The organism is Methylobacterium aquaticum, assembly GCF_001043915.1.
Lineage (GTDB): Bacteria > Pseudomonadota > Alphaproteobacteria > Rhizobiales > Beijerinckiaceae > Methylobacterium > Methylobacterium aquaticum.
Window position 1 is genome coordinate 1 of record NZ_LABX01000029.1, and the last position, 50059, is coordinate 50059.

45 protein-coding genes and 1 pseudogene are annotated in these 50059 nt (G+C 69.6%); 31 read left to right on the forward strand and 15 right to left on the reverse strand.

What is annotated here, in order from left to right; all coding sequences use genetic code 11:
- On the reverse strand, positions 1-1526 hold a 1526-nt coding region (locus VP06_RS03575; protein WP_048462474.1), incomplete at its 3' end, for a methyl-accepting chemotaxis protein.
- Between the two features lie 361 nt (positions 1527-1887).
- The gene (locus VP06_RS03580; protein WP_245291030.1) at positions 1888-2601 is read right to left on the reverse strand and encodes a TetR/AcrR family transcriptional regulator; all 714 of its coding nucleotides are present in this window, start codon (positions 2599-2601) and stop codon (positions 1888-1890) included.
- A 168-nt stretch (positions 2602-2769) separates the two neighbouring features.
- Here VP06_RS03580 and VP06_RS03585 point away from each other — a divergent pair, with 168 nt between their 5' ends.
- From VP06_RS03585 to ycaC, 8 genes are all read left to right on the forward strand, one after another.
- Positions 2770-3579 carry an ABC transporter ATP-binding protein gene (locus VP06_RS03585; protein ID WP_048462475.1) on the forward strand — a complete coding sequence of 270 codons (810 nt, stop codon included), beginning with the start codon at positions 2770-2772 and terminating at the stop codon, positions 3577-3579.
- On the forward strand, positions 3576-5513 hold the full coding sequence (locus VP06_RS03590) for an AMP-binding protein (RefSeq protein ID WP_048462476.1): 1938 nt from the start codon (positions 3576-3578) through the stop codon (positions 5511-5513). Before VP06_RS03585 ends, VP06_RS03590 begins: the two co-directional genes overlap by 4 nt.
- Positions 5514-5526: 13 nt before the next feature.
- Positions 5527-6420 (forward strand): branched-chain amino acid ABC transporter permease, encoded by an 894-nt coding sequence (locus VP06_RS03595; protein WP_048462477.1) that lies wholly within the window; start codon positions 5527-5529, stop codon positions 6418-6420.
- Complete coding sequence (locus tag VP06_RS03600; RefSeq protein WP_048462478.1) at positions 6420-7493, forward strand: branched-chain amino acid ABC transporter permease; 1074 nt, start codon at positions 6420-6422, stop codon at positions 7491-7493. Before VP06_RS03595 ends, VP06_RS03600 begins: the two co-directional genes overlap by 1 nt.
- Before the next feature lie 52 nt (positions 7494-7545).
- A complete protein-coding gene (locus tag VP06_RS03605; protein WP_048462479.1) occupies positions 7546-8841 on the forward strand; it encodes an ABC transporter substrate-binding protein in 1296 nt (431 codons plus the stop codon).
- Between the two features lie 216 nt (positions 8842-9057).
- Complete coding sequence (locus VP06_RS03610; RefSeq protein ID WP_048462480.1) at positions 9058-9894, forward strand: ABC transporter ATP-binding protein; 837 nt, start codon at positions 9058-9060, stop codon at positions 9892-9894.
- Between the two features lie 266 nt (positions 9895-10160).
- A complete protein-coding gene (locus VP06_RS03615; protein WP_048462481.1) occupies positions 10161-11033 on the forward strand; it encodes an AraC family transcriptional regulator in 873 nt (290 codons plus the stop codon).
- A gap of 233 nt (positions 11034-11266) precedes the next feature.
- Entirely contained in the window at positions 11267-11914 is a 648-nt protein-coding gene (ycaC, locus tag VP06_RS03620) for an isochorismate family cysteine hydrolase YcaC (protein WP_048462507.1), read from the forward strand.
- A gap of 143 nt (positions 11915-12057) precedes the next feature.
- Here the strand turns inward: ycaC and VP06_RS03625 are convergent, their stop codons facing one another.
- Positions 12058-13722, reverse strand: a complete 1665-nt coding sequence (locus tag VP06_RS03625) for an alpha-amylase family protein (protein ID WP_048462482.1) — start codon at positions 13720-13722, stop codon at positions 12058-12060.
- Positions 13723-13982: 260 nt separating this feature from the next.
- Here VP06_RS03625 and urtA point away from each other — a divergent pair, with 260 nt between their 5' ends.
- The 5 genes from urtA to urtE all read left to right on the forward strand — a co-directional run bounded on the left by urtA (position 13983) and on the right by urtE (position 19728).
- Positions 13983-15269 (forward strand): urea ABC transporter substrate-binding protein, encoded by a 1287-nt coding sequence (urtA, locus tag VP06_RS03630; protein WP_048462483.1) that lies wholly within the window; start codon positions 13983-13985, stop codon positions 15267-15269.
- 231 nt (positions 15270-15500) lie between these two features.
- The gene (gene urtB / locus VP06_RS03635) at positions 15501-17090 is read left to right on the forward strand and encodes an urea ABC transporter permease subunit UrtB (RefSeq protein ID WP_048462484.1); all 1590 of its coding nucleotides are present in this window, start codon (positions 15501-15503) and stop codon (positions 17088-17090) included.
- A gap of 2 nt (positions 17091-17092) precedes the next feature.
- Positions 17093-18229 (forward strand): urea ABC transporter permease subunit UrtC, encoded by a 1137-nt coding sequence (gene urtC / locus VP06_RS03640; RefSeq protein ID WP_048462485.1) that lies wholly within the window; start codon positions 17093-17095, stop codon positions 18227-18229.
- Positions 18226-19017 carry an urea ABC transporter ATP-binding protein UrtD gene (gene urtD, locus VP06_RS03645; protein ID WP_082167143.1) on the forward strand — a complete coding sequence of 264 codons (792 nt, stop codon included), beginning with the start codon at positions 18226-18228 and terminating at the stop codon, positions 19015-19017. The genes urtC and urtD overlap by 4 nt, the downstream gene beginning before the upstream one ends.
- A gap of 15 nt (positions 19018-19032) precedes the next feature.
- On the forward strand, positions 19033-19728 hold the full coding sequence (urtE, locus tag VP06_RS03650) for an urea ABC transporter ATP-binding subunit UrtE (protein WP_048462486.1): 696 nt from the start codon (positions 19033-19035) through the stop codon (positions 19726-19728).
- A gap of 298 nt (positions 19729-20026) precedes the next feature.
- Here the strand turns inward: urtE and VP06_RS03655 are convergent, their stop codons facing one another.
- A complete protein-coding gene (locus tag VP06_RS03655; protein WP_053081510.1) occupies positions 20027-20761 on the reverse strand; it encodes a hypothetical protein in 735 nt (244 codons plus the stop codon).
- A 123-nt stretch (positions 20762-20884) separates the two neighbouring features.
- Between VP06_RS03655 and VP06_RS03660 the strand changes: the two genes are divergently transcribed.
- Entirely contained in the window at positions 20885-21502 is a 618-nt protein-coding gene (locus VP06_RS03660; RefSeq protein WP_048462487.1) for a TetR/AcrR family transcriptional regulator, read from the forward strand.
- A 32-nt stretch (positions 21503-21534) separates the two neighbouring features.
- On the opposite strand, the gene VP06_RS03665 is transcribed toward VP06_RS03660, so the two are convergent.
- Positions 21535-22755: an alpha/beta hydrolase family protein gene (locus VP06_RS03665; protein WP_053081512.1), complete on the reverse strand. Its 1221-nt coding sequence runs from the start codon at positions 22753-22755 to the stop codon at positions 21535-21537.
- A 374-nt stretch (positions 22756-23129) separates the two neighbouring features.
- Here VP06_RS03665 and rimP point away from each other — a divergent pair.
- The 7 genes and pseudogenes from rimP to VP06_RS03700 form a co-directional block, all read left to right on the forward strand.
- Positions 23130-23726 (forward strand): annotated as a pseudogene (rimP, locus tag VP06_RS03670) (ribosome maturation factor RimP); the annotation flags it as partial.
- A 70-nt stretch (positions 23727-23796) separates the two neighbouring features.
- Positions 23797-25506 carry a transcription termination factor NusA gene (nusA, locus tag VP06_RS03675; RefSeq protein ID WP_048462489.1) on the forward strand — a complete coding sequence of 570 codons (1710 nt, stop codon included), beginning with the start codon at positions 23797-23799 and terminating at the stop codon, positions 25504-25506.
- A 14-nt stretch (positions 25507-25520) separates the two neighbouring features.
- Positions 25521-26312 carry an RNA-binding protein gene (locus VP06_RS03680; protein ID WP_245291031.1) on the forward strand — a complete coding sequence of 264 codons (792 nt, stop codon included), beginning with the start codon at positions 25521-25523 and terminating at the stop codon, positions 26310-26312.
- A 114-nt stretch (positions 26313-26426) separates the two neighbouring features.
- Positions 26427-29501: a translation initiation factor IF-2 gene (gene infB, locus VP06_RS03685; protein ID WP_048462490.1), complete on the forward strand. Its 3075-nt coding sequence runs from the start codon at positions 26427-26429 to the stop codon at positions 29499-29501.
- 165 nt (positions 29502-29666) lie between these two features.
- A complete protein-coding gene (gene rbfA / locus VP06_RS03690; RefSeq protein WP_156295436.1) occupies positions 29667-30077 on the forward strand; it encodes a 30S ribosome-binding factor RbfA in 411 nt (136 codons plus the stop codon).
- Between the two features lie 218 nt (positions 30078-30295).
- The gene (gene truB, locus VP06_RS03695; RefSeq protein ID WP_048462513.1) at positions 30296-31351 is read left to right on the forward strand and encodes a tRNA pseudouridine(55) synthase TruB; all 1056 of its coding nucleotides are present in this window, start codon (positions 30296-30298) and stop codon (positions 31349-31351) included.
- A gap of 21 nt (positions 31352-31372) precedes the next feature.
- Entirely contained in the window at positions 31373-31798 is a 426-nt protein-coding gene (locus tag VP06_RS03700) for an acyl-CoA thioesterase (RefSeq protein WP_048462491.1), read from the forward strand.
- A gap of 12 nt (positions 31799-31810) precedes the next feature.
- Here the strand turns inward: VP06_RS03700 and VP06_RS03705 are convergent, their stop codons facing one another.
- Entirely contained in the window at positions 31811-31993 is a 183-nt protein-coding gene (locus VP06_RS03705) for an NUDIX hydrolase (RefSeq protein WP_053081513.1), read from the reverse strand.
- Between the two features lie 124 nt (positions 31994-32117).
- Here VP06_RS03705 and VP06_RS03710 point away from each other — a divergent pair, with 124 nt between their 5' ends.
- The 5 genes from VP06_RS03710 to VP06_RS03730 all read left to right on the forward strand — a co-directional run bounded on the left by VP06_RS03710 (position 32118) and on the right by VP06_RS03730 (position 37545).
- On the forward strand, positions 32118-33629 hold the full coding sequence (locus tag VP06_RS03710; RefSeq protein WP_048462492.1) for an ABC transporter substrate-binding protein: 1512 nt from the start codon (positions 32118-32120) through the stop codon (positions 33627-33629).
- Positions 33630-34122: 493 nt separating this feature from the next.
- On the forward strand, positions 34123-35067 hold the full coding sequence (locus tag VP06_RS03715) for an ABC transporter permease (protein WP_048462493.1): 945 nt from the start codon (positions 34123-34125) through the stop codon (positions 35065-35067).
- Complete coding sequence (locus VP06_RS03720; protein ID WP_048462494.1) at positions 35064-35912, forward strand: ABC transporter permease; 849 nt, start codon at positions 35064-35066, stop codon at positions 35910-35912. Before VP06_RS03715 ends, VP06_RS03720 begins: the two co-directional genes overlap by 4 nt.
- Entirely contained in the window at positions 35912-36733 is an 822-nt protein-coding gene (locus VP06_RS03725; RefSeq protein WP_197093123.1) for an ATP-binding cassette domain-containing protein, read from the forward strand. Before VP06_RS03720 ends, VP06_RS03725 begins: the two co-directional genes overlap by 1 nt.
- Positions 36730-37545 carry an ATP-binding cassette domain-containing protein gene (locus VP06_RS03730; protein WP_048462496.1) on the forward strand — a complete coding sequence of 272 codons (816 nt, stop codon included), beginning with the start codon at positions 36730-36732 and terminating at the stop codon, positions 37543-37545. The genes VP06_RS03725 and VP06_RS03730 overlap by 4 nt, the downstream gene beginning before the upstream one ends.
- 202 nt (positions 37546-37747) lie before the next feature.
- Here the strand turns inward: VP06_RS03730 and VP06_RS33600 are convergent, their stop codons facing one another.
- The 3 genes from VP06_RS33600 to aptA all read right to left on the reverse strand — a co-directional run bounded on the left by VP06_RS33600 (position 37748) and on the right by aptA (position 42205).
- Positions 37748-38557 carry a GGDEF domain-containing protein gene (locus VP06_RS33600; protein WP_197093124.1) on the reverse strand — a complete coding sequence of 270 codons (810 nt, stop codon included), beginning with the start codon at positions 38555-38557 and terminating at the stop codon, positions 37748-37750.
- Between the two features lie 679 nt (positions 38558-39236).
- Complete coding sequence (locus VP06_RS03740) at positions 39237-40733, reverse strand: CoA-acylating methylmalonate-semialdehyde dehydrogenase (protein ID WP_048462497.1); 1497 nt, start codon at positions 40731-40733, stop codon at positions 39237-39239.
- Between the two features lie 140 nt (positions 40734-40873).
- Positions 40874-42205, reverse strand: a complete 1332-nt coding sequence (gene aptA, locus VP06_RS03745; protein WP_048462498.1) for an omega-aminotransferase AptA — start codon at positions 42203-42205, stop codon at positions 40874-40876.
- 164 nt (positions 42206-42369) lie between these two features.
- Between aptA and VP06_RS03750 the strand changes: the two genes are divergently transcribed.
- Together VP06_RS03750 and VP06_RS03755 are read left to right on the forward strand one after the other, a co-directional pair.
- Positions 42370-42921 carry a cupin domain-containing protein gene (locus VP06_RS03750; protein ID WP_048462499.1) on the forward strand — a complete coding sequence of 184 codons (552 nt, stop codon included), beginning with the start codon at positions 42370-42372 and terminating at the stop codon, positions 42919-42921.
- A 68-nt stretch (positions 42922-42989) separates the two neighbouring features.
- Positions 42990-43688 (forward strand): GntR family transcriptional regulator, encoded by a 699-nt coding sequence (locus VP06_RS03755; protein WP_245291032.1) that lies wholly within the window; start codon positions 42990-42992, stop codon positions 43686-43688.
- A 12-nt stretch (positions 43689-43700) separates the two neighbouring features.
- Here the strand turns inward: VP06_RS03755 and VP06_RS03760 are convergent, their stop codons facing one another.
- Positions 43701-44837, reverse strand: a complete 1137-nt coding sequence (locus VP06_RS03760) for an alpha/beta hydrolase (RefSeq protein WP_425350882.1) — start codon at positions 44835-44837, stop codon at positions 43701-43703.
- Between the two features lie 75 nt (positions 44838-44912).
- Positions 44913-45587 carry an HAD family hydrolase gene (locus VP06_RS03765; protein ID WP_197093125.1) on the reverse strand — a complete coding sequence of 225 codons (675 nt, stop codon included), beginning with the start codon at positions 45585-45587 and terminating at the stop codon, positions 44913-44915.
- Between the two features lie 174 nt (positions 45588-45761).
- Between VP06_RS03765 and VP06_RS03770 the strand changes: the two genes are divergently transcribed.
- Positions 45762-46127 carry a hypothetical protein gene (locus tag VP06_RS03770; protein WP_048462501.1) on the forward strand — a complete coding sequence of 122 codons (366 nt, stop codon included), beginning with the start codon at positions 45762-45764 and terminating at the stop codon, positions 46125-46127.
- A 3-nt stretch (positions 46128-46130) separates the two neighbouring features.
- Here VP06_RS03770 and VP06_RS03775 read toward each other — a convergent pair whose 3' ends face one another.
- The 4 genes from VP06_RS03775 to VP06_RS03790 form a co-directional block, all read right to left on the reverse strand.
- Complete coding sequence (locus VP06_RS03775; RefSeq protein WP_048462502.1) at positions 46131-47081, reverse strand: hypothetical protein; 951 nt, start codon at positions 47079-47081, stop codon at positions 46131-46133.
- A gap of 84 nt (positions 47082-47165) precedes the next feature.
- Complete coding sequence (locus VP06_RS03780; RefSeq protein WP_048462503.1) at positions 47166-47618, reverse strand: PRC-barrel domain-containing protein; 453 nt, start codon at positions 47616-47618, stop codon at positions 47166-47168.
- A 68-nt stretch (positions 47619-47686) separates the two neighbouring features.
- Entirely contained in the window at positions 47687-48160 is a 474-nt protein-coding gene (locus VP06_RS03785) for a DUF2721 domain-containing protein (protein ID WP_197093126.1), read from the reverse strand.
- A gap of 142 nt (positions 48161-48302) precedes the next feature.
- A complete protein-coding gene (locus VP06_RS03790) occupies positions 48303-49091 on the reverse strand; it encodes a VOC family protein (RefSeq protein ID WP_048462504.1) in 789 nt (262 codons plus the stop codon).
- Between the two features lie 199 nt (positions 49092-49290).
- Between VP06_RS03790 and VP06_RS03795 the strand changes: the two genes are divergently transcribed.
- Both VP06_RS03795 and VP06_RS37840 read left to right on the forward strand, forming a co-directional pair.
- Positions 49291-49746 carry a cupredoxin domain-containing protein gene (locus tag VP06_RS03795; RefSeq protein WP_048462505.1) on the forward strand — a complete coding sequence of 152 codons (456 nt, stop codon included), beginning with the start codon at positions 49291-49293 and terminating at the stop codon, positions 49744-49746.
- Positions 49747-49868: 122 nt separating this feature from the next.
- Positions 49869-50059 (forward strand): transposase (locus tag VP06_RS37840; RefSeq protein WP_425350883.1); only part of this gene is annotated, 191 nt, incomplete at its 3' end.

The window sequence follows — 50059 nt, forward strand, 5'->3', positions numbered from 1 at the left end:
ACCTCGCCGGTGCCGGCGGCGGCTTGCGCGACGTTGCGGACGATCTCCTGGGTCGCCGCGCCCTGCTCCTCCACCGCCACGGCAATCGAGGTCGCCACCGTCGAGATCTCCTCGATGCGCGCGGTGATCTGGCCGATCGCGCCCGCCGCCTGACCGGTCGAAGCCTGGATCGTGGCGATCTGGCTGGTGATCTCCTCGGTCGCCTTCGCGGTCTGGCCGGCCAGCTCCTTCACCTCCGCCGCCACCACGGCGAAGCCGCGGCCGGCGGCTCCCGCGCGGGCCGCCTCGATCGTGGCATTGAGCGCCAAGAGGTTGGTCTGTGCGGCGATCGACGAGATCAGCCCGACCACGTCGCCGATGCGGGCGGTGGCCTCGGTGAGCGCCTGGACCTGGCGGGCGGTCTGCCCGGCTTCCGCGACCGCGGACTTGGCGAGTTGCGCCGAGCCGTCGACCTGGCGGCCGATCTCCTGGACCGAGGCGCCGAGTTCCTCGGCCGCGACCGCGACGGTCTCGACGTTGGAGGACGCCTGCTCGGCGGCGGCCGCCACGGTGGTGGACTGGGACGCGGTCTGGGTGGCCGTCGCGGTCATGGCCTGGGCGGTGCCGCGCAACTCGCCGGAGGCGGCGGCGACGCCCGCCACCACGCCGGTGATCGAGGCTTCGAAGCCCTGGATCAGCTCGTTGAGCGAAGCGGCGCGGCGCATCCGGCGCATCTCCTCGGCCTCGCTCTCGCCGCGCAGGCGCTCGCGCTCGACGGCGTTGTCGCGGAAGACGAGGACGGCGCGGGCCATCGCCCCGACCTCGTCGCGCCGCCCGGCTTCCGGCACCGCGAGATCGGTGCGCCCCTCGGCGAGGGTCCCCATCGTGGCGCGCAGGCGCGCCATCGGCCGCACCACGGAGCGGACGATCAGCAGCGAGACGCCGCCGAGGACCAGCATGATGACAAGGCCCGCCACGGCGAGGCGCTGGACCTGCTCGACGATCATCGCCCGCAGGTCGCTGACATACTCGCTGACGCCGACATAGACGTCCCACGGCGCGTAGTAGCGGAAGAGCCCGATCTTCGGCACCGGCGCCGCCTGGCCCTCCTGCGCCCAGACGTAGCGGAACGTCGCCACGCCGTCGCGCTTGGCGCGGGGCATGACGTCGGCGACGAAGCGGAAGCCGGTGGGATCGGCCATGCCCATCAGGTTGCGGCCGACCACCTTCGCGGAGGGATGGGCGATCACCGTGCCGGCGGCATCGTTGACGTAGACGTAGTTGTCGCGTCCATGCCGCATCGCTCCGATATCGGCGAGCGCCGCCTCGCGAGCCGCCGCCTCGGTCATCTCGCCCGTCGCCGCCTTCTGCCGGTAGCGCTCGACGATATTGGCTGCCGCCTCGGTCATGACCGACAGCCGATCGATGCGCTGCGCCACCATCGCGTCGTACTGGTAGGTGAGCGCGATCCCACCGAGGGCGATCAGACTCAAGCCGGCGAGCGCGATCAGGAGCGCGAACTTGCGGGGGAGGGTGAGCACGAACATCGAAAGGCCGCTCCGGTTCCGGGTCTCGCCGGACTGCCTGTCGAAATAGACGAAAAAGCGTGAACGAACGGTATATGTTATTCGATCGACAAAGCTTCTGGCGGATCAGGTTTTCGGCGCACCACTCAACAAATCATCACGGAAGAAGAAAGAAAAAGACGCGAAATTGTGGCGAGATCGAGCACGAAACAATCAAGGATCGGGGGCGAATTCGCCGACCGTGCCGCTGCGGCAGCGGACGCACGGCACTCGGAAGCATCACGAGCGGAAATCGTCGGCCGAGGACCATCGGTCGGCAGACGGATCGCCGTCGAGATCTGGCGCGAGAGGTCCTCGCGCGGCCGGTTGCCGATACCGGCGCCTATCCGATCCCGGCCCGTAGCCCCCCGCGCCGCCGCGGCGGCACCGCGACCTCATCGCGGGCGAGCGGCTGCGTCTCGTCCCGGGCGAGCGGCTGCGTCTCGCCCCGGGCGAGCGCCAGCACCATGCCGGTGAAGATCTGCTGCAATCCGTCCGTCGAGAGCCGGCCGCCCGGCTTGTACCAGGTGCAGATGCCCGACAGCATCGCCAGGATGGCGAGCGTCGCCATCCGGGTATCGGCCAGGTGGAACTCGCCGGTGGCGCGGCCGTGGTCGAGGATGGCGCCGAGCTTGCGCTCGTAGTCGCGCCGCATCGCCACCACGGTGGCGAGGTTGTCCGACTCGAGGCTGCGCAGCTCCGAGTAGCAGATGAACACCTCCTGCGGCCGCTCGACGTGGTAGGCGACGTGGAATTCCGTGAACCGGGCCAGCCGCGCCTCGGCACTGCCTTCGGCCAAGAGCGCCGCGTCGAGGGCCGCATGCAGGTCGAGCATGTGGCCGCGGATGAGGTCGAACAGGAATTCCTGCTTATTGCGAAAATAGTTGTAGAGCGAGCCCTGCTGGATGCCGACCTCGGCCGCGAGCTGGCGCAGGCTCATCGCGGCATAACCGTGGGTGGCGATGAGCTTAAGCCCCGCCCGCCGGATGGCCTCCTCGGTCCGCGGTCCCGACGAGCCTGCGATACGCGCCATGTTGCCCCTGAACCCTGCCCTCATGGGGCTCTCCGCCCCTCGACTTTCGTCGCGCCAGTGTAGCACTTGACGCTCGGAAAAAAACAGTCGAACGTATTTCCAAGGCGGATGACCCGGACGCATACCGGGCATCCGCCGCAGGCAGAGCGGCGCCGGACACGAGCGCGGCCGCCATCCCAGGGAGGGTCAGGCGTGGCGGAAACCCTTGCGGTTCGCCAGATCTCGTTGCGCTTCGGCGGCGTCAAGGCGCTGACGGATGTCAGCTTCGCGGTCGAGACGGGCGAGCTGTTCTCGATCATCGGTCCCAACGGCGCCGGCAAGACCTCGATGATCAACTGCATCTCGGGCCGCTACCGGCCGTCCGAGGGCCAGATCCTGTTCGACGGCCGCGACATCACCAAGGCGACGCCGAATCAGCGCCCGAAGCTCGGCATCGGCCGGACCTTCCAGAACCTCGCACTGTTCCACCACATGAGCGTGCTCGACAACATCCTGGTCGGGCGCCACCATCTGATGCGCAACAACTTCGTTACCGGCTCGCTCTACTGGCTGCCGGGGGTGCAGAGCGAAGAATTGGCGCATCGCCGCCGCGTCGAGGAGATCATCGACTTCCTCGACCTCCAGCCCTACCGGAAAGCGCCCGCCGGCACCCTCTCCTACGGCTTGCGCAAGCGGGTGGAGCTGGCCCGCGCCATGGCGTTGGAGCCGAAGCTGATCCTCCTCGACGAGCCGATGGCCGGCATGAACCTCGAGGAGAAGGAGGACATGGCCCGCTCCATCGTCGATCTCAACGAGGAGTTCGGCATGACCGTCGTGATGATCGAGCACGACATGGGCGTGGTCATGGACATCTCGCATCGGGTGATGGTGCTCGATTTCGGCCGCCGCATCGCACTCGGTCGGCCAGAGGCGGTGCTCGCCGATCCCCACGTGCGAAAAGCCTATCTCGGCGAGGACGACGAGGAGCCGGTCGCTTCCGAACCGGCGAGGGCCGCGTCGTGACGACCGATTTCTCTGCCATCGCCCGCGAGGCCGACACCTTCCCGAAGCTCCTGCGCCGCAACGCCGCCGAGCACCCGCACGACGTGGCTTTGCGCGAGAAGATCTTCGGGCTGTGGCGCCCGACGACCTGGGGCGAGTACCATGCCCGCACCCGCGCCTTCGCGCTCGGGCTCTCGGATCTCGGGATCGACGGCGGCGACGTGGTCGGGCTCATCGGCGACAACCGGCCCGACTGGGTGGCCGGCGAGATCGCCGCCCATGCTCTCGGCGCCCTGTCGCTCGGCCTCTACCGCGACGCGCTGGAGGACGAGGTCCAGTATCTCCTGGCCTTCGCCGGGGTGAAGGCGGTGATCGCCGAGGACGAGGAGCAGGTCGACAAGCTCCTCAACCTCGCCGACGGCGTGCCGTCCTTGCGCCACATCGTCTATTGCGATCCCCGTGGGATGCGCAAATACGACGATCCGCGGCTGATCTCGGCCGAGGCCCTGGCCGCCAAGGGCGAGGCCCTGCACGCCGCCGATCCCAGCCTCTACGACCGGATGGTCGATGCGACCGACGCGGAGGCGGTGGCGATCCTGTGCACCACCTCCGGCACCACGGCCCGACCGAAGCTGGCGATGCTGAGCGGCGGCCGGGTCCTGCGCCACTGCGCCCGCTACCTCGCCGCCGACCCGAAGGGGCCGGAGGACGACTACGTCTCGGTGCTGCCGCTGCCCTGGATCATGGAGCAGGTCTATGCGCTCGGCCAGGCGCTGCTCTCTCGCATGAAGGTCAACTTCGTCGAGGATGCCGACACGCTCATGCACGATTTCCGGGAGATCGCCCCGACCTTCGTGCTGTTCGCCCCCCGGGTCTGGGAGGCGGTGGCCGCCGACGTGCGCGCCCGGATGATGGACGCCTCGCCCCTCAAGCGCGCCCTCTACGAGCGCGGCATGAAGATGGGGCTCTCGGCCCTCGACAAGGGGACGCGCTCGACGGCCGCCGATATCCTGTTGTTCCGGGCCCTGCGCGACCGGCTCGGCTTCACGCGGCTGACCTCCGCGGCGACCGGCGGGGCGGCGCTCGGTCCCGACACGTTCCGGTTCTTCCGCGCCATGGGCGTTCCCTTGCGCCAGCTCTACGGCCAGACCGAGACGCTCGGCGCCTATACCCTGCACCGGGGCGAGACGGTCGATTTCGACACGGTCGGCGTGCCCTTCGACGACAGCATCGAGATCCGGGTCCTCGACCCCGACCGCAACGGCATCGGCGAGGTGCTGGCGCGCCACGCCAACATGTTCCACGGCTATTACAAGGCCGATCCGAACGCCCCGAGCGACGTGCGCGACGGCTGGATGCACACCGGGGACGCCGGCTACGTCGACAAGAAGGGCGAGCTGGTCGTCATCGACCGGATCAAGGACCTCGCGGTCAACAGCCATGGCGAGCGTTTTTCGCCGCAATACATCGAGAACAAGCTGAAGTTCTCGCCCTATGTGGCGGAGGCGGTGATCCTCGGCGCCGGGCGCGAGTACCTGGCCTCCCTGATCTGCATCCGCTACGCGGTGGTGGCGAAATGGGCCGAGAAGAACCGCATCGCCTTCACCACCTATTCCGACCTCGTCGCGAAGCCGGCGGTGATCGACCTGATCCGCCGGGAAGTCGAGCGGGTCAATGCCGGGCTGACCGACGTGCAGCGCGTCGCCAAGTTCGTGCTCCTCTACAAGGAACTCGACGCCGATGACGGCGAATTGACCCGCACCCGCAAGGTCCGCCGCGGCGTGATCAACGAGAAATACGGCGACTTGATCGACACGATCTATGCCGGCGCGCCGAGCTACCGGGTCGACACGGTGATCCGGTTCCAGGACGGCACCACCCAGCGCATCCGCACCACCCTGCCGGTGATCGACCTCACGGCGTCCCCCGCCACCCTCGCCGCCGCCGCCGAATAGGGGCCTTGAGGCCATGAACACCCATCTGCTGCTCCAGCTCGTCGTCAACGGGCTGATCGTCGGCGCCCTCTACGGGGTAGTCGCGATGAGCTTCGTCCTGATCTACAAGGCGAGCCAGGTCGTGAACTTCGCGCAGGGTGAGTTCCTGCTGATCGGCGCCTGGGTGTGCTGGTGGCTGCTCACCACCTACCAGCTGCCCTTCCTGGTCGGCATGGCGGTCACCTTCGCGTTCATGCTGGTCTTCGGCATCGCCTTGCAGGTGGTGGTGCTGAGACCCCTGATCGGCGAGCCGATCATCTCGGTCATCATGGTGACGATCGGCCTCTCGATCTTCTTCCAGGCCCTGTGCAAGTGGCTGTTCGGCGTCTTCGCCCAGCCCTTCCCGCCGATCTTCCAGACCCAGTCGGTGCAGATCCTCGGGCTCGAGATCCAGACCGTCTATCTCATGAGCCTCGGCATCTCGGTCGCCATGATGGCGGGCTTCGCCTGGTTCTTCCAGTATTCGAAGCATGGGCTGGCGATGCGGGCCACCGCCTTCAACCAGCAGGTCGCGCAGTCGCTCGGCATCTCGGTCCGCAACGTCTTCGCGATGGCCTGGGCGATCTCCGCCGTGGTGTCGTCGGTCGCCGGCATCGTGGTCGGCATCGTCAACGGCGTCTCGTCGGCCCTTTCGCTCTACGGCATCAAGGTGTTTCCGGCGGTGATCCTCGGCGGGCTCGACTCGGTCGTCGGCGCCGTCATCGGCGGCCTCGTCATCGGGGTGCTGGAGAACGTCGCGCAATATGTCGACGGCCAGTACCTGCATTGGGGCAACCTGTACGAGATCGTTCCCTTCTACGTCCTGGTGGTGATCCTGATGATCAAGCCCTACGGCCTGTTCGGCACCCGCGACATCGAGCGCGTCTGATGGCGACCCAGAGCCTGATCCCCGCCGGCGACTACCGCACCACGTATGCCGCCGACACCACCATCTTCCCGACCGCCGGCAGCCGCTACGCGGTCTGGGCGGGACTGGCTTTGCTCTGCCTCGCCCCCCTCGTCCTCGACCGCTACTGGCTGAGCCTGCTGATCCAGATCGGCTATTTCGCGGTCGCGGCTCTGGGCCTCAACATCCTGGTCGGCTTCACCGGCCAGATCTCGATTGGGCACGCCGCCTTCTTCGGCTTCGGCGCCTTCGCGTCGGCCTGGCTGTCGAACAATTACGGCATCCCGGTCTTCTTCGCGATCCCGCTCGCCGGCGTGATGACGACGGCGGTGGGGCTCATCTTCGGCCTGCCGGCGGCCCGGCTCAAAGGTCTCTATCTCGCCATCGCGACGCTCGCCGCGCAGTACATCCTTCAGGATTTCTTTGCCCGGGCAAACTGGTTCACCGGCGGCGTCGCCGGCACGGCGGCCGACGCCTTCTCGATCTTCGGCTTCGCGTTCGACACCGACCACCGCTACTTCTACGTCGTGCTGGCCTATCTGGTGCTGACCTTCGTCCTCGCCACCAACCTGATGCGCTCCCGCGACGGCCGGGCACTGGTGGCTTTGCGCGACCACTACCTCTCGGCGGAGATGATGGGGATCAACCTCACCCGCTACCGCACCCTGTCCTTCGGCCTCTCGGCCTTCTTCGCCGGCATCGGCGGCGCTCTCTACGCGCATTACCTGCAATTCGTCTCGGTCGAGGGTTTCGGGATCCTGCTCTCGATCCAGTTCCTCGGCATGATCATCATCGGGGGCCTCGGCTCGATCATGGGCACGCTGATGGGCACCGCCTTCATGGTGCTGGTGCCGGAAGCCATGGGCTGGATCACCGACGCGGTCCGCGGCTCCGCCCTCGACCGGGCGCTGTCGCTCAAGGACAACCTGTCCTTCCTGCGCGAGATGGCGATCGGCCTCGTGATCGTGCTCTTCCTGATGTTCGAGCCCGACGGGCTCGCCCATCGCTGGCGCCAGATCAAGGCGTACTGGAAGCTCTACCCGTTCTCGCACTGACACTCATCGGAGACTGGGAAAGCCAGCCCACCCACCGGAGGAAACCAGACCCATGCTTCGCCTGTCCCTTGGCCTGCCCTTTGGCCTGTCCCTCGCCTCGGCCGCCGCCCTCGCGCTCAGTGTGCCAGCCCTCGCCGCCGAGATCCCGATCGGCCACCTCGCCGACCAGAGCGGCGCCACCTCGGATGTCGGCGTGCCCTACGCTCAAGGGGTGGCCGATGCCCTCGCCTATGTGAACCGCAAGGGCGGCATCAAGGGCGAGACGATGAACGTCGAGACAGTCGATTACGGCTACCAGGTGCCCCGCGCCGTCGCCCTCTACAAGAAGTGGACCGGCGGGCGCGACAAGGTCGCGGCGATCCAGGGCTGGGGCACCGCCGACACCGAGGCGCTCTCGGCCTTCGTCACCAAGGACGAGGTGCCGTACATCTCCGGGAGCTATGCCGCCCAGGTCAGCGATCCGACCGGCGCCAGCGGCAAGGCCAAGGCTGCGCCCTACAACTTCTTCTACGGGCCGTCCTACTCGGACGCACTGCGCGCCATGCTGATGTGGGCCGCCGACGACTGGAAGGCCAAGGGCAAGACCGGCAAGCCGAAATACGTCCATATGGGCGGCAACCACCCCTACCCGAACTCGCCCAAGGAAGCGGGCGAGGCGATGGCCAAGGACCTCGGTTTCGAGGTGCTGCCGGCGATCGTCTTCGCGCTGGCGCCCGGTGATTACACGGCGCAATGCCTCACCGCCAAGAATGCCGGGGCGAACTACGCCTATCTCGGCAATACCGGCGGCTCGAACATCTCGCTGCTCAAGTCCTGCAAGTCGGTCGGCACCGACATCCAGTTCATGGGCAATGTCTGGGGCATGGACGAGAACGCCGCCAAGGCGGCGGGCGATGCGGCGAACGGCGTCGTCTTCCCGGTCCGCACCGCCGCGGTGAGCGGCAGCACGGCGCCCGGCATGGCGATGGCGGCCGAGATCTCGAAGGTGTCGGACTCCGCCGGCACCGCGTACCGTCCGGTGCATTACTACGCCGGCATCTGCGCCGCCCTCTACATGACCGAGGCGCTCGCCTGGGCCAAGGACAATGGCGGCCTCGCCGGCCCCAACGTCCGCAAGGGCTTCTACCAGAAGAAGGACTGGGTGCCGGCCGGGATGGAGGGCGTCTGCGTCCCCTCGACCTGGTCGCCCACCGACCATCGCGGGATGATGGAGGTGCACCTCTACCGCGCCAAGGTCTCGGGCCCGACCGACGGGGCGCTGCCCGACCTGATCAAGGCCGGCACGATCAAGCTCGAACCGGTCAAGACCGTGACGCTGCCGCGGAAGAGCGAGTGGCAGGGGTGGTGAGGGCCGCCGCTCACGGGTGACCCGCAGCCCTCAACCCTCCCCCCTCTGCGGGGGAGGGTGCCCCACGGAGTGGGGCGGGAGAGGGGAACCACGCTTCCGGAAAGGTCGCGCCCTTGATGAGGGCGCCCTCTGGATCAGTGTCGCGCCGCCCCTCTCCCGGCCTGCTCCGCAGAGGGGGGAGGGTTCGACCTCGCATCTCACCCCTGGAGCCATCCGATGTCGCAGGTCACGACCCTCGAACGCCCGACCCAGGAGGCCATTCAGGCCCCGCTCCTCTCCCTGCGCAACGTCGAGGTGGTCTACGACGACGTGATCCTGGTCCTGCGCGGCCTGAGCCTCGACGTGCCGGCCGGCTCGATCACGGCGTTGCTCGGCGCCAATGGCGCCGGCAAGTCGACGACGCTCAAGGCCATCTCAGGTCTGCTGCGCTCGGAGGACGGCGAGGTCACCCGCGGTGAGATCGTGTTCGACGGCGCCCGCATCGACGGCATCGAGCCGGACAAAATCGTGCGCCGCGGCATCTTCCAGGTGATGGAGGGCCGGCGCATCGTCGCCGACATGACGCCGATGGAGAACCTGCGCCTCGGCGCCTTCTCGCGCCGCGACCGTGAGATCGGCCAGGATCTCGAACGGGTGCTGACCTACTTCCCGCGCCTGAAGGAGCGCACCGGCGCTGCCGGCTATCTTTCGGGGGGCGAGCAGCAGATGCTGGCGATCGGCCGCGCCCTGATGGCCCGACCCCGCCTGATCCTGATGGACGAACCCTCGATGGGCCTCTCGCCCCTCCTGGTGAAGGAGGTTTTTTCGATCATCCGCCAGATCAACCAGGATCTCGGCGTCACCATCCTGCTCGTCGAGCAGAATGCCCGCGCCGCCCTGTCGGTGGCGGATCGCGGCTACATCATGGAGCAGGGCAAGGTGGTGCTCGACGGCACCGTCGAGGAGCTGCGCACCAACGAGGACGTGAAGGAATTCTACCTCGGCGGCGCCGGCGACCAGCGCAAGAGCTTTCGCAATCTGAAAAGCTTCAAGCGGCGCAAGCGGTGGATCTGATACCAACGGTCGAAAGAAAACGATCTTTGGTATCAGTCTTGAAAATCTGAGATGGTTCATCGGCCCGATGCGTCGGCATCTTGGGCCGATGGTATGATCGCGCGTTTGCCGGGGCGCTGCTGACACCCTCCTGGTCATTCCGGGCTCCGCTGCGCGGCCCCGGACCGACCAGGAGGCGGTCAACTCCGTCGAGAGAAGCCCGGAACGATCCCGCCACAGCAAGACCGGTCAGGACGCCCCGCGCTCCCCTGCGTCATCATGACGGCATGGATCGACCACCCGCCCCCGACCGCATCGCCGACATCCTCGCCTGGATCGAGACGCGCCTCGACGAGCCCCTGACGCTCACCCGCCTCGCCGACCGCGCCGGCTTGTCGCCCCATCATTTCTCACGCCTGTTCACCGCCCGGATGGGGCAGGGGCCGATGGCGCATGTCCGCAGGCGCCGGCTCGTGCTGGCAGCGCGTCGCCTCGTCGCCGAGCCCGAGCTGCGGCTCGTCGATCTCGCCCTCGAATCCGGCTTCGACTCCCAGGAAGCCTTCACCCGCGCGTTCGGGCGCCGCTTCGGCGTCACCCCCGGCCGCTTCCGCCGCGGCCTCTCGCCCCTGCCACCCGAAGGAGATCCTCCGATGCCGGCCCCTGCCGAAACCTCCCGCGCCGTTGCACGCCTGCCCGATCTCGTGACCCTCGACGCCTTCACGGTCGCCGGCCCGGCGCGACGCGTCGACGAGGCGACCGCGTCCACCATCCCGGACCTCTGGTCGACCCTGATCCGGGCCCTCCCGTTCGACGCCCAGGTCCCGAGCTGGGCCACCTACGGCGTCGTCTGGAGCGCCGACACGGAGGAGGGCAGCTTCGACTACATGGCCGGCGTGGGCGTGCGGCCGGAGGGGAGCCTGCCCGCCGGTTTCGTGAGGAAGACGATCCCGGCGGCGACCTACGCGGTCTTCCGCGTCACCCTGGACGGAACGGCCCTGCACCCGCAGATGAAAGCCGCCATGGCGACGATCTGGGGAAACCTCGTGCCCGCCTCGGGGCTGAATGTCGCCGACGGTCCGGACTTCGAACTCTATGACGGCCGCTTCGCCCCCGACCGGCCGGGCACCGTCGTCGACGTTCACGTCCCCGTCGCGGTGTGAGGCGCCTCACGGCGTTGCCGGTGCGGCGGCTGGAGCTTCCCGGTCTCAGGAGGTGAGCCGCCGCCGCGCGCACCCGTTCTGCGATCGTATCCGGGCGGGCGCGATCATCCGGAGCCAGGATCGCCATATCGGAAACGATCGTTTTCCATCGTTTCTATTTTCGGATGGAAATGCTCCAGACATACTTCCTCCATCGACACCGCGCCGCCCCGGCTGCCTCGATGGAGACGACGATGACCAAGCCGTATAACCGCCTCGACCTCGACCAAGCCGTCGTTCTGCTGGTCGACCATCAAGCCGGCCTGATGTCCCTGGTGCGGGATTTCGATCCGGATCGCTTCAAGAACAACGTGCTGGCCGTCGCCGATCTTGCGGCCTACTTCAAGCTCCCGACCATCCTGACCACCAGCTTCGAGGACGGCCCGAACGGCCCGATCATGCCGGAGCTGAAGGCCAAGTTCCCGGACGCGCCGTTCATCGCCCGGCCCGGTCAGATCAATGCCTGGGACAACCCTGATTTCGTTGCTGCCGTGAAGGCCACAGGGCGCAAGCAGCTCGTCATCGCGGGCGTCGTCACCGAGGTCTGCGTCGCCTTCGTGGCCCTGTCGGCCATCGCAGAGGGCTACGAGGTGTTCGCCGTCACGGACGCGTCCGGCACCTTCAACCCGGTGGTGCGCGAGGGCGCCTGGAACCGGATGTCGGCGGCCGGCGTGCAACTGGTGAACTGGTTTGCGGTCGCCTGCGAGCTGCACCGCGACTGGCGCCGGGACGTCGAGGGCCTGGCGACGTTGCTCGGCGACCACATTCCCGATTACCGCAACCTCATGACCAGCTACGCCGCGCAGCGCGGCACGATCCCGCACGCCGCCCCCGCCGCCTGACGGCATCCTCCCCTCGCACCGGCTCGGCCGGCGGCGTGCGAGGTCCGTCCCCGGATCTCCTCGGCCTCGGATGCAAGGCCGGCAGGGCGCGTCCAGCGCCCTGCACGAGGGGGCGTGACGCTCCGGAGCGACAAACCGGCGCCTCAGATCTCGCTCCGCCGCAACAGGTAATCCAGCCCGCCGACCCGGAACCAGCGGTAGCCGTACCCCTCCAGGAGCACGCAGTGGCGGCCATCGTCGTCGGCGAGGCTGCGCTGGCCGGTGAGGAGATCGATCAGATGGCGGCCGTCGCCGTCGAGGCCGGTGGCGAAGCTGATCTCCTTCGGCTCGGCGGCGAGGTTGTGCAGGCACAGCACCGCGTTGTTGCGCCAGTCGTAGCGCAGGGCGAGGATGGCCGGGTCGCCGATATCGAGGGCGGTGACGTCGCCCCAGCCGATCTCCGGCACCTCCTTGCGCATGCGGATGACCCGCTCCATCCAGTTCAGGAGCGAGTCCGGCGCGCAGCGTTGCGTCGCTGCGTTGACGTGGGAATAGGCATAGGGCCCCTCGTGGATCGGCGGCGACTCGGGCGTGTTGCTCAGCGTGAACCCGCCCTGCGGCTCGTGCGACCATTGCATCGGCGTGCGGGCGCAGTCGCGCTCTGGCAGCGACAGGTCGTCGCCCATGCCGATTTCGTCGCCGTAGCGCAGGACCGGCGTGCCCGGCAGGGTGAACATCAGGCTGTAGGCGAGTTCGATCCGGCGCCGGTCGCCGCCGAGCATCGGCGCGAGGCGCCGGCGGATGCCGCGGCCGTAGAGCTGCATGTCCGGCTCGGGTCCGAACGCCTGGAAGACGGTCTGGCGCTGCTTCTCGGTCAGGCGGCCGAGATCCAGCTCGTCGTGGTTGCGCAGGAAGATCGCCCACTGGGCGGAGGGCGGCCGGTTCCAGGTCTTGTGCAGCGCCTTCACCAGCGGCCGCGAATCGGCCGAGGCGAGCCCGTAGAACAGCGCCTGGTTGACCTGGAAGTTGAACATCATGTGCATGCGGTCGGCATCGTCGCCGAAATAGTCGAGGTCCTGGCGCGGCAGGATGTTGGCCTCGGCCAGGATGATCGCGTCGCCCTGGCGCCATTGCAGGAACTCGCGGAACAGCCGCAGAAGCTCGAACTGCTCGCGCGGTTCCCCGGAGACCTCCGGTCCCTTCTCGGCGATCACGAACGGCACCGCATCCATCCGGAAGCCCGACACACCGAGCTGGATCCAGAACCCCATGATCTTCAGGATCTCGGCCTGGACATGCGGGTTGGCGGTGTTGAGGTCGGGCTGGAAGTCGTAGAAGCGGTGGAAGTACCAGGCCTTGGCTTCCTTGTCGTAGCTCCAGGTGCTCTTCTGCACCCCCGGGAACACCATGCCCTCGTCGGCATACGCCGGCTTGGTCTTCGACCAGACGTACCAGTCGCGGGTGCGGGCGTTGGGGTCCCGGCGGGCGGCCTGGAACCACGGATGCTGGTCCGAGGTGTGGTTGACCACGAGGTCGATCAGCACCCGCATGCCGCGTTGCTTGGCGGCGTGCGTGAAGGCGACGAAGTCGCCGAGCGTGCCGTAGCGCGGATCGACGCCATAATGATCGGCGACGTCGTAGCCGTGGTCGCGCCCCGGCGAGGGCTGGAATGGGTGCAGCCAGAGCGCCGTCACCCCGAGGCCGAGCAGATAATCGAGGCGCCGCTCCAGCCCCTCGAAATCGCCGATGCCGTCGCCGTTGGCATCCATGAAGGAGCCGACCGAGAGGCAGTAGATCACGGCGTTCTTGTACCAGAGGTCCTCGATCACCCCGGTTCTCCTCGCGCCTCGTCGGTTGTGGCTGCACCGGACAACTAGGGCAGGTGCGTCCCGCGCGTAGGTGTGGCGTGAAATTGGGCAAAATGGTGCCAGGGCGGGCAGATGAGGTGGCGAGACGCCGGGCGGGCGGCTCCGAAATCCGGCGCATGCCCACAATTTGAGCCCGGGCACGCGGGAACCTTTGCGGACAATCCTTGGCACGAGCTTTGCGGATCGCTGTCCGGCCGCATCGGCCAAGGGAGACGATAACGATGACGTGGAAGGGTTGGCTCTCGCGCGCTGCGGTCGCGGGCGGGTTGGCGCTCGGCACGCTGGCGAGCACGGTCGCCTCGGCGCAGGAGACCATCAAGGTCGGCATCCTGCATTCGCTCTCGGGCACGATGGCGATCTCCGAGACGACGCTCAAAGACGTCATGCTGATGCTCATCGAGGAGCAGAACAAGAAGGGCGGCGTTCTCGGCAAGAAGCTCGAAGCCGTCGTGGTCGATCCGGCCTCGAACTGGCCGCTCTTCGCCGAGAAGGCGCGTGAGCTGATCGCCAAGGACAAGGTCTCGGCGGTGTTCGGCTGCTGGACCAGCGTGTCTCGCAAGTCCGTGCTGCCGGTCTTCAAGGAGCTGAACTCGATCCTGTTCTACCCCGTCCAGTACGAGGGCGAGGAGAGCGAGCGCAATGTGTTCTACACCGGCGCCGCCCCGAACCAGCAGGCGATCCCGGCCGTCGACTACCTGATGAAGGAGGAGAAGGTCGAGCGCTGGGTGCTGGAGGGCACGGACTACGTCTATCCCCGCACCACCAACAAGATCCTCGAAGCCTACCTGAAGGCCAAGGGCGTGAAGCCCGAGGACATCTCGATCAACTACACCCCGTTCGGTCAGTCCGACTGGCAGACCCGCGTCGCCGCGATCAAGAGCTTCGGCTCGGCCGGCAAGAAGACCGCGGTCGTCTCGACCATCAACGGCGATGCCAACGTGCCGTTCTACAAGGAGCTGGCGAACCAGGGCATCAAGGCGACCGACATCCCGGTCGTCGCCTTCTCGGTCGGCGAGGAGGAACTGGCCGGCATCGACACCAAGCCGCTGCTCGGCCACCTGGCCGCGTGGAACTACTTCATGTCGATCGACACGCCGGCCAACAAGGCGTTCATCGAGAAGTGGCACGCCTACACCAAGAACCCGAAGCGCGTCACCAACGACCCGATGGAGGCCCACTATATCGGCTTCAACATGTGGGTGAAGGCGGTCGAGAAGGCCGGCACCACCGATCCCGACAAGGTGATCGCGACGCTGCCGGGCATCAAGCAGGACAACCTGACCGGCGGCACCTCGGAGATGCTGGCCAACCACCACATCACGAAGCCGGTCTTCATCGGCGAGATCAAGGATAACGGCCAGTTCGACGTGGTGTGGAAGACCGACGGCCTGATCCCCGGCGAGGCGTGGTCGAAGCAGCTCGACGGCTCGAAGGATCTCGAGGCCGACTGGGTCAAGCTGAACTGCGGCAACTACAACACAAAGACGAAGAAGTGCGGCGGCGCGTGAGCGCATAGCACAATCTCCCCTCTCCGGTGTGCGAAAGGGGATGGGGAATCGACGATCCCGCGTGAGGGTGACCACGCTTCCGCACAAGGCATGAACCTGTGTGCTGGCAGCACAACGCTCGCCGCTTGGGCTCAGGACCGTCCCACCCTCACCCATAACCCCTCTCCCGCACGGGAGAGGGGAGTCTTGGCACCCTGCCCCTTGGCACCCTGCCCCTCGGACACCCACTGTATGCGCCGCTGCCTCGTCCTTCTCCTCGTCGCCTGGTGCACCGCCTGGGTCCTGCCTGCTGCCGCGCAGACAGGCGCTGACACCGCCTATGCGCGGCTCGCCAGTGACAGCTATTCCGACATCGAGGCCGGCATCGCGGCTTTGGTCGTGAGCGGCGATCCGAAGGCCGGGCCTGTCTTGCGGGCGCTGACCGACAACCGCCTGCTTTACCGCCCGGACGACAAGGCGCTCGCCATCAAGGACGGCGCCACGGTCACCGACGCCCGCACCGGTGCCGCCGTGAACCCGGAGGGCCTGAAGCCCGTGCGGGTCAACAATCGGGTGCGGCGCGCGATCGATGCGGCCCTCGGCACCCTGAACCTGCTTGCCCCCGACGCCGCCACGCGCCGCAACGCCGCCGATGCGGTGTTCAAGGCCCGCGATGCCGCCGCGCTTCCGGCGCTCGACGCCGCGCTCGCCCGCGAGACCGACGCGGTCGTGAAGCGAACCATGCAGGAAGCCCGTGCCGCGGCGCTCCTCGCCAGGCCGGGCGCCCCCGAGATCGAGCGGCTCTCGGCCATCGACACGATCCAGGCCCGCGGCGATTCGGAGGCGCTCGCCATCCTGCGCGGCCTGTCGGCCGATCCCGCCCAGAGCGTGCGCGACGCCGCCGCCCGCGGCGTCTCGGGCATCGAGACCCGCCAGGCCCTGATGGCGAACGTCCAGAACGCCTGGTACGGCGTGTCCCTCGGCTCGGTCCTGCTGCTCGCGGCCATCGGCCTTGCCATCACCTTCGGGGTGATGGGCATCATCAACATGGCCCATGGCGAGATGGTGATGCTCGGCGCCTACACCACCTACCTGGTGCAGGAACTGATCCGCCAGAAGGCCCCCTTCCTGTTCGACTGGTCGCTGCCGATCGCGATCCCGCTCGCCTTCCTGGCTGCCGGCGCCGTCGGCATCCTGATCGAGCGGACCGTCATCCGCCACCTCTACGGTCGCCCGCTGGAAACGCTGCTCGCCACCTGGGGCATCAGCCTGATCCTCCAGCAGGCGGTGCGCTCGGCCTTCGGCCCGACCAACCGCGAGGTCGGTGCGCCCTCCTACATGTCGGGCGCCTTCGAGGTGTTCGGCCTCTCGATCACCTGGGGCCGGCTCTGGATCGTGGTCTTCGCGATGGCCGTCTTCGTCGCCCTCAACCTGATCCTGAAGGCGACCTCGTTCGGCCTGAAGACCCGCGCCGTCACCCAGAACCGCCGCATGGCCGCCGCCATGGGCATCCGCACGCCCTGGATCGACGCCTTCACCTTCGGCCTCGGCTCGGGCATCGCCGGCGTCGCCGGGGTGGCCCTGTCGCAGATCGACAACGTCTCGCCGAACTTGGGCCAGGGCTACATCATCGACTCGTTCCTGGTCGTGGTCTTCGGCGGCGTCGGCAACCTGTGGGGCACGCTGGTGGCGGCCCTGACCCTCGGCGTCGCCAACAAGTTCCTCGAGCCCTATGCGGGCGCGGTGCTCGGAAAGATCCTGCTCCTCGTGTTCATCATCCTGTTCATCCAGAAGCGGCCGCGCGGCCTGTTCGCGCTCAAGGGCCGGGCGGTGGAGGCGTGACCATGCTCCTCTCCCGCATCGACAAGGCCGGCTGGATCTTCCTCGGCGTGCTGGCCGCCGCCTGCATCGTGGTGCCGGCCCTCAATCTGCTGACCGCGCCGGGTTCGGCCTTCCACGTGCCGACCTACGCCGTCTCGCTGATGGGCAAGTACCTCGCCTACGCGATCCTGGCGCTCAGCCTCGATCTCGTCTGGGGCTATTGCGGCATCCTCTCGCTCGGCCACGGCGCGTTCTTCGCGCTCGGCGGCTACGCGATGGGCATGTACCTGATGCGCCAGATCGGGCCGCGCGGCGTCTACGGCAATCCCGTCCTGCCCGACTTCATGGTCTTCCTGAACTACAAGGCGCTGCCCTGGTACTGGCACGGCTTCGACTGGTTTCCCTTCGCGGCCGTGATGGTGCTCTTGGTGCCGGGCCTCCTCGCCTTCGTCTTCGGCTGGCTCGCCTTCCGCTCGCGGGTGACCGGCGTCTACCTGTCGATCATCACCCAGGCGATGACCTTCGCGCTGATGCTCGCCTTCTTCCGCAACGACATGGGGCTCGGGGGCAATAACGGGCTCACCGACTTCAAGGACATCCTCGGCTTCAACGTGCAGGCGCAAGGCACCCGCGTGGTCCTGTTCGTCCTGACGGCTTTGGCGCTTGGGCTGGCCTATCTCGTCGCCCGCTTCATGACGACCTCGGCCTTCGGCAAGGTGCTGATCGCGATCCGCGATGCGGAATCGCGCACCCGCTTCCTCGGCTACCGCACGGCGCACTTCAAGGTGCTGGCCTTCACGGTCTCCGCCATGATGGCGGGCGTCGCCGGCGCCCTCTACGTGCCGCAGGTCGGCATCATCAACCCGTCCGAGTTCGCCCCCGCCAACTCGATCGAGGCGGTGATCTGGGTCGCGGTCGGCGGCCGTGGCACGCTCGTCGGCGCGGCCCTCGGCGCGGTGCTGGTCAACTATGCCAAGACGCTGCTCACCGGCGCCATGCCGGATGCCTGGCTGTTTGCGCTGGGCGCCCTCTTCGTCGTCGTCACCCTGTTCATGCCCAAGGGCATCCTCGGCACTCTGTCCGAGCGCCTCGGCGCCCGCCGGCCCAAGGTGAGCACGGACGTTCCCCCCGCCCTGGCCGAGGAGGGCCGCGGATCATGAGCGCAGCGGTCGCCCTGCCCACCGCCGACCCGGTTCACGAGAAGCGCCTCACCCAGGCCCTGCTCTATGTCGACGACATCAAGGTCACGTTCGACGGCTACCGGGCCCTGCGCGGCCTGTCCCTGACCCTGATGCCCGGCGAGATGCGGGCGATCATCGGTCCGAACGGTGCCGGCAAGACCACGATGATGGACTGCATCACCGGTAAGACCCGGCCCGATACCGGCCAGGTGATCTATGACGGCGTGCACGACCTGACCCGGATGGACGAGGCGGCGATCGCCGAACTCGGCATCGGCCGCAAGTTTCAGAAGCCGACGGTGTTCGAGAGCCAGTCCGTCGCCGACAACATCCTCTTGGCGCTCAAGGGCCCGCGCGCCGCGACCGCCTCGCTGTTTGGCTGGCGCAACCGGGTCGAGCGGGCGCAGATCGACGCCATCCTGGAGACCGTGGGCTTAAGCGCCCACCGCATCCGGCCGGCGGCGGACCTCTCGCACGGCCAGAAGCAGTGGCTGGAGATCGGCATGCTGCTCGCGCAGGATCCCAAGCTCCTCCTCGTCGACGAGCCGGTGGCCGGCATGACCGACGCCGAGACCGAGGCGACAGCGACCCTGCTCCGCCGCATCGCGAAAGACCACGCGGTGATCGTGGTCGAGCATGACATGCACTTCGTGCGCGCCCTCCAGTGCCGCGTCACCTGCCTGCACGAGGGCGCGGTGCTGGCGGAAGGCTCGATCGATTCCGTCTCGGCCGACCCGCGGGTGGTCGAAGTCTATCTCGGCCGCTGAGGATTGTTGTCGGATATGCTCTCCGTCGAGACCATCGATCTCCATTACGGCGCGGCGCAGGCCCTGCGCGGCGTCTCGCTCCAGGCCGAACCCGGCAAGGTCACCGCGGTGCTCGGCCGCAACGGCGTCGGCAAGACCTCGCTGATGCGCGCCATCGTCGGCCAGCAGCCGGTGTCGAAGGGCGCGGTCAAGCTCGACGGGCGCGACATCAGCCGGCTCGCGCCCTACGACCGCGCCCGCCAGGGCATCGCCTTCGTGCCGCAGGGCCGGGAGATCTTCCCGCTCCTCACCGTCAAGGAAAACCTGGAGACCGGCTTCGCGCCGTTGAAGCGCCGCGACCGCTACGTACCGAACGAGATCTACGACCTCTTCCCGGTCCTCAAGGACATGCTGGGCCGGCGCGGCGGCGATCTCTCGGGCGGCCAGCAGCAGCAGCTCGCCATCGGCCGCGCCCTGGTGACCCGCCCTCGTGTCCTCGTCCTCGACGAGCCGACGGAAGGCATCCAGCCCTCGATCATCAAGGATATCGGCCGCGCGATCGATTACCTCAGGGGCAAGGGCGACATGGCGATCGTGCTGGTCGAGCAGTATTTCGAATGGGCCCGCGATCTCTGCGACACTTACGCGGTGATGGATCGCGGCCAGGTGGTCGAGGCGGGGCCGCGCTCCGGCATGGTCGAGGCGCAGGTCAGGCGCTGGCTGTCGGTGTGAGGCCGGCGCTCATGATTGCGACATCCGCCTCTGACGTTGGCGTCTGCGATCGATCACGATCACTCAAGGGCTGGCGGCACATCCGACTCATACCATCGGCCCAAGATGCTGACGCATCGGGCCGATGAACCATCTCAAATTTTCGATGCCAAGCCAGAGGCTTGACGAAAATTCGCGAACGGAACCAAAGGTCGTTTCCAACGACCGTTGGTATCACGCACCTCAGGATGAGATGAGAGGGTGGGAGCACCCTTGATGACATCCGATCGTCATTACCATGTCGGACGCGACCTGACTCTCACTGCTTTGCCGGCAGGCGCTGATAGGTATTGAGAAAATCGTCCTGCAAGACATGCGCGACCCCTGTCGCGACGAGATCCTCGTCCTTGCTGAGCACATGGGTCGCATAGGTCCAACCGCGCGGCAGCTTCAGCCTCGTGCCGAGGCCCGCGAGGTCGTCCAGGGTTTGTGTCGTGTTGACGATCTGGGAATACGACTGCATGCGGTAGACGTGGCCGTCCGGGTCGGTGAGTTCGAAGACCGGCTTGCCGGCCCGGAAGGTGAAGACGGTATCGCGCTTCACCTCGGTCGGTGTGTAGAGCGGCTTGCCGCCCATCACCTGTGTCAGGGACAGGTCGAGCGTGGCGCGCTCGGCCATCGTGATCCCGTTGACGGCGATCGTCTTGCCGGTGGCCGAGATGCCCTTGCCCGCGATGCCGTCGATCAGCCAGTAGCGCGGGCCGTTCAGGTCGATCCCGTCGGCGCCGAGCTGGGTCGTGGCGGCCTTCTTGTCGATGCCGGTCCAGGCGGCGGCCGGGCAATCGTTGAAGCCGATGGTGTTGTAGACGGTCGCCACCGCCCGCAGGCCGCTGCGGCTGACGCTGATGATCTCGCAATAGCGGCGGTTGAACAGGCCGCTGCGGCTGCCGCCCGCCTCACCGGCAAGGGGAGCGGCAAGGGCGGGGGCGGAGAGGAGCAGGGCCGGGACGAGGAGGCCGGCGCGGCAGAGGCTGGCGAGGCGGGGCTTTTCCATGCTTGATCGGGCTCCGTCGATGAGCGATCTCGTCGGCGTCCGACGAATTTCGGCCGACAGGATCGCCCTCGTGCCGGCACGGCGCTACTCGCTTTCGCGGCCAGGGAGGGGGCACCGCTGAGCATGCCGGATCTCCTTGATCCTGAAAGGACATCCCCGAGGCAGGCGCGGGCGCGGCAGACGGTGGCGATCCTGTTCGAGGCGACCGCTCAGCTTCTGGAGCGTGCGGATCACGGCGCCGTCACCACCAATCACATCGCCGAGCGGGCAGGTTTCTCGATCGGCACGCTCTATCGCTACTTCTCGGGCAAGTCGGCGTTGTTCAAGGCGATGGCGATCCACGAGATGGACCGTCACGAGCGCGAGATCTGCGCGGCCCTGGCCGGGACCCGGGCCGACCGGGTCGGCGACATCGTGCGGCTCGCCATCCGGCCGACCTTGCGGCCCTTCGAGGGCCGCCCGGCCGTGCGGCGGGCACTCCTGAAGGCGGCGTTCGACAGCCCGGAACTCGGGCTGCGTTACGAGCGGATGGTGACGCGGATCAGCCGCGCTCTCGTCGAGGCCGTCGCCGCCAAGGCCCTCGACGCGCCGCGCCGGCCGACGCCCGAGGCCGAGTTCATCATGCTGCGGGGCGTCGTCGGGGCGATCCGCTCCGACGTGCTCTTCGGGGGCGGGCGCGTCGGCACCCCGGATTTCGAGGAGGCGCTGGTCGACGCCGTGTCGGCGTATTTCACGCGCTGAACCGATCGCCCGACCCCGCCGCCCGGCTCTCCTCACCGCGCCAGCGAGTCGAACCACGCCTTCCATTGCGGCACCGCCTTGGCGAAGGTGCCGCGATGCGAGGTGTCGCCGGTCGAGACCGCCTCGACCCGGGTGTTGCCGAAGGCCCGCTGGTAGGTCGCCGCGAGCTGCCCCAGCCCCGGGGTGATCGCCTCGTCGGTCTCGCCGTAGAAGTTGCGCACCGGCGAGCGGATCACCCAGCGATAGGCCTGCGTCTGCGCCACCAGGCGGCCATAGGCCGAAGTGGCGAAGAACTGGGGATCGAAATAGTCGGGCCGGATCAGGGCGTGGAGATCGGTCGGGATCCGGGTCGGGTCCGCGGCCTTGCGCTCGTAGGCGGCCTTGGCCAGCGCGTAGCTGTCGTCCGTCAGGACCGAGCGGGCGAGGCCCGGGACGCCGTAATAATTCTCGAAGGCGAAGGCCGAGAGGATGAACAGGCTGTTGACCCAGACCGCGTCGTTCTTGCGCGGGAAGTTCAGGAAGCCGTTGAGCGGCACGAACACGTCCACTGGCGCGCTCGCGGTCGCCGCCGCCGCGACCGGGATCCCGGTCGCCTCCAGCCGCTCCAGCATCGCCATCGTGACGAACCCGCCCTGCGACCAGCCGGCCAGGAACAGGCCGGTCGGGATCCGCTTCAGGTCGGCGAGCACGGCGCGGCCCGCCGCCAGCATGTCCGCCGTGGCCTGCTGGTGGCTCTGCTTGACCATGTAGCCCTCCGGCTCGGGCGAGGCGCCGAGGCCGAAATAGTCGGCGCCGATCAGGGCGTAGCCCTGGCCGGCGAACTGGGCGATCATCACCTGCGTCTCGGGCGATTCCTCGGGGAAGGATGGCACTTCCCGTTTCCCGTAGACGGTGCCGTGCTGGTAGGAGACCAGCGGCAGGGCGGTCGTGGCGTCGTCCGGCACCGCCACGAGGCCGCTCGCCAGCGTCGGCCGGTTGCCCTGCTCGGGGACCACCGACGGATAGGTCACGCGGTAGAGTCGCACGGCGGTGCGGGCCGGGCTGTAGGCGACGGAGACGCCGCTGAAGCGCGGCATGTCCTGGATCAGAATGCGGTTGAGCCGCTCGACGTCCCAGCGCGCCAGGAACTCGTAGCGCAGGCCGGACGGGATCACGACCGGCTTCGCCTCTTCGGCGGCGGCCAATCCGACCCAGGATCGCGTCAATCCAACCAGCGCGAGGAGCATCGCGACCATGCGATGGCGTTGCAGCATCCGCGTCTCCCATCACGGCCCGGTCAGATCCGGACTTGGATCCGATCCGGACCTCGACCGGGCGGGACAATGCCGCGCCGCGCTTTAAGAAAGCCGTAGCGTCAGCCCCGTCGGGAGCGGGCCGGCGGGCGCCGGGGGCGTGGACCGCACAGCGCAGCACCGCCTTGCGTTCCGGCGCCCGCGGGATTATCTGTTCGCCAACAGTTCTGTTCGTGGCTGGTGAGGCTGCGGTGCGGGAGTGGGTCCCCCGGGGCCCGCTCTTTTTTATTGCCGCAACGCCTCTCAGGGCGCGAGCCGAACGCCAGAGTGCTCCCCCCGGGCAGCGTCCCCTTTCCGGGACTGCGCCACGGCCCCGACCCGAAGCTGCGAACGCCATGACCGACGCCCCAGACCACAACCCGGCCGAGAAGCGCCTCATCACCGAGACCGGCATCGCCGCTCGCGTCGCGCAGATCATCGAGCCTGCGATCGAGGGCCTCGGCTTCCGTCTCGTGCGGGTGAAGGTCTCCAGCCAGAACGGCTGCACGGTGCAGATCATGGTCGAGCGGCCGGACGGCACGATGTCGGTCGACGAGTGCGAGACCGTCAGCCGCACGATCTCGCCGATCCTCGACGTCGACGATCCGATCGGCGGCGCCTATTACCTTGAGATCTCCTCGCCGGGGATCGACCGGCCGCTGGTCCGGGCAGGCGACTTCGCCCGCTGGGCCGGCTACGAGGCCAAGGTCGAGCTGGCGACGCCGCTCGATGGCCGCAAGCGCTTCCGCGGCATCATCCGGGCCCCGGTGGGCGACACCGTCCGCATCGACCTGCCCGATGCCAAGGAGGGCACCCCGTCCTCCTACGACCTGACCTTGCGCGACATCGGCGAGGCCCATCTTGTCCTCACCGACGCCCTGGTGCGCGAATCCCTGCGGCGCGGCTCGGCCCCGCCGCAGGACGACGAGGAGGATGACGAGGACGAGGGCGCGAGCCCCGCCGCCACCCACTGAACACCGCCCCAGACCGTTAACGAACCAACAACCAGGAAGGACTGATCCGATGGCCGTCGTCAGCGCCAACAGGCTCGAACTCCTCCAGATCGCCGAGGCGGTCGCCCGCGAGAAGGTGATCGACCGCTCGATCGTGCTCGGCGCCATGGAAGAGGCGATCGCCAAGGCCGCCCGCTCGCGCTACGGCGCCGAGACCGACGTCCATGCCGAGATCGATCCCCGCACGGGAGCACTGCGCCTGTCGCGCCATCTCCTCGTCGTCGAGGAGGTCGAGAACGATTCCCGCGAGATCGACCTGCCCTCGGCCCGCCGCCACAACCCGGCCGCCCAGGTCGGCGACGTGATCTCCGACACCCTGCCGCCCTTCGATTTCGGCCGCGTCGCCGCCCAATCGGCCAAGCAGGTGATCGTCCAGAAGGTCCGCGACGCCGAGCGCGACCGCCAGTACGACGAGTACAAGGACCGCATCGGCGAGGTCGTCAATGGCCTGGTCAAGCGCGTCGAGTACGGCAACGTCATCGTCGATCTCGGCCGCGGCGAGGGCATCGTGCGCCGCGACGAGTCGATCCCGCGCGAGACCTTCCGCCCCGGCGACCGCATCCGCGCCTACCTGTTCGATGTCCGCCGCGAGGTGCGCGGGCCGCAGATCTTCCTCTCGCGCTCGCATCCGCAATTCATGGCCAAGCTGTTCGGCCAGGAAGTGCCGGAAATCTACGACGGCATCGTCGAGGTGAAGGCGGTCGCCCGCGATCCCGGCTCGCGCGCCAAGATCGCGGTGATCTCGCGCGATTCCTCGATCGACCCGGTCGGCGCCTGCGTGGGCATGCGCGGCTCCCGCGTCCAGGCGGTGGTCGGCGAGTTGCAGGGCGAGAAGATCGACATCATCCCGTGGTCGCCCGACCAGGCGACCTTCATCGTCAACGCGCTCCAGCCGGCCGAGGTCGTCAAGGTGGTGCTCGACGAGGAGGCCGACCGCATCGAGGTGGTGGTGCCCGACGACCAGCTGTCGCTCGCCATCGGCCGGCGCGGCCAGAACGTGCGGCTCGCCTCCCAGCTCACCGGCTGGGACATCGACATCCTGACCGAGGCCGAGGAATCGGAGCGCCGGCAGAAGGAGTTCGTCGAGCGCACCAACACCTTCATGCAGGCCCTCGACGTCGACGAGACGGTGGGCCAGCTCCTCGCCGCGGAAGGCTTCCGCTCGGTCGAGGAGATCGCCTATGTCGAGGCGACGGAACTGGCCAACATCCAGGGCCTCGACGAGGAGACCGGCGCCGAGATCCAGGCCCGCGCCCTCGACTACCTCAACCGCATCGAGGCCGAGAACGATGCCCGCCGCATCGAACTCGGTGTGGCCGACGAGCTGCGCGACATCGACGGCATCACCACGCCGATGATGGTGGCGTTGGGCGAGAACGACGTGAAGTCCGTCGAGGACCTTGCCGGCTGCGCCACCGACGACCTCGTCGGCTATACCGAGGGTCGCGGGCCCGAGGCGGTGCGCCATGCCGGCTACCTCGACGGGTTCGAGGTCTCCCGTGCCGAGGCCGAGGCGATGATCATGGCCGCCCGCGTCCATGCCGGCTGGGTCGAGGCGCCTCCGGTCGAGGAGACGCCGGAGGGCGACGAGGAGCAGGACGACCAGGAGCAGGACGCAGACGTCGGGGAAGTCGGGGCGGAGCACGCCGAGGGTGACGAGTCCGAGACCGTGCCGGTCGAGGAGGGCGCCGCCGCGACCGCCGAGCGGCAGCCGACCTGAGGCAGACGGGAGCGATGGACACGACCATGCAGGATGCGGCTCACGACGCGGATGCGCTGCCGCCGGACGTCCTCGACGCCGGCGCCGGGCGCGGCCGCGCCCATGCCGAGCGCACCTGTCTGGTCACGCGGCAGGCGGGCCAGCCGGACCGGATGATCCGCTTCGCCCTCGGTCCCGACAACCAGGTGGTGCCGGACCTGCGCGCCCGGCTCCCCGGCCGTGGCGCCTGGGTCACGGCGACCCGCGCCGCGGTGGCGGAGGCGGTGAAGAAGCGCCTGTTCCAGCGCGCCTTCCGCCAGAAGGACGCCCGCGTGGCGCCCGATCTCGCGGACCTGATCGAGGCGGGCTTGCGCGACGACCTGCGCCAGGGCTTTTCGCTCGCCAACAAGGCGGGCTGCGTGGTCACCGGCTTCACCAAGGTGGAGAGCGCGGTGGACAGCCCGACGGGGATCGCGGCCCTTGTGCATGCCAGCGATGCGAGCCCGGACGGGCGCCGCAAGCTCGCCCAGGCATTGCGAAGGCGCTATGGCGATGCCATATCGAGGATCCCGGTCGTCGATGACCTGTCCGGTGAAGAATTGGACATGGCCTTGGGCCGGGATCATGTGATACACGCTGCCCTCGTCGCGGGAGCTGGCACTGCCGGCTTGCTCGCGCGTTGGCGTCGGCTCCACGTCTTCCGCGGCGGGACGGCGACGTCGGGAGGTGCCGGAACGGAGCCACCAGGCTCCGACGCGGCGTCCCCGGACGCTGTCCAGGATGGTGGAACATCGCTGCGGACCGGCCCCCCGGAGGCCGGTGGTTGAGTGAATCGAATGGGATCGGCCCAGTTGGTGGGTGCGCTCCCGGGAACACGATGGGAGGCGGCCACCGGGAGGCCGGGTCCCGGGACGGATGAGAACCCCCAGGATCTGAACTGAATGAGTGAGACGAAGAATCCGGGCGACAAGACGTTGCATACCGGTCCCTCCAAGACGCTGTCGATGAAGCGTCCCGTCGAGCAGGGCACGGTGCGCCAGAGCTTCTCCCATGGCCGTTCGAAGTCGGTCGTGGTCGAGACGGTGAAACGTCGCCCCGGCGGCGCGCCGGCCCCGGCCGCGCCGAAGGAAGCTGCGCCGAGCCAGGCGCGCTCCGCTCCCCAGGGCCAGGGCCGCCCGGGCGGTTCGCGCCAGGATCGCCCGGCCGCCGCGCGGTCCGGCGTCGTGCTGCGCACCCTGAGCGATCAGGAGCAGAGCGCCCGCATGGCCGCCCTCGTCGACGCCAAGCGTCGCGAGGAGGAGGAGCGCCGCCGCGCCATCGAGGAGGCGCAGCGCCGCGCCGAGCGCGAAGCCGCCGAGATCCGCGAGCGGGAGGCCGCAGAGGCCCGCAAGCGCGAGGAGGAGGAGCGCCGCCGCCAGGAAGAGGCGCGCAAGCGCCGCGCCGCCGAGGAGGCCGAGCGCCGCGTCCAGGAGGATGCCGCCCGTGCCGCGGCCGCGGCCGCCGCAGCGGCTCCTGCCCCGACCGCTCCCGTCGCTCCGGCGCCCGTCACGGCTGCGCCTGCCGCTCCTCGTCCGGCTGCAGTGGCTCCGTCCGCTCCCCGTCCGTCCGCTGCCGCTCCCGCCGCCGCCCGGCCGGCGACGGCTGCCGGTGGGGGCCGTGCGGCCAATCCGGCCGGTGCCGGTCGCCCCGCCGCTCCGGCAGGCGCGCGTCCTGCCGCATCGGCAGGGGCGCGTCCGGCCACTCCGGCGGGTGCCCGTCCGGCGGCGCCGGCAGGGGCCCGTCCGGCAACCCCGAGCGCCGGGATCACCCGTCCGAGTGCCCCGGCCGAGCCGCGCCGCACGCTGACGGCCGATTCCCGCAAGCCGCGCGACCTGAACTTCATGGCTCGCCCGGCGCCGAAGCCGGAGCCCAAGCCCGAGCCGAAGCCCGAGACGCCCGCTGTTGCCGCTGCTGCCGGTGCGGCGGCGAAGCCGGCGGCTGCCGGCGCCACGGCGCGTCCCGCCACTGCCCGTCCGGCTGCGGCGGAGGAGGAGGCCGAGACCAAGCGGGTGATCCGCCGTCCCGGCATGCCGCTCAAGGTCATCACCCCGCCCAAGACGCCGAAATCGCCGGGCGGCGACCGCAACCGCGGCCGCCTGACCATCGCGACCGCGACCTCGGGCGAGGACGAGCGCACCCGGTCGCTCGCCTCGTTCCGCCGCCGCAACCAGCGCCTGACCGGCCACCGCCAGGTGGAGCAGAAGGAGAAGCTGGCTCGCGAGGTGGTCATCCCGGAGACGATCACCATCCAGGAGCTCGCCAACCGGATGAGCGAGCGGGCGGTCGACGTCATCCGCATGCTGATGAAGCAGGGCCAGATCCACAAGATCACCGACGTGATCGACTCGGATTCGGCCCAGCTCATCGCCGAGGAACTCGGCCACACCGTGCGCCGGGTCGCGGAGTCCGACGTCGAGGAGGGCCTGTTCGACGAGCCCGATACCGACGACGACACCCAGCCGCGTCCGCCGGTCGTGACCATCATGGGCCACGTCGACCACGGCAAGACCTCGCTGCTCGACGCGATCCGCAACGCCAACGTCGTCTCCGGCGAGGCGGGCGGCATCACCCAGCATATCGGCGCCTATCAGGTGGCCTCGCCGTCGGGCGGCAAGATCACCTTCATCGATACCCCCGGCCACGCCGCCTTTACCTCGATGCGCGCCCGCGGCGCCAAGGTGACGGACATCGTGGTGCTGGTGGTGGCGGCCGATGACGGCGTCATGCCGCAGACGATCGAGGCGATCTCCCACGCCAAGGCGGCCGAGGTGCCGCTGATCGTGGCGATCAACAAGATCGACAAGCCCGACGCGAACCCGCAGCGGGTCCGCAACGAGCTGTTGCAGCACGACATCCAGGTCGAGTCGATGGGTGGCGAGACCCTCGAATTCGAGGTCTCGGCCAAGACCAAGGATGGCCTCGACGAGCTGCTGGAGGGTCTCGCCCTCCAGGCCGAGATCCTGGACCTGCGCGCCAACCCCGACCGGTCGGCGGAAGGCACCGTGATCGAGGCCAAGCTCGATCGCGGTCGCGGCCCGGTGGCGACCGTCCTCGTCGAGCGCGGCACCCTGCACACCGGCGACATCATCGTGGCGGGCGCCGAGTGGGGCCGCGTGCGCGCCCTCGTCGACGATACCGGCCGCAACAGCCGGGAGGCGGGTCCCTCGGTTCCCGTCGAGGTGCTGGGCTTCAACGGCACGCCGGAGGCGGGCGACCGCGTCGCGGTGGTCGAGAACGAGGCCCGGGCCCGCGAGGTCACCGAGTACCGCGCCCGCGTGAAGCGCGAGCGCGCGGCGGCCACCGGCAGCGGTGCCGGCCGGACGCTGATGGACATGATGCGCGACCTCAAGGAGGGCGCCGGCCGCAAGGAGTTCCCGCTCGTCGTCAAGGGCGACGTGCAGGGCTCGGTCGAGGCCATCGCCGGCTCGCTCGAGAAGCTCGGCAACGACGAGGTGGCGGCCCGCATCCTGCATACGGGTGTCGGCGGCATCACCGAGTCGGACATCACCCTGGCCCAGGCTTCGGGTGCGGTCGTGGTCGGCTTCAACGTCCGCGCCCACAAGGAGGCCCGCGAGGCCGCCGAGCGGGCGGGCGTCGAGATCCGCTACTACAACATCATCTACGACCTCGTGGATGACGTGAAGGCGGCGATGTCGGGCCTGCTGCCGCCGACGCTCCGCGAGGAGCGCCTGGGCGAGGCGCGCATCCTCGAGATCTTCAACGTCTCGAAGGTGGGCAAGATCGCCGGTTGCCGGGTCGAGGACGGCCGGGTCGAGCGTGGCGCCCATGTCCGCCTCATCCGCGACAACGTGGTGGTGCACGAGGGCAAGCTCTCGCAGCTCAAGCGGTTCAAGGACGACGCCAAGGAAGTGGCGGCCGGCCAGGAATGCGGCATGGCCTTCGAGAACTACCAGGACATGCGTCCGCGCGACGTGATCGAGTGCTACATCGTGCACGAGGAGCGCCGCTCGCTCTGACGAGCACCACGCTGCCATCGGCCGTCCGCCGTCATGGCGGCGGCCCACGAAAGACCGCGAGCCCGGGACGCCAGCGTCCCGGGCTCGTCGGTTCAGGATGACAGCCGCGAGGGCCCTGAACGGCCAGTTGGCCGCCCCGCGGCCCGGTCCGAGCCCGGAGAGACGATGGTGCGCAAACCCCAGGAATCCACAGGCCCCTCGCAGCGCCAGCAGCGCGTGGCCGAACTCGTGCGGCACGCCCTCGCCGAGGTGCTGAGCCGCGGCGACATCCAGGACCCGGTGCTGAGCCAGCACGTGATCACGGTGCCGGAGGTGCGGATGTCGCCCGACCTCAAGCTCGCCACCGCCTATGTCATGCCGCTCGGCGGCCAGGACGAGCGCCCGGTGATCGAGGCGCTGGAGCGCAACAAGAAGGTGCTGCGCCAGGAGGTGGCCCGCCGGGTGGCGCTGAAATTCGCCCCCGACCTGCGCTTCCGCCGCGACGAGACGTTCGATGAAGCGGCGCGCATCGATGCGCTCCTGCGCAGCGACAAGGTCCAGCGCGACCTCGGCTCCGAGCCGGAATCCGAGGGCTAGGCATCGCCGGCCGAATCGGTCACCGATTCGGCGACGACCGGGAGGCGAAGCCGGTCGAGCGGAATCCCGCAGCGCGCCTCTCGCCTGCACGTGCCCCGGCCGGTGAACCGGCCCACGGGCGAAGACTTGAGAGACACCACCAGGCAGGACCGGCAGGGGCGACAAGCGGGCGGCACGTCCCGCGGCGACCGCCGTTCGAGAACGGACACAGGATGACGATGCACGAGGATCAGCCCGCAGAGCCCGCGCCGCAGGCGACCCGCCCCGCCCGCGAGGACGCCCCGCGCCCGGATGGTCAGCGTCACGACCGCCCCCGTCAGGACCGGCCCCGCGGCCGCGGGCGCCCGCCGGGCGACCGGCCCAAGCGCCGCGAGATCAGCGGCTGGGTGATCCTCGACAAGGGCGTCGGCATGACCTCGACCCATGCGGTCGCGGCGGTCAAGCGCGCGCTCAACGCCAAGAAGGCGGGCCATGCCGGCACCCTCGACCCGCTCGCCTCCGGCATCCTGCCGATCGCGCTCGGCGAGGCGACCAAGACCGTGCCCTTCGTGATGGATGGCCGCAAAGCCTACGTCTTCGCGGTCACCTGGGGCGTCGAGACCGATACCGACGATGCCGAGGGACGCCCGGTCGCGACCTCGGACGGCCGGCCGACGCAAGGTGAGGTCGAGGCGGTGCTGCCGCGCTTCGTCGGCGCGATCGAGCAGGTGCCGCCCCGCTACTCGGCGATCAAGATCCAGGGCGAGCGCGCCTACGACCTCGCCCGCGACGGCGAGGTGGTCGAACTCGTCGCCCGCCCGGTGCAGATCGACCGGCTGGCGGTCGTCGCCCACACGCCCGAGCGCACGGTGATCGAAGCCGAGTGCGGCAAGGGCACCTATGTGCGCGCCATCGCCCGCGATCTCGGTCGCGCGCTCGGCTGCTACGGCCATGTCTCGGCCCTGCGCCGCACCCGCGTCGGTCCGTTCACGGAGGACCAGTCCTGCACCGTCGCGGCCCTCGAGGCGGCCGATGCCGAGGCCAACGCGGCGATCCTGCGCCCGGTCGAGACCGCCTTGATCGAGGCGGTGCCGCACGTGCCGGTCTCCCGCGACATGGCGATGCGGCTGATGCGCGGCCAGCCGGTGATCCTGCGCGGCCGCGACGCCCCGACGGAAGGCAAGGCCTACGCGACCTGCGGCGGCGTGCTGGTGGCGGTCGGTGACGTCGAGCGCGGCGAATTGGTGCCGCACCGGGTGTTCCATCTCGGCGGCACCGCGCCGCGGAACGGCTGAGACAGACGGGGGGAGGCGGCGATGACCGAGGGGTTGGAGAGCGATCCGCGCGTTCTGTGGAGCGAGGACGTGCTGCGTTATCGCGACACGGACGCCAACGGCCACGTCAACAACGCGGTCTTCGCCGCCTTCTGCGAGAGCGGGCGGGTGCAGTTTTTCGCCAGCCACTTGACCCCGGTGCTCGGCCCCGACACGTTCTTCGTCATCGCCCGCTTCGTCATCGATTACCGGGCCGAGCTGCATTATCCGGGCCGGGTCCGCACGGCGACCTGGCTCGCCCGCACCGGCCGCACCTCGCTCGGGTTCCGCCACCGGATCCTCACCGGCGAGGTGGTGGCCGGCGAGGCCGAATCGGTCTGCGTTCTGCTCGCCAAGGACACGCGGCGGCCGGCGCCGCTCGGCGCGGCCGGGGATGCGGCGGCGCGGCTGGTGGTCGAGGCGGGCTGACCGCCGGACCGATCAAGGCAGGCGCCGGCGGATCGCCCGCAGGGCATCGTGGAACATCGGATGCCATTGCCCGTCGCGATCGACGGCCAGAGGGTGCCAGAAGAACGAGGACACGTGGCCGCCATCGTCCGCGGTCCGGTGGTCCCAGGCCGGCGGCAGCCCCTCGGCCTCGATCGCGGAAAAGTGCCGCGGCACCAGCCGATCGGGCGCCCGGGCGGGATAGGGGCGAGATCGCTGTTGCGGCCGCGCGGAAAATCCTGATCTCCTGGCCTCAGCCAAGAGGCCGCCCGGGAGAGGCGGCCGGACGACCGGGGATTCCATGGTACTTCGCACGCGCTCCTCACGCCGCCATCTGCTCGCGGGCGCGCTCCTTGCCGGGTTCGCACTGCCGGGGTTCGCCTGGGCGGCGCCGCGGACCGACCTCGTGCTCGGCATGCCGGTGGAGCCCCCGGGCCTCGACCCGACCAGTGCCGCGCCGACCGTGATCGGCCAGGTGGTGTGGCAGAACGTGTTCGAGGGCCTGACCCGCGTCGACCGCGACGGCCAGGTGCAGCCGCAGCTCGCCAAGAGCTGGACCGTCTCGCCCGACGGCCTGACCTACACCTTCGCGCTCCAGACCGGCGTCCGATTCCACAATGGCGAGCCGTTCGACGCCACCACGGCGAAATTCGCCCTCGACGCGATCCGGGCGCCGGGCTCGGTCAACCCCCAGAAGGCGCTCTACGCGGTCATCGCCGACGTCAAGGCGCCGGACCCCGCCACCCTCGTCCTCACCCTGTCGAAGCCCTCCGGCAACCTGTTGTTCTGGCTCGGCCTGCCGGCAGCCGTGATGGTCGATGCGACGTCGCGCGACACTCTGAAGAGCAATCCGGTCGGCACCGGGCCGTTCCGTTTCGCCGCCTGGCGCAAGGGCGACCGGGTCGAGCTGACGCGCAGCCCCGACCACTGGAACACTGCCCGCAAGGTCCATCTCGACAAGGTGACGTTCCGCTTCATCGGCGACCCCCAGGCCGCCGTGGCGGCGCTCCGCGCCGGCGACCTTGACGCCTACCCGCTGCTGCCGGCCCCCGAACTCTACGGCGCCTTCCAGAAGGACAAGGCGTTCACCGCCGTGCCCGGCCTGACCGAGATGAAGGTCGTGGCCGGCATGAACAACGCCGCCAAGCCCTTCAGCGACAAGCGCGTGCGCCAGGCGCTGATGATGGCGGTCGACCGCAAGCTCCTGATCGAGGGCGCCTATTCCGGCTACGGCGTGCCGATCGGCAGCCACTACACGCCCAACGATCCGGGCTACAAGGACCTGACCGGCCTCTATCCCTACGACCCGGCCAAGGCGAAGGCGCTCCTGGCGGAGGCCGGCTACGCCAAGGGCCTGACCTTCACCTTCAAATCGCCGCAGATGGCCTATGCCAGCCGCACCGCCGAGATCCTCCAGGCGATGTTTTCGGAGATCGGCGTCACGATGACCATCGTGCCGACCGAATTTCCGGCCAAGTGGGTGCAGGAGGTGATGCGCGACCGCAGCTTCGACATGACGGTGATCGCCCATGCCGAGCCGATGGACATCGCGATCTATGCGAACGACCCGTATTACTTCGGCTACAAGAACCCGGCCTTCGCCGACGTGGTGACGAAGGCCGCGCAGGCGACCGACGAGGCGACGCGCCTGGCGCGCTACGGCGACGCGCAAACGATCCTGGCCGAGGACGTGCCCGCCCTGTTCCTCTTCGTGCTGCCGAAGCTGAGCGTCTGGAAGGCCAAGCTCACGGGGTTCTGGCAGAACGAGCCGGTGCCGTCCAACGACCTCACCGAGGTGCGGTGGACGGAGTAGGGGGCAGCTCTCCCCTCTCCGGGCGCTTCCGGTCTTGCCCGGGATCGCTGCGAGGTGTGGCAGAGAGGGGTTTGGGAGCAAGGATCGAAAGCCTGATTGATACCACCGGTCGAAAGAAGACGACCTTTGGTTCCCTCTCGCATTGTCGCCACGGCCAAGGTCCGGGACATCTGCGCTTGGCATCGACGATTCGAGATGGGTCAGCGGCCCTGTCGATCTCGGGCCTGCCCGAGATCGAATCGATGCGTCAGCATCCTGGGCCGTCGGTATGACTTGATCGACCGGGTTGATCCCAATCGGACCTCATTCTGAGGTGCGGAGCGAGCGAAGATCGCGGAGCCTCGAAGGAGGGCTCCAGCGATCGCGGAGAGTTCCGGGGGCCTCCTTCGAGGCTGCCGCCCGCGGCAGCATCACAGGATGAGGCCGCGGGTGGGATGGCATCGGCAGGGGCACCGCAATCCGCACAGGTAGAATCGGCTTCGAGACTCCCACCATGCTGAGGCACTTCACCCGCCGCGCCGCCGGCTTCGGCGTCACCTTCCTGCTGATCTCGATCCTGGTCTTCTGCATGATGGAAATCGTGCCGGGGGATCCAGCCTCGGCGATGCTCGGCACCTCGGCGACGCCCGAGACCCTCGCGGCCCTGCGGGCCCAGATGGGCCTCGATGCGCCGGCCGTGCTGCGCTACCTGCGCTGGCTCGGCGGGCTCGTCGTCGGCGATATGGGGACGTCCACCACCTACGGCGTGCCGGTGGGTGGCCTGATCCGGGAGCGGCTGGCGGTGACGCTGCCGCTCACCGGGCTGGCGGTGCTCGTCGCCGTCGCCATCGCGCTGCCGCTCGGCGTCACCGCGGCGGCCCGGCCCGGGGGCGTGGCGGACGGCGCCGCCACCCTCTACGCGCAGGCCGGCATCGCGGTGCCCAACTTCTGGATCGGGCTCCTGCTCATCATGGTGGTGGCGCTCGGTCTCGGCTGGCTGCCGGCCGGCGGCTTTCCTGGCTGGGGCGATCCCGCGGCGGGTCTGCGCGCCCTGGTGCTGCCTGCCCTCGCGCTCGCCATCCCGCAATCGGCGGTGCTGACGCGGGTCACCCGGGCCTCGGTGGTCGAGGTGATGAACGAGGATTTCGTCCGCACCGCCCGGGCCAAGGGGGCCTCGGTCTCCCGCGCCCTGTGGCGCCATGCGGTGCCGAACGCGCTCGTTCCGGTCATCACCATGCTGGGCCTCCAGATCTCGTTCCTGATCGGCGGCGCGGTGCTGGTCGAGAACGTGTTCACCCTGCCCGGGATGGGCCGGCTCGCCTGGCAGGCTTTGGCCCAGCGCGACCTGATCGTGATCCAGAACGTCGTGATGGTGTTCGCCACCGTCGTCATCGTGGTCAATCTCGGGGTCGACCTGCTCTACACGGTCGTCGATCCCCGCCTGAGGAGGCGCGCATGACGGCCCGCGCCGTGAAGCTCCGGCGCGGCTGGCGTCCCGGCAGCGTCCCGCTCCTCGTCGGCGGCATCCTGACGGCCCTCCTCGTCGGGATCGCCCTCACTTCCCTGGTCTGGACCCCCGCCGACCCGGCCCGGATGCGGATCCTGCAAAAGCTGAAGGCCCCGCTGGTCTCCGGCCTGCTCGGCACCGACCAGCTCGGGCGCGACGTCGCCTCGATGCTGATGCGGGGCGCCTTCAACTCCCTCACCACCGCCTTCGCGGCGGTGGGCCTGGGGGCGGTGCTCGGCACGCTGGCCGGCGTCGCGGCTGCCGCGAACCACACGCTCGACGCGGTGCTGATGCGGATCTGCGACGCGCTGTTCGCCCTGCCGCCGATCCTGTCGGCGATCATGCTCGGCGCGCTGCTCGGGCCGGGCGCACTCACCGCCATCGTCGCCATCGGGGTGTTCATGATCCCGGTCTTCGCCCGGGTCAGCCGCGGCGCGGCGATGCAGATCTGGGCGCGGGACTACATCATGGCCGCCCGCATGGCCGGCAAGGGCACGGCACGGATCACCCTGGAACACGTCCTGCCCAACATCTCGGCCCAAGTCATCGTCCAGGTCACGATCCAGCTCGCCATGGCGATCCTGACCGAGGCGGGCCTGAGCTTCCTCGGGCTGGGCCTGCCGCCGCCGGCCCCGACCTGGGGGCGGATGCTCGCCGAAGCGCAGACCTACCTGCTCCAGGCGCCCCACCTCGCCCTCGCCCCCGGCCTCGCCATCGCGGCCGCGGTGCTCGGCCTCAACCTCCTGGGCGACGGGCTCGCCGCCCGCCTCGACCCGCGCCGCCGGCAGGCGACCTGATGCTCGCGATCCGCCACCTCTCCATCGCCTTCCCGCGCGCCGGGGCCGAGGCCCGCGTCGTCGAGGACGTCTCGGTCGAGGTCGGCCGCGGCGAGAGCCTCGGCATCGTCGGCGAGTCGGGCTCCGGCAAGTCGATGCTGTCACTCGCCACCATCGGGCTCCTGCCGAAGAGCGCCCGCACCTCCGGCGAGATCCTGCTCGACGGCAAGAACATCCTGGGCATGGGCGAGAGGGAACTGTGCTCCTTGCGCGGCCGGCGCATCGGCATGATCTTCCAGGAGCCGATGACGGCCCTCAACCCCGCCATGACGGCGGGCGAGCAGATCGCGGAAGGCATCCGCCTGCACCGCGGAACCGGCCGGGCCGAGGCGCGGGCGGAGGCGTTGCGCCTCCTCGACCGGGTGCGGATCCCCGATTCCGCGCGGCGCATCGACAGCTACCCGCACGAGATGTCCGGCGGCCAGCGCCAGCGCGTCGGCATCGCGATCGCGCTCGCGCTGAAGCCCGACCTGCTCATCGCCGACGAGCCGACCACGGCCCTCGACGTGACGGTGCAGAAGGAGATCCTGGACATCCTCGACGAGCTGGTGGCCGATCTCGGCCTGTCGCTGATCCTGATCAGCCACGATCTTGGGGTCATCGCCCGCAGCACCGATCGGACGCTGGTGATGTGCCGCGGACGCGCGATCGAGGAGGGGCCGACCGAGAGGGTTTTGCGCCATCCCGCGGCGCCCTACACCCGAGACCTGATCGCCGCGCTGCCGCGCCGGGTCCGGGCGGGCTTGGGCGAGGACCCCGCTCTCGCCGGAGGCGCCCGATGACCGGCCCGCTTCTGGCGATCGAGAACCTGACCCGCGACTACGTCCTGCGGGCCAAGGGCGGTGCCACCCGGTCCTTGCGCGCCGTCGACGGCGTGAGCCTCGCCGTCGAGGCGGGCAGCATCTTTGCCGTGGTGGGCGAATCGGGCTGCGGCAAGTCCACGCTGGCCCGCATCGTCATGGCCCTCGACCGGCCGACCGGCGGCACGGTGCGGCTCGGCGGGGACGATCTGTTCGCGCTGTCGCCCAAGGCGCTCGCGCGCAAGCGCCGCGATGTCCAGATGGTCTTCCAGGACCCCTACGGCTCGCTCAACCCGCGCCACTCGGTCGGCCGCATCGTCGCCGAGCCGCTCCACCTCCTCGACGACGCCCCGAAGGGCCGCGATCGCACCGCCCTGGTCGTCCGGGCGCTGGAGGATGTCGGGCTGCCGGCACACGCCGCCGAGCGTTATCCGCACGAATTCTCCGGCGGCCAGCGCCAGCGCATCGCCATCGCCAGGGCGCTCATCACGAACCCGAAACTCGTCGTCGCTGACGAGGCGGTTTCGGCCCTCGACCTGTCGATCCAGGCGCAGATCCTGCGCCTGATCCTGTCCCTGCGCGACCGGCACGGCCTGACCGTCTTGTTCATCACCCACAATATCGGCGTCGTCGACGAGATCGCCGACCGGGTCGGGGTGATGCAGGCCGGGCGGCTCGTCGAGACCGGGACGGTGCGCGAGGTGCTCGACCATCCCCGCGAGGACTATACCCGCACCCTGCTCGCCGCCGAGCCGACCCTCGCGGGCTTGGGGCAGCGGCGGCGCCGGGCGTGAGGGGAGAGTCGCCCCCGGACGACGCGCCATGTCGGTGGTGCATGGCGCCCCGTCGATCACGCGGCTTGCCTTGTGCAGTGCGGTATGTGAAAACGATTTCATGCACCGCCGCGATGGCGTCGCGGCGGTGCTGCCCTTCTTGGGCGTTTCCTCCCTAGACTTCGGGCCGCCTCGCAAGGGGCGGCCTTTTTTCTGCCCGTCGTCAGGCCGCGCGGCTGAGCCTGTCGCGGCCGCCGCGCTTGGCGGCGTAGAGCGCGGCGTCGGCCCGTCGAAACAGCGAGTCGCCGCTTTCCTCCGGCTGCCGCGTGGCGAAGCCGAGGCTGACGGTGGCGGTGATCGTGCGGCCGTCACCCATCGGCACCGCCATCGCGCCGACCGCGGCGCGCAGCGCGTCGGCCATCTCCGCCGCCTGGGCAGGATCGATCCGCGGCATGATGATCGCCATTTCCTCGCCGCCGATCCGGCAAACCGTGTCGGCGTTGCGCATCCCGGCCATCACCGCATCCGCGATGCGCCTGAGGACCACGTCCCCGTTCGCGTGCCCGTAGGTGTCGTTGATCCGCTTGAAGTGGTCGATGTCGAGCATGATCAGGGACAGGGGCGCGCCGGTCTCCCGGGAGCGGGCGGTCTCCTCCTCCAGGCGCGCCGTGAACAGGCGGCGGTTGCCGAGGCCGGTCAGGCCATCGGTGAACGCCTGGGCCTCGAAGGCGGCGAGGCGGATGACGTCTTGTGCCGTTCGCCGCGCCAGGCGGGCGAGCGCCGTCACGATCGAGATGCCGACGACATGCACGAAGAGATGCATCGCCGCGTCGATGTCGAGAGGCGCGTCCGCGTCCCGCAACGCCCCGACGGTAATCGCCAGCATGCACGCGATCACCGCCGCGATCAGCGCGTGCCAGCCACGCTTCACCGCCGGATCCCGCGTCAGCCGCGCGACATCCCGCAACGGCACGAGCGCTTGCGATGCGATGGCCACCGACAGGAGATCGACGACCATACCGACGGAGATCATGCGACGCGGCCCCCGGATTGGGACGATCTGCGAGCGCATCCCGTGTGGTCCAAGGCTGCACGCGAGGCGCGAACCTGGTGCCGCCTCTGTCACGTCGACTGTCGTCCCTCCCTCAGCGGTATATCGCTTGACAAGATTGCGTGCAAGAATAAATCGGCGTTTTACTCGTTATCTGGCCGTGCAGCCGACAGGCGGTTGCAATTTATCTGGGTATGAACGACATAATTAATAAATATCAAGCAAAATTCGTCATGCTCGGAGTCTCAGGTATACGGCGTGGTTGGGGGAATGGGGGCTGCCAGAAATGTGCGCTGTGTGACCAGGAAAGGCTCAACCAGGCTGCGGTTGATCTCGCCGTGAGCCCGGCGCCGTCGCCCCGGCCGGACCGCCGGTCGCAAGGAGCGGTTTGACCGGACGCTGCGGTCCGGTCGCCGGGCGGATCGGGGATCCGCCCGGGCGTGGTTTTCTGGAGCCGCGCCTGACCGCGTCGCCATCGGACGCTGCTCGACGGTGTTGATTGTGCCGCATGGTCTATGGCGAGCCGGTTTCCCTGCGTCGGAAAACGGCTCTCGGCGGACGTGCATTGGCACGCCAACGCCGCGTCCGCGTGGACTCTGGATCGGTCGCGGATCGTTGCCGCAAAACCGGCGACCGCCGTTGCGGAGTCCGCTTGGGCCTGTCAGCGCATGGTCGGCATCACGAACTCGGCGCCGGCGCGGATGCCGGTGGGCCAACGGGTCGTGATGGTCTTGAGCCGGGTGTAGAACCGCACACCCTCCGGGCCGTGCATATGATGGTCGCCGAACAGCGACGCCTTCCAGCCGCCGAAGGAGTGGAACGCCATCGGCACCGGGATCGGCACGTTGATCCCCACCATCCCGACCTGGATCTGGTGCGCGAATTCCCGCGCCGCATCGCCGTCCCGGGTGAAGATCGCCGTGCCGTTGCCGAACTCGTGCTCGTTGATCATCCGCGCCGCGGTCGCGTAGTCGGGCGCGCGCGCCACCGCCAGAACCGGCCCGAAGATCTCCTCCCGGTAGATCGTCATGTCCGGGGTCACCCGGTCGAACAGCGTGCCGCCGACGAAGTAGCCGTTCTCGTAGCCTTGCAGCGTCAGCCCGCGGCCGTCGACCACCAGCTCGGCGCCCTCGGCCACGCCGCGATCGATGTAGCCCTTCACCTTGTCGCGGTGTTGCGCGGTGACCAGCGGGCCCATCTCGGCCTCCGGGTCGGTGCCGGGCCCGACCTTGAGGGCGCGGACCTTCGGGACCAGCTTCTCGATCAGCCGGTCGGCGGTCTCCTCGCCGATCGGCACCGCCACCGAGATCGCCATGCAGCGCTCGCCGGCCGAGCCGTAGGCGGCGCCCATCAGGGCGTCGACCGCCTGGTCCATGTCGGCATCGGGCATCACCACCATGTGGTTCTTGGCCCCGCCGAGGCACTGGGCGCGCTTTCCGGTCCGCGCCGCGGTCTCGTAGATGTATTTGGCGATCGGGGTCGAGCCGACGAAGGACACGGCCGAGATGTCGGGGTTGTGGAGAAGCGCGTCGACCGCCTCCTTGTCGCCCTGGATCACCTGGAACACGCCGTCGGGCAGGCCGGCTTCCTTGAGCCACGCGGCCAGCACCAGGGCGGCGGAGGGGTCGCGCTCGGAGGGTTTCAGCACGAAGCAGTTGCCGCAGGCCAGCGCGACCGGGAACATCCACATCGGCACCATGGCGGGGAAGTTGAACGGCGTGATGCCGGCCACCACCCCGAGCGGCTGGCGCAGGGAGTGGGAATCCACCCGCGTGCCGACATTCTCGGTGATCTCGCCCTTGAGGAGCTGGGGCGCGCCGGTGGCGAACTCGACCACCTCCATGCCGCGCTGAATCTCGCCCTTGGCGTCGGAGAGCACCTTGCCGTGCTCGGCGGTGATCACCGCGGCCAGCTCGTCGATGCGCTCCTCGAGGAGGCGCAGGAAACGGTTGAGGATGCGGGCGCGGCGAAGCGGCGGCGTGGCGGCCCAGGCCGGGAAGGCGGCGCGGGCGGCGGCGACGGCCGCCGCGACCTCGTCGGCGCTCGCCAGCGCGACGGTGCCCGATTGCTCGCCGGTGGCCGGGTTGAAGACCGGCGCAGTGCGGCCGGAGCGGCCCGCGACCTGGGCGCCGCCGACGAAGTGTCCGATGGTGGTCATGGTGGTTCTGAGGTTCCGGTTCTCTGGATCGATGCGCGTCTCGCCCCACCCTCCGCGTCACTCCGGACCCGTGCAGGGGGAGCCCGGAGTGATGCCGAGGGAGGACGAGCGTCGGTATTCAGGTCGTCGGGGGGACGGCGTTACGCCGCCCGCCGCAGGGCCTCGCCCAGCATCGACGCCATGGTGTCGATGTGCTCGCGCTCCGCGATCAGCGGCGGCGACAGGGCGATGATGTCGCCGGTGACGCGGATCAAGAGGCCCTTCTCGAAGCAGTCGGTGAAGACGTCGTAGGCCCGGGCCCCCGGCGCCCCGGCGCGCGGCTCCAGCTCGATCCCGGCGATGAGGCCGATGGTGCGGATGTCGATCACGTTCGGGCCGTCGCGCAAGGCGTGCATCGCGTCGTGCCAATGCGCCTGGACCTGAGTCGTGCGGGTGAGAAGATCCTCCTCCGCGTAGATCTCCAGGGTGGCGAGGCCGGCCGCGCAGGCGACCGGGTGGCCCGAATAGGTGTAGCCGTGGAACAGCTCGATCGCGCCCTCCGGCCCGTGCATCAGCGCGTCGTGCACCGCCCGGGTGGCGAAGACCGCGCCCATCGGGATCGTGCCGTTGGTCAGCCCCTTGGCGGTGGTGATCAGGTCGGGGGTGACGCCGAAATAGTCGGTGGCGAAGGGCGCGCCGAGGCGGCCGAAGCCGGTGATGACCTCGTCGAAGATCAGCAGGATGCCGTGCTTCGTGGCGATCGCCCGCAGGCGCTCCAGGTAGCCCTTCGGCGGCACCAGAACGCCGGTCGAGCCTGCCACCGGCTCGACAATCACCGCCGCGATCGTCTCGGCGCCGTGCAGCGCCACCAGCCGCTCGAGGTCGTCGGCGAGATCGGCGCCGTGCTCGGGCTGGCCCTGCACGAAGGCGTTGCGGGCGAGATCGTGGGTGTGGCGCAGGTGGTCGACGCCCGGCAGCAGCGGGAACATCCGGCGGTTGTTGACCAGCCCGCCGACCGAGATGCCGCCGAAGCCGACGCCGTGATAGCCGCGCTCGCGCCCGATCACCCGGGTCCGGGTGCCCTGGCCGATGGCGCGCTGGTAGGCGAGCGCGATCTTGAGCGCGGTATCGACCGATTCCGAGCCCGAGCCGGTGAAGAACACCCGGTCGAGGGCGCCGCCCGGGGCGATGGCGGCCAGGCGCTCGGCGAACTCGAAGGCGATCGGGTGGCCCATCTGGAACGAGGGCGCGTAGTCGAGGGTCGAGAGCTGGCGCTCGACGGCCTCGGCGATGCGGCGCCGGCCGTGGCCGGCATTGACGCACCACAGTCCGGCGGTGCCGTCGAGGACGGTGCGCCCGTCATCGGCCGTGTAGTGCATGCCCTCGGCCGAGACGAGGAGGCGCGGCGCCGCCTTGAACTGGCGGTTGGCCGTGAACGGCATCCAGTAGGCGTCGAGGCTCGGGCGGTTGAGGCGCGGCGGATGGGCGTTCATGGCGGGGTTTTCCTGCGGGTCATGCGGGGGCGGTGTCGGCGCCAGACAAGACCGTTCCGGCAACGGCAACAAGTCCTTTTCTCTCTCCCGGCAACCCTTTGACGGACCGTGCCGTGACGGTAGGGTGTTGCCTGATCCGCAACAGCCTCAACAGGGGACCCGGCGTGACCAACGACGAAGTGGGCGCGCGCCTGCGCCATGTGCGGATCCTGCACGGCCTGTCGCAGCGGGCACTGGCCAAGCGCGCCGGGGTGGTGAATTCCACGATCTCGCTGATCGAATCGGGCCAGACCAACCCGTCGGTCGGCGCCCTCAAGCGCATCCTCGACGCGGTGCCGATCGGGCTCGCCGAGTTCTTTTCCCTGACGCCGGAGCGGAGCGAGAAGGCGTTCTACGCCAGCGAGGAACTGGTCGAGATCGGCAAGGGCCGGATCTCCTATCGGCAGGTCGGCGACACGCTGTTCGGCCGCGCCCTGCAACTGCTCAAGGAGCGTTACGAGCCCGGCGCCGATACCGGCCGCGTGCCGCTGGTCCATGATGGCGAGGAGGGCGGCATCGTGCTCTCGGGCCGGCTCGAAGTGACGGTGGACGACGAGCGCCGGGTGCTCGGGCCGGGCGATGCCTATTACTTCTCCAGCCGCCGGCCGCACCGCTTCCGCTGCGTCGGCCCGAATCCCTGCGAGGTGGTGAGCGCCTGCACGCCGCCGACCTTCTGAACCGCTTGCCAATCCCAGATCGTATACAATATGCGTTCGAGTGAACCGGTGGAGTGGAGAGCATGGCGGTGACGGCGCGCGCGGGCGGGGCCCGATCCGTCCCTGGGAGCCTCGGCCACCGCACGGTCTCGGCGGCGGTGGCCGAGGCCCTGCGGCAGCGCATCCTCTCGGGGGCCCTGGCGCCGGGCTTCCAGCTGCGCCAGGACGCCCTGGCGGAGGAGTTCGGCATCAGCCGGATCCCGATCCGCGAGGCGCTGCTGCAACTCGAGGCCGGCGGCCTCGTCAAGATCGTGCCGCATCGCGGCGCGGTGGTCTCGGGGCTCTCGGTCGAGGAGATCGAGGACATCTTCCAGCTCCGCGTCTCCCTCGAGCCGCAATTGCTGATCCTCTCGGCCCGCCACCTGACGCCCGACGACGTCTCGGAGCTGCGCGCCCTGCGCGACGAGTACAGCGCCGCCCTCAAGGCCGGCCAGGTCGAGAACTGGGGCGAGTTGAACCGGCGCTTCCATCTCGGCCTGCTGCGCCATGCCGGCCGGCCGCGCTCCCTCGCCATCGTCGCGGCCCTGCTCCAGGATTGCGACCGTCCGACCCGCCTGCAACTCTCCGTTACCGGCGACGTCGCCCGCGCCGACATGGAGCACACCACGATCCTCGATTTGTGCGAGGCGGGCGAGGTCGTGGCGGCGGCCAACCTGCTGCGGATCCATGTCGAGCATGCGGGACGCTCGCTGGTGGAGATCTATCGCAAGTCGGCGACCGGCGGATGAGGCGTTGCCCGCTTACGGCGTCTTTCCCACCGTGCCCAGATGCTTGTCGAGGAAGCCGGCGATCTCGGTGAAGACCTCGCGGGTCTCCGGCGCGTCCGGGTTGAACAGGTACTGGGCATGGCTCATGCCCTCGAACACCTGGAGCGACGCCTCGACCCCGGCCTGGCGCAGCTTGCGGTGGGTCCGCACGGTGTTCGACAGAAAGAGGTCGCGGGTGCCGGTGGTCAGGATGGTGGGGGGCAGGCCGCGCAGGTCGCCGTAGATCGGCGAGAGCTGGGGGTCGCGCAGGTCGTGCCCGGCGGCATAGAGCCGGGCCGCATGCGTCAGGACGCCGTCATAGGAGACCAGGACGTTGTCCAGCCACTCGTTGGCCTTGTAGCTGTCGCCGGTCTCGGTCAGGTCGGACCAGGGCGTGCCCGGCGCGATCGCGGCCGGGAGCGGCACCCCTTCGCGCTTGGCCCGCAGCATCAGGGCGAGCGTCATGCCACCGCCGGTCGAGGTGCCGAACACCGCCATGTTCTCGGCCGGCTGAAGGGCCAGCGCCGCCTTCCACACCGCCATGGCGTCGTCCATCGCCGCCGGGTAGGGCGCGTCCGGAGGCATGCGGTAATCGAACGAGATCACCGTGAAGCCGCCGAAGGCCGCCATCAGCACCGCTTCAAGCGTGCCGGCCTCGCCCGGGTTGTAGACGTAGCCGCCGCCGTGGATGTGGACCAGCAGCCGGTGGCGATTGCGCTCGGGCACCACCTTCGGGGCGATGATCCACGCCTTGACGCCGCCGATCACCTCCGGGGTCGAGACGACGCCGAGGCGCTCGCGCAGGGCCGGCAGGGGCGCGGCGGTCTGGGCGGCGAGCTTGGCCACCAGCGCCTTCCACTCCGCCGCGCTGCCCGGATCGGCGTTCCAGGCCGGCACCCGGTAGGGCGCGGCGATCGCCGCCTGGAATTCGGGGCTCACCGTGCCCGGCACCGGGATGCGCCGGTTCGGCACGGTGCGCGGGCCGGGCGCGGCATTGGCGGCGTTCTGGGCCGCCTCCAGGCGGGCGAAGTCGGAGGCGTCGGCGGTCGGGGCCGGCGGCTGCTGCGCGAGGACGGCCGTCGGCGGCGCGACGGCCAGAAGCAGGGCGGCAAGGCGGCGCGGGCCGGGCAAGGGGCGCAAGTCCTGTCAGCGTGGAATCGCCCGCACGAGTCGCATGCCGGGTGCCGTCCGGCAAGATGGCCCCGCCTACGGCAGCCCCCGCCGCAGGGGCGAGACCGCATAGCCGTCGAGCAGGTCCTGCGGGTCGCGGTAGATCGCGGTGCAGCCGGCCTCGCTCAGGCGCGCCTCGGGACATCCGCCGCACAGGACGCCGATCACCGGCAGCCCGGCCCGCACGGCGGCCTCGGCGTCGTAGGGCGAATCGCCGATCACGATCGCCTGGCCCCGTGCCGGGCGGCCGAGCCGGGCGAGCGCCGCCTCGAAGATGTCGGGGTGCGGCTTCGAGCGTTCGGCCTCGTCGGAATGGGTAGCCACGTCGACGAGGTCGCGGATGCCGGCGATCTCCTGGTAGCGGTCCACCTCCTCGGCCTTGCCCGAGGAGGCGAGCGCCAGGACGTGGCCTTCCGCCTTCAGACGCTCGAACAGCGCCCGCACGCCGGGAAACGGCCGGACCTTCGGCAGGTATCTCTCCTTGAACAGCGCCGAGCGGAATGTCTCGATTGTCTCGCCCTCGCGCTCCAGGCGGTCTTTGGGCACGAAGACCGGCATCAACTGGTCGCCGCCCTTGCCGATCTGGCCGCGGACCGCCTCCGGCGCGACATCGATGCCGAAGTTCCGAAACGCCTCCGCCCAGGCCGCGGCGTGGAGGTCGACGCTGTCGAGCAGGGTCCCGTCGATGTCGAAGATCAGGTTGCGGATCATGGCGGGACTCAATCGTCTGTGGCAGCCGAGCACGAAAGCCCGGCAAAGCGCTGGGGTTCCGCCCCGGCTGCGGCCGGTGCGGCTGGCCTTCGGGCGCCCCGGCCGTTAGAGGTTCGTCAACGCCGTTCCCCGCCTGCCGGCGGGGCGGCCCTCAGGAAACCCGGGAAGTTGCCGATGTCCGTCCTGTCCAGAGCCTGCCTCGTCGTGGCCGTGGCCGCGCTCGCGGGCGGCTGCATCAACAATCCCCTCGGCCAGGTCGGCGGCGTGCTCCCGGCGGGCGATGTCGGCCCGCCGCCCTCCCTGCGCGGCGACGTGAAGCTGCCGGCCCGCAGCAGCGGCGACCTCGCCCAGGCGGCCACCGAGCCGACCCGCCGCCTCAACGTTCCGAGCAACACCCGCGCCGGCGACGCTTCGAGCGCCCAGCCCCGGCGCATCCGCCGCGAGGACATCGAGGGCGAGGGCGGTCCGAGCAGCAGCAGCAGCGGCCTGGCGCCCACCATGGGGTCGGGCGGGTCGGTCGGGCTCGGCGGCAAGTTCTAAAGCTCACGGCCTGGCGGGACCGGACTCCGCGGCGGCGTCCTTCGCGTGCGCTTTCGCGGCTCGGGTCGCCTGCGCCCGCGCGGTCTCGCGCAGGCGCCGTCGGCGCTCCTCCAGGCCGGTGCGGGTCGCCGGCCACCAGCCGCGGCCGGGGGCGTCGGGTGCTGCCGCCGGCATCGTCCCGGCGATCTCCGCGGGTGTCGGGATCCGCCACCAGCCCCAGACCAGGGGGCCCGGCGCGGTGATCGCCGGATAGTGGGCCAGCGCCTCGGTCTCCGTGATGGGGGCGTCGTCGAGGGCCTCGAACACCACGACGCCGGCCCCCGCCACCTCCACCGCCGCCCCGAGCGGCGGGGCGTCGCCCCGCGGCACCGGGTGGCGGCGGCGCCGTCGCTCCGCCTCGGCGGCGGGGTCGCGGGCGGCCTCGCGCCGGGCCCGCCGCGCCGCCGGCTCGTTAGCGGCCGCGGCCTCCTCGATCACGGCCCACGCCTCCTTCAGCGCCTCGTAGGAGCGCCAGGGCACCCGCCAGGCCCGGATCTCCGGCGTCCAGGCGGCGAACGGGATGGTGCGCAGGGTCTCGACGACCGTGCGCGAATAGGGCGTGCGGACCAGCAGCGCCTCGGGCTCCGCCGTCAGGTAGGAGCTGTCCAGCGGCTCGAAGGCGTAGGCGTCACGGCCCTTGTCGTCGCCATAGGCGTCGAGGGCCGAGATCTCCCGGGCAATCCAGGCGTCCGCCCGCTGCTCGGCGGTGGTGCCGGGCACGAACCAGCGCCGCAGCTTGCGCCGCCAGCGGGCGGTCGGAAAATTCTCCTTGAAGCGGGCCAGCAAGGCGCGGTCGAACGGCATCGCCACCAGCACGCCGGGGCGCTTGGCGGTGCCGGGCGCCACCGCGAAGCCCGCCCCGCGGGCGACCTCGCCAACGGGCGGGTCTTGCTCGTTCCTCGCCGCCTCCGTCACAGCCGCCTCGCAGCCCGTTGGGTCGTTCTGGTGCTCCTCCGACCCGCAACCTCATTCTGAGGCGCGGGTGGGACGAGCAGAGCTTTAGACCGTCGGGGCGCGCCCGCCATAATAATCGTCGAGGCGTCCGCCATAGGCCGGATCGGTGAACGGGTCCTCGCCCGGGCCGTGGCGCGGCGCGCCGGCCATGGTGTCGGCGTCGATGTCGATGACGTAGCCGCCGAGGCGCAGGTCGTAGGTCAAGGATTTCCAGGGCACCGGGTGGTAGCTCTCGCCGAAGCCCAGGAACCCGCCGAAGGACAGGACCGCGTAGGCGACCTGCCCCGTCACCTTGTCGACCATGAAGTTGTAGACGCTGCCGAGATGCTCGCCCTTGCGGTCGTAGACGGCGGTGCCCTCGACCTTGTTCGAGGCGATCAGCCGGCGGGTCTCGTCGAGGGCGAGGCCGTCGCCAGACGGGTCGAGCTGCATCGTGCCGGACTCGCGGAGGGAGCGCTCGTTGGGCGAGACGCGATTCTGCGGGAGTTCGGTCGGCATTGGCGGGCTCCGGGATCGAGGGACGGGTTCCTCGGGGAACCGGCCTCGTCCGCGACGGTTCCGCGCCGTCAGCGCCCCGTCTCTTCCTTCTCGTCCTCCTGCTGCTGCTCGGCCACCTCGGTGCGAACGGTGCGGCTCGCCAGCATCATCTCGACCGCGAAGGCGGCGAGCGAGGCCAGGGTGCAGACGATTGCGGCGCCGAACAGGCAGAACAGCACGCTCGCCACCGCGGCGTCCCGCAGGGTGCCGACGAACAGCGTCAGCACCGCGCCGCAGATCGCGACGCCGCCGAGCGCCGCGATCACCACCGCCACGTCGAGGGCGAGGCTGCGCCGGCGCAGGTCCCGGAGCCGGGCCTGGTCGCCGGGCCGCTCGCTGGCGCGGTCAGACAGCTTCTCGACCTGATCGGCGACACGGGCGTGCCGGGTCGAGAAGACGTTGAGCAGCGTCGCGATGCCGGAGAGCAGGAAGACCGGTGTCAATGCCACCTGGATGATGTGGGCGATCGAATCGACCTGGGACGGATCGGCGATGGGGATCATGCGGGGGAGGCACGGGAGGGAGGAGGTGGACGGATCTGCCACGGGCAAGAGCGCGCGGCGGTCCCGGCGGGGCGCCGCATCGCGGTTTCCGCTATGACAGGTGCCGCCGCGGAACGGCGGCACGATGAAGGGCAGGGGCGGATCAGCCCGCCGCGATCGCGAGCCGCGCGCCGTGGGTCAGCCGCCGGTCGAGCTCGCCCGCGTCGCGGCTGGCCCGGAACACCGCGGCCACCGGGCCCTCGCCGCGCGCCGCCAGGGCTTCGGACAAGGCGCCGCCCGTGCCTGCCGGGCTCGCCAGGGTGACGGTGGTGGCGGGCCCGAGCGGCAGGGTGACGGCGCGGGCCGGCTCGCCCAGGATCTCCGCCTCGACGATCGGCGCATCGGCCCCGGTGCCGAGGAGGGCGGCGTAGCGGGCGCGGGACGCCGCGGCGTCGCGCACCGCCACGGTGAGCGACCGGATCCCGGTGACGCCGTTATCGTGGCGGCGCACGTCGCCTTCCTGCACGCGGAGGCTCCGGGGCGTGACGTCGCCGCACAGGAACGGCACGTCCGAGCCGGGCGCCCGGGCGGTCTTCCAGTCCAGGCGGGCACCGTCCGGCCGGAAGCGGCCACCGGGCACCGGGTCCTCGATGTCGAGCCCGCGCCTTTGCGCCGCCGCCACGTCGGCGTCGATGTCGCCGGGCAGGAGCGCGTGATCGAGAAAACCTTCGCCGGCCCGGTGAGTGACCTCGGACCAGCGGTTGCCGGGCTCGGGTGTCCGGAAGGCGATCAGTTCGAGATAGGCGCCGTCCTCCAGCACCACCAGCACGTTGTGGGTGATCCCGTTCTGGTGCTCGCCGCCGCGGATCACCGTGAAGCCGAGGCTCGCGTAATCCGCGAAGGCGGCGTCGAGATCGGCGACCGCGATGACGAGATGGTCGAGGGTGAGCATGAGCGATCCTCTTTCGGCGGCCGGGCGGCTGACGCCCGCCTCTGGATGAGCACCGCTATAGGCGGCCTGCGCCGCGGCGGCGACCTCGACGGGCGATCCGGTGCCCGACTCCGGGCATCGGGTCGCGGTCAAGGAAACATCGGGCGCAACCTGGCGTTCTGGCCTCGACTTCGTTCCCCCCTCACGAGAGGACATCCCGATGCCGATCCCCGCCCGCGCCGCCCTGGCTGCCGCTCTTCTCGCCATCTCCGTCTCGGGCGGGGCGCATGCCGCCAACGACCTGCCGCCGCCGAAGACCGACGCGATGCCGCCGGTCGAGGTGACGATCACCGCCGAGAACGGTGTGCCACGCTGCGCCCCCGCCGAGCTGCGCCTGCCGGCCCAGAGCAACGTCGACCTGCACGTGACCAACCAGTCGACCATGCAAGTGTCGCTCACCGCGCCGCAGATCTTCCAGAACAAGAATGTGCTGCACCACGACGGCGACGTGGTCCACGTGGCGAGCAACGACGCCTATCTGGTCAAGGCCAACGGCAAGGGCGAGATCCGCCTGCGCACCATCGCGCCGGGCGAGTACACCTATGGCTGCACGGCGACGACGAAGCAGGACCAGCCGTTCACCGGCAAGCTGACGCTGGTCGATCCGGCGAAATGAGGGGGGTGGGGAGGCGATGTTTTCTCCCCCGGTGCTGCGACCTGCCGTGTCATACCATCGGCCCAAGATGCTGAGAGTCCGTTCGGAAAGGGTGACATCAGTATATTTCAAGGTTATGCGGAATGGCAGCACGTCGTGAATGGCTTGATGGCTCGGCCGTGGCTTGGACCAAAGAGAACAGACCGCGGTACGATCGCCGCAACCAGAGATACCCGAGTGATCTGACGCCAGACGAATGGCGCGAATTGGAACCCCTCCTACCGGTCGCTCAAGGGACCGGCAGGCCACGGACCTACAGCCTTCAGGAGGTCAT

Bases quoted from the DNA above. Each gene is read 5' to 3' on its own strand.
- VP06_RS03580 (WP_245291030.1), bottom strand. From the start codon at position 2,601: ATGAGGGCAGGGTTCAGGGGCAACATGGCGCGTATCGCAGGCTCGTCG.
- VP06_RS03595 (WP_048462477.1), top strand. From the start codon at position 5,527: ATGAACACCCATCTGCTGCTCCAGCTCGTCGTCAACGGGCTGATCGTC.
- VP06_RS03600 (WP_048462478.1), top strand. From the start codon at position 6,420: ATGGCGACCCAGAGCCTGATCCCCGCCGGCGACTACCGCACCACGTAT.
- VP06_RS03605 (WP_048462479.1), top strand. From the start codon at position 7,546: ATGCTTCGCCTGTCCCTTGGCCTGCCCTTTGGCCTGTCCCTCGCCTCG.
- VP06_RS03610 (WP_048462480.1), top strand. From the start codon at position 9,058: ATGTCGCAGGTCACGACCCTCGAACGCCCGACCCAGGAGGCCATTCAG.
- VP06_RS03615 (WP_048462481.1), top strand. From the start codon at position 10,161: ATGGATCGACCACCCGCCCCCGACCGCATCGCCGACATCCTCGCCTGG.
- ycaC (WP_048462507.1), top strand. From the start codon at position 11,267: ATGACCAAGCCGTATAACCGCCTCGACCTCGACCAAGCCGTCGTTCTG.
- urtA (WP_048462483.1), top strand. From the start codon at position 13,983: ATGACGTGGAAGGGTTGGCTCTCGCGCGCTGCGGTCGCGGGCGGGTTG.
- urtB (WP_048462484.1), top strand. From the start codon at position 15,501: ATGCGCCGCTGCCTCGTCCTTCTCCTCGTCGCCTGGTGCACCGCCTGG.
- urtC (WP_048462485.1), top strand. From the start codon at position 17,093: ATGCTCCTCTCCCGCATCGACAAGGCCGGCTGGATCTTCCTCGGCGTG.
- urtD (WP_082167143.1), top strand. From the start codon at position 18,226: ATGAGCGCAGCGGTCGCCCTGCCCACCGCCGACCCGGTTCACGAGAAG.
- urtE (WP_048462486.1), top strand. From the start codon at position 19,033: ATGCTCTCCGTCGAGACCATCGATCTCCATTACGGCGCGGCGCAGGCC.
- VP06_RS03655 (WP_053081510.1), bottom strand. From the start codon at position 20,761: ATGGAAAAGCCCCGCCTCGCCAGCCTCTGCCGCGCCGGCCTCCTCGTC.
- VP06_RS03660 (WP_048462487.1), top strand. From the start codon at position 20,885: ATGCCGGATCTCCTTGATCCTGAAAGGACATCCCCGAGGCAGGCGCGG.
- VP06_RS03665 (WP_053081512.1), bottom strand. From the start codon at position 22,755: ATGCTGCAACGCCATCGCATGGTCGCGATGCTCCTCGCGCTGGTTGGA.
- nusA (WP_048462489.1), top strand. From the start codon at position 23,797: ATGGCCGTCGTCAGCGCCAACAGGCTCGAACTCCTCCAGATCGCCGAG.
- VP06_RS03680 (WP_245291031.1), top strand. From the start codon at position 25,521: ATGGACACGACCATGCAGGATGCGGCTCACGACGCGGATGCGCTGCCG.
- infB (WP_048462490.1), top strand. From the start codon at position 26,427: ATGAGTGAGACGAAGAATCCGGGCGACAAGACGTTGCATACCGGTCCC.
- rbfA (WP_156295436.1), top strand. From the start codon at position 29,667: ATGGTGCGCAAACCCCAGGAATCCACAGGCCCCTCGCAGCGCCAGCAG.
- truB (WP_048462513.1), top strand. From the start codon at position 30,296: ATGCACGAGGATCAGCCCGCAGAGCCCGCGCCGCAGGCGACCCGCCCC.
- VP06_RS03700 (WP_048462491.1), top strand. From the start codon at position 31,373: ATGACCGAGGGGTTGGAGAGCGATCCGCGCGTTCTGTGGAGCGAGGAC.
- VP06_RS03710 (WP_048462492.1), top strand. From the start codon at position 32,118: ATGGTACTTCGCACGCGCTCCTCACGCCGCCATCTGCTCGCGGGCGCG.
- VP06_RS03715 (WP_048462493.1), top strand. From the start codon at position 34,123: ATGCTGAGGCACTTCACCCGCCGCGCCGCCGGCTTCGGCGTCACCTTC.
- VP06_RS03720 (WP_048462494.1), top strand. From the start codon at position 35,064: ATGACGGCCCGCGCCGTGAAGCTCCGGCGCGGCTGGCGTCCCGGCAGC.
- VP06_RS03725 (WP_197093123.1), top strand. From the start codon at position 35,912: ATGCTCGCGATCCGCCACCTCTCCATCGCCTTCCCGCGCGCCGGGGCC.
- VP06_RS03730 (WP_048462496.1), top strand. From the start codon at position 36,730: ATGACCGGCCCGCTTCTGGCGATCGAGAACCTGACCCGCGACTACGTC.
- VP06_RS33600 (WP_197093124.1), bottom strand. From the start codon at position 38,557: ATGATCTCCGTCGGTATGGTCGTCGATCTCCTGTCGGTGGCCATCGCA.
- VP06_RS03740 (WP_048462497.1), bottom strand. From the start codon at position 40,733: ATGACCACCATCGGACACTTCGTCGGCGGCGCCCAGGTCGCGGGCCGC.
- aptA (WP_048462498.1), bottom strand. From the start codon at position 42,205: ATGAACGCCCATCCGCCGCGCCTCAACCGCCCGAGCCTCGACGCCTAC.
- VP06_RS03765 (WP_197093125.1), bottom strand. From the start codon at position 45,587: ATGATCCGCAACCTGATCTTCGACATCGACGGGACCCTGCTCGACAGC.
- VP06_RS03770 (WP_048462501.1), top strand. From the start codon at position 45,762: ATGTCCGTCCTGTCCAGAGCCTGCCTCGTCGTGGCCGTGGCCGCGCTC.
- VP06_RS03780 (WP_048462503.1), bottom strand. From the start codon at position 47,618: ATGCCGACCGAACTCCCGCAGAATCGCGTCTCGCCCAACGAGCGCTCC.
- VP06_RS03785 (WP_197093126.1), bottom strand. From the start codon at position 48,160: ATGATCCCCATCGCCGATCCGTCCCAGGTCGATTCGATCGCCCACATC.
- VP06_RS03790 (WP_048462504.1), bottom strand. From the start codon at position 49,091: ATGCTCACCCTCGACCATCTCGTCATCGCGGTCGCCGATCTCGACGCC.
- VP06_RS03795 (WP_048462505.1), top strand. From the start codon at position 49,291: ATGCCGATCCCCGCCCGCGCCGCCCTGGCTGCCGCTCTTCTCGCCATC.